The organism is Psychromonas marina (assembly GCF_030161115.1).
Classification (GTDB): Bacteria; Pseudomonadota; Gammaproteobacteria; order Enterobacterales; family Psychromonadaceae; genus Psychromonas; species Psychromonas marina.
Genome location: NZ_BSPQ01000002.1, coordinates 537,063 through 594,733, shown reverse-complemented (window position 1 = coordinate 594,733; position 57,671 = coordinate 537,063). Strand labels below are relative to the sequence as shown.

Annotated in this window: 45 protein-coding genes (1 of these 45 only partly in view); 17 read left to right on the top strand and 28 right to left on the bottom strand. The window is 39.6% G+C overall.

Annotated features, from left to right (window positions below):
- Nucleotides 1–57 precede the first annotated feature (57 nt).
- From QQK09_RS06875 to QQK09_RS06865, 3 genes are all read left to right on the top strand, one after another.
- On the top strand, nucleotides 58–1,347 hold the full coding sequence (locus tag QQK09_RS06875; protein WP_284203375.1) for a thiolase family protein: 1,290 nt from the start codon (nucleotides 58–60) through the stop codon (nucleotides 1,345–1,347).
- A gap of 66 nt (nucleotides 1,348–1,413) precedes the next feature.
- On the top strand, nucleotides 1,414–3,600 hold the full coding sequence (locus tag QQK09_RS06870) for a 3-hydroxyacyl-CoA dehydrogenase NAD-binding domain-containing protein (protein WP_284203374.1): 2,187 nt from the start codon (nucleotides 1,414–1,416) through the stop codon (nucleotides 3,598–3,600).
- Nucleotides 3,593–5,500 carry an acyl-CoA dehydrogenase family protein gene (locus QQK09_RS06865; RefSeq protein ID WP_284203373.1) on the top strand — a complete coding sequence of 636 codons (1,908 nt, stop codon included), beginning with the start codon at nucleotides 3,593–3,595 and terminating at the stop codon, nucleotides 5,498–5,500. Before QQK09_RS06870 ends, QQK09_RS06865 begins: the two co-directional genes overlap by 8 nt.
- Before the next feature lie 73 nt (nucleotides 5,501–5,573).
- On the opposite strand, the gene leuB is transcribed toward QQK09_RS06865, so the two are convergent.
- Complete coding sequence (gene leuB, locus QQK09_RS06860) at nucleotides 5,574–6,677, bottom strand: 3-isopropylmalate dehydrogenase (RefSeq protein ID WP_284203372.1); 1,104 nt, start codon at nucleotides 6,675–6,677, stop codon at nucleotides 5,574–5,576.
- A gap of 289 nt (nucleotides 6,678–6,966) precedes the next feature.
- Here leuB and QQK09_RS06855 point away from each other — a divergent pair, with 289 nt between their 5' ends.
- Together QQK09_RS06855 and QQK09_RS06850 are read left to right on the top strand one after the other, a co-directional pair.
- Nucleotides 6,967–8,424: a DUF1800 domain-containing protein gene (locus tag QQK09_RS06855; RefSeq protein WP_284203371.1), complete on the top strand. Its 1,458-nt coding sequence runs from the start codon at nucleotides 6,967–6,969 to the stop codon at nucleotides 8,422–8,424.
- A 9-nt stretch (nucleotides 8,425–8,433) separates the two neighbouring features.
- Nucleotides 8,434–9,591 carry a DUF1501 domain-containing protein gene (locus tag QQK09_RS06850; protein WP_284203370.1) on the top strand — a complete coding sequence of 386 codons (1,158 nt, stop codon included), beginning with the start codon at nucleotides 8,434–8,436 and terminating at the stop codon, nucleotides 9,589–9,591.
- A 78-nt stretch (nucleotides 9,592–9,669) separates the two neighbouring features.
- Here QQK09_RS06850 and QQK09_RS06845 read toward each other — a convergent pair whose 3' ends face one another.
- The 3 genes from QQK09_RS06845 to phoB all read right to left on the bottom strand — a co-directional run bounded on the left by QQK09_RS06845 (nucleotide 9,670) and on the right by phoB (nucleotide 12,558).
- Nucleotides 9,670–10,425 carry a Nif3-like dinuclear metal center hexameric protein gene (locus QQK09_RS06845; protein WP_284203369.1) on the bottom strand — a complete coding sequence of 252 codons (756 nt, stop codon included), beginning with the start codon at nucleotides 10,423–10,425 and terminating at the stop codon, nucleotides 9,670–9,672.
- 115 nt (nucleotides 10,426–10,540) lie between these two features.
- Nucleotides 10,541–11,833, bottom strand: coding sequence for a phosphate regulon sensor histidine kinase PhoR (phoR, locus tag QQK09_RS06840; RefSeq protein ID WP_431312584.1), 1,293 nt, complete (start codon nucleotides 11,831–11,833; stop codon nucleotides 10,541–10,543).
- A 41-nt stretch (nucleotides 11,834–11,874) separates the two neighbouring features.
- A complete protein-coding gene (phoB, locus tag QQK09_RS06835) occupies nucleotides 11,875–12,558 on the bottom strand; it encodes a phosphate regulon transcriptional regulator PhoB (RefSeq protein ID WP_284203367.1) in 684 nt (227 codons plus the stop codon).
- Between the two features lie 186 nt (nucleotides 12,559–12,744).
- On the opposite strand from phoB, the gene rdgC reads away from it, so the two are divergent.
- From rdgC to QQK09_RS06810, 5 genes are all read left to right on the top strand, one after another.
- Nucleotides 12,745–13,653 (top strand): recombination-associated protein RdgC, encoded by a 909-nt coding sequence (gene rdgC / locus QQK09_RS06830; protein WP_284203366.1) that lies wholly within the window; start codon nucleotides 12,745–12,747, stop codon nucleotides 13,651–13,653.
- 192 nt (nucleotides 13,654–13,845) lie between these two features.
- Entirely contained in the window at nucleotides 13,846–15,036 is a 1,191-nt protein-coding gene (gene purT / locus QQK09_RS06825; protein ID WP_284203365.1) for a formate-dependent phosphoribosylglycinamide formyltransferase, read from the top strand.
- Between the two features lie 194 nt (nucleotides 15,037–15,230).
- Nucleotides 15,231–15,647, top strand: coding sequence for a SulA-like leucine-rich domain-containing protein (locus QQK09_RS06820; protein WP_284203364.1), 417 nt, complete (start codon nucleotides 15,231–15,233; stop codon nucleotides 15,645–15,647).
- A 44-nt stretch (nucleotides 15,648–15,691) separates the two neighbouring features.
- Nucleotides 15,692–15,895, top strand: a complete 204-nt coding sequence (locus QQK09_RS06815; protein ID WP_284203363.1) for a YaeP family protein — start codon at nucleotides 15,692–15,694, stop codon at nucleotides 15,893–15,895.
- Between the two features lie 305 nt (nucleotides 15,896–16,200).
- Nucleotides 16,201–17,196, top strand: a complete 996-nt coding sequence (locus QQK09_RS06810) for a hypothetical protein (RefSeq protein WP_284203362.1) — start codon at nucleotides 16,201–16,203, stop codon at nucleotides 17,194–17,196.
- Between the two features lie 490 nt (nucleotides 17,197–17,686).
- Here QQK09_RS06810 and QQK09_RS06805 read toward each other — a convergent pair whose 3' ends face one another.
- From QQK09_RS06805 to QQK09_RS06775, 7 genes are all read right to left on the bottom strand, one after another.
- Nucleotides 17,687–18,421, bottom strand: coding sequence for a copper resistance protein CopA (locus QQK09_RS06805; protein ID WP_284203361.1), 735 nt, complete (start codon nucleotides 18,419–18,421; stop codon nucleotides 17,687–17,689).
- A gap of 17 nt (nucleotides 18,422–18,438) precedes the next feature.
- The gene (locus QQK09_RS06800; protein ID WP_284203360.1) at nucleotides 18,439–21,573 is read right to left on the bottom strand and encodes an efflux RND transporter permease subunit; all 3,135 of its coding nucleotides are present in this window, start codon (nucleotides 21,571–21,573) and stop codon (nucleotides 18,439–18,441) included.
- Complete coding sequence (locus QQK09_RS06795; protein WP_284203359.1) at nucleotides 21,570–22,991, bottom strand: efflux RND transporter periplasmic adaptor subunit; 1,422 nt, start codon at nucleotides 22,989–22,991, stop codon at nucleotides 21,570–21,572. The genes QQK09_RS06800 and QQK09_RS06795 overlap by 4 nt, the downstream gene beginning before the upstream one ends.
- A 12-nt stretch (nucleotides 22,992–23,003) precedes the next feature.
- Complete coding sequence (locus QQK09_RS06790; RefSeq protein ID WP_284203358.1) at nucleotides 23,004–24,263, bottom strand: TolC family protein; 1,260 nt, start codon at nucleotides 24,261–24,263, stop codon at nucleotides 23,004–23,006.
- A gap of 699 nt (nucleotides 24,264–24,962) precedes the next feature.
- Nucleotides 24,963–26,210, bottom strand: a complete 1,248-nt coding sequence (locus QQK09_RS06785) for an ABC transporter substrate-binding protein (RefSeq protein WP_284203357.1) — start codon at nucleotides 26,208–26,210, stop codon at nucleotides 24,963–24,965.
- A 9-nt stretch (nucleotides 26,211–26,219) separates the two neighbouring features.
- A complete protein-coding gene (locus tag QQK09_RS06780) occupies nucleotides 26,220–27,659 on the bottom strand; it encodes an ATP-binding protein (protein ID WP_284203356.1) in 1,440 nt (479 codons plus the stop codon).
- Nucleotides 27,659–28,393, bottom strand: coding sequence for a response regulator (locus tag QQK09_RS06775; protein WP_284203355.1), 735 nt, complete (start codon nucleotides 28,391–28,393; stop codon nucleotides 27,659–27,661). The genes QQK09_RS06780 and QQK09_RS06775 overlap by 1 nt, the downstream gene beginning before the upstream one ends.
- Nucleotides 28,394–28,866: 473 nt before the next feature.
- Between QQK09_RS06775 and QQK09_RS06770 the strand changes: the two genes are divergently transcribed.
- The 4 genes from QQK09_RS06770 (at nucleotide 28,867) to nspC (ending at nucleotide 34,222) form a co-directional block, all read left to right on the top strand.
- Complete coding sequence (locus QQK09_RS06770) at nucleotides 28,867–30,276, top strand: diaminobutyrate--2-oxoglutarate transaminase family protein (RefSeq protein ID WP_284203354.1); 1,410 nt, start codon at nucleotides 28,867–28,869, stop codon at nucleotides 30,274–30,276.
- A 2-nt stretch (nucleotides 30,277–30,278) separates the two neighbouring features.
- Complete coding sequence (locus QQK09_RS06765; RefSeq protein ID WP_284203353.1) at nucleotides 30,279–31,754, top strand: pyridoxal phosphate-dependent decarboxylase family protein; 1,476 nt, start codon at nucleotides 30,279–30,281, stop codon at nucleotides 31,752–31,754.
- Entirely contained in the window at nucleotides 31,755–32,972 is a 1,218-nt protein-coding gene (locus tag QQK09_RS06760; protein ID WP_284203352.1) for a carboxynorspermidine synthase, read from the top strand. It begins immediately after the preceding gene.
- Between the two features lie 128 nt (nucleotides 32,973–33,100).
- Nucleotides 33,101–34,222 carry a carboxynorspermidine decarboxylase gene (gene nspC, locus QQK09_RS06755; protein WP_284203351.1) on the top strand — a complete coding sequence of 374 codons (1,122 nt, stop codon included), beginning with the start codon at nucleotides 33,101–33,103 and terminating at the stop codon, nucleotides 34,220–34,222.
- Nucleotides 34,223–34,304: 82 nt separating this feature from the next.
- Here the strand turns inward: nspC and QQK09_RS06750 are convergent, their stop codons facing one another.
- The 5 genes from QQK09_RS06750 to QQK09_RS06730 all read right to left on the bottom strand — a co-directional run bounded on the left by QQK09_RS06750 (nucleotide 34,305) and on the right by QQK09_RS06730 (nucleotide 41,380).
- On the bottom strand, nucleotides 34,305–35,210 hold the full coding sequence (locus QQK09_RS06750) for a linear amide C-N hydrolase (RefSeq protein WP_284203350.1): 906 nt from the start codon (nucleotides 35,208–35,210) through the stop codon (nucleotides 34,305–34,307).
- Between the two features lie 368 nt (nucleotides 35,211–35,578).
- The gene (locus tag QQK09_RS06745; RefSeq protein ID WP_284203349.1) at nucleotides 35,579–37,237 is read right to left on the bottom strand and encodes a hypothetical protein; all 1,659 of its coding nucleotides are present in this window, start codon (nucleotides 37,235–37,237) and stop codon (nucleotides 35,579–35,581) included.
- Between the two features lie 736 nt (nucleotides 37,238–37,973).
- A complete protein-coding gene (locus QQK09_RS06740; protein ID WP_284203348.1) occupies nucleotides 37,974–38,210 on the bottom strand; it encodes a hypothetical protein in 237 nt (78 codons plus the stop codon).
- 497 nt (nucleotides 38,211–38,707) lie between these two features.
- The gene (locus QQK09_RS06735; protein ID WP_284203347.1) at nucleotides 38,708–40,282 is read right to left on the bottom strand and encodes a sensor domain-containing diguanylate cyclase; all 1,575 of its coding nucleotides are present in this window, start codon (nucleotides 40,280–40,282) and stop codon (nucleotides 38,708–38,710) included.
- Nucleotides 40,283–41,128: 846 nt separating this feature from the next.
- Nucleotides 41,129–41,380 carry a hypothetical protein gene (locus QQK09_RS06730; protein ID WP_284203346.1) on the bottom strand — a complete coding sequence of 84 codons (252 nt, stop codon included), beginning with the start codon at nucleotides 41,378–41,380 and terminating at the stop codon, nucleotides 41,129–41,131.
- Between the two features lie 341 nt (nucleotides 41,381–41,721).
- On the opposite strand from QQK09_RS06730, the gene QQK09_RS06725 reads away from it, so the two are divergent.
- Nucleotides 41,722–43,083, top strand: coding sequence for an anti-phage deoxyguanosine triphosphatase (locus QQK09_RS06725; RefSeq protein WP_284203345.1), 1,362 nt, complete (start codon nucleotides 41,722–41,724; stop codon nucleotides 43,081–43,083).
- A 300-nt stretch (nucleotides 43,084–43,383) separates the two neighbouring features.
- On the opposite strand, the gene QQK09_RS06720 is transcribed toward QQK09_RS06725, so the two are convergent.
- The 12 genes from QQK09_RS06720 to QQK09_RS06665 form a co-directional block, all read right to left on the bottom strand.
- Complete coding sequence (locus QQK09_RS06720) at nucleotides 43,384–44,847, bottom strand: FAD-dependent oxidoreductase (RefSeq protein WP_284203344.1); 1,464 nt, start codon at nucleotides 44,845–44,847, stop codon at nucleotides 43,384–43,386.
- A gap of 6 nt (nucleotides 44,848–44,853) precedes the next feature.
- On the bottom strand, nucleotides 44,854–45,558 hold the full coding sequence (locus QQK09_RS06715) for a phosphoglycolate phosphatase (RefSeq protein ID WP_284203343.1): 705 nt from the start codon (nucleotides 45,556–45,558) through the stop codon (nucleotides 44,854–44,856).
- 47 nt (nucleotides 45,559–45,605) lie between these two features.
- Nucleotides 45,606–46,406: a phosphotransferase gene (locus QQK09_RS06710; protein ID WP_284203342.1), complete on the bottom strand. Its 801-nt coding sequence runs from the start codon at nucleotides 46,404–46,406 to the stop codon at nucleotides 45,606–45,608.
- A gap of 102 nt (nucleotides 46,407–46,508) precedes the next feature.
- Entirely contained in the window at nucleotides 46,509–47,147 is a 639-nt protein-coding gene (locus QQK09_RS06705; protein ID WP_284203341.1) for a DUF2987 domain-containing protein, read from the bottom strand.
- A gap of 1 nt (nucleotide 47,148) precedes the next feature.
- Nucleotides 47,149–47,973, bottom strand: a complete 825-nt coding sequence (locus tag QQK09_RS06700; protein WP_284203340.1) for a hypothetical protein — start codon at nucleotides 47,971–47,973, stop codon at nucleotides 47,149–47,151.
- Nucleotides 47,974–48,077: 104 nt separating this feature from the next.
- The gene (gene cobB / locus QQK09_RS06695; RefSeq protein WP_284203487.1) at nucleotides 48,078–48,827 is read right to left on the bottom strand and encodes a Sir2 family NAD+-dependent deacetylase; all 750 of its coding nucleotides are present in this window, start codon (nucleotides 48,825–48,827) and stop codon (nucleotides 48,078–48,080) included.
- A gap of 121 nt (nucleotides 48,828–48,948) precedes the next feature.
- The gene (locus QQK09_RS06690; RefSeq protein WP_284203339.1) at nucleotides 48,949–49,257 is read right to left on the bottom strand and encodes an integration host factor subunit alpha; all 309 of its coding nucleotides are present in this window, start codon (nucleotides 49,255–49,257) and stop codon (nucleotides 48,949–48,951) included.
- Nucleotides 49,258–49,260: 3 nt separating this feature from the next.
- Nucleotides 49,261–51,648, bottom strand: coding sequence for a phenylalanine--tRNA ligase subunit beta (gene pheT / locus QQK09_RS06685; protein ID WP_284203338.1), 2,388 nt, complete (start codon nucleotides 51,646–51,648; stop codon nucleotides 49,261–49,263).
- 12 nt (nucleotides 51,649–51,660) lie between these two features.
- Nucleotides 51,661–52,641 carry a phenylalanine--tRNA ligase subunit alpha gene (pheS, locus tag QQK09_RS06680; RefSeq protein WP_284203337.1) on the bottom strand — a complete coding sequence of 327 codons (981 nt, stop codon included), beginning with the start codon at nucleotides 52,639–52,641 and terminating at the stop codon, nucleotides 51,661–51,663.
- 352 nt (nucleotides 52,642–52,993) lie between these two features.
- Complete coding sequence (locus QQK09_RS06675; RefSeq protein ID WP_284203336.1) at nucleotides 52,994–53,605, bottom strand: fumarylacetoacetate hydrolase family protein; 612 nt, start codon at nucleotides 53,603–53,605, stop codon at nucleotides 52,994–52,996.
- Nucleotides 53,606–53,626: 21 nt separating this feature from the next.
- A complete protein-coding gene (locus tag QQK09_RS06670; RefSeq protein ID WP_284203335.1) occupies nucleotides 53,627–53,917 on the bottom strand; it encodes a PilZ domain-containing protein in 291 nt (96 codons plus the stop codon).
- Between the two features lie 70 nt (nucleotides 53,918–53,987).
- Nucleotides 53,988–55,007, bottom strand: a complete 1,020-nt coding sequence (locus QQK09_RS06665) for a GGDEF domain-containing protein (RefSeq protein WP_284203334.1) — start codon at nucleotides 55,005–55,007, stop codon at nucleotides 53,988–53,990.
- An 830-nt stretch (nucleotides 55,008–55,837) separates the two neighbouring features.
- On the opposite strand from QQK09_RS06665, the gene QQK09_RS06660 reads away from it, so the two are divergent.
- Nucleotides 55,838–57,193: a YjiH family protein gene (locus QQK09_RS06660; RefSeq protein ID WP_284203333.1), complete on the top strand. Its 1,356-nt coding sequence runs from the start codon at nucleotides 55,838–55,840 to the stop codon at nucleotides 57,191–57,193.
- A 12-nt stretch (nucleotides 57,194–57,205) separates the two neighbouring features.
- A protein-coding gene (locus QQK09_RS06655) for a MarC family protein (RefSeq protein ID WP_284203332.1) crosses the window boundary here: on the top strand, nucleotides 57,206–57,671 show its 5' portion. It continues 134 nt past the right edge of the window; the window shows 466 of its 600 coding nt (coding positions 1–466); the start codon lies at nucleotides 57,206–57,208; the stop codon falls past the right edge of the window.

The following is a 57,671-nucleotide window of genomic DNA, read 5'->3' as shown; positions in this document are numbered from 1 at the left end:
ATTGAAAAAATAGTATGAGTGATAAGTCGACTTTTATGAACCAATCAGGAGTTCAAAATGAGAGAGAGATTAGCGATTGTAGAGGGGTTACGCACACCGTTTTGTAGAGCAAGTAGCGAAATGGCAGGTATTGCACCCGATGATTTAGCCGCAGTCATTGTGAAAGAGCTATTAGCAAAAACAGAAATTGATATTAACTTAATTGATGAGCTTATTATCGGTAATGTTGGACAACCTTCTAACGCGTGTAATATCGCACGTGTTATCGCATTAAAAGCGGGCTTACCAGAAGATCTTATTGCTTATACCGTGCATCGTAATTGCGCATCGGGTATGCAATCGATTACGACAGGCTTTGAAAAAATGCTCGCAGGAAGCGGAAATATTGTTATTGCCGGTGGTACTGAAAGCATGAGTCAATATCCGCTCAAATTTGGTCCCAAAATGACTAAACTGTTTGCTGATTTGATGAAGGCTAAAACCACTCCGCAAAAATTATCCCTAATATCGCAATTTCGTCCTGCTTACCTCAAACCCATTATCTCTATCGTTGAAGGCTTAACCGATCCTGTTTGTGGGTTAAATATGGGGCAAACAGCGGAAGTACTTGCCCGAGAATTTAGTATTACCCGAGCAGAACAAGATACCTACGCACTTAACTCACACCTCAAAGCTGCTAGTGCACAAAAAGCGGGCTTTTTTGAAGATGAAATCCACCCTATTTTGTTGCCCCCCCATTACAATAAGGTACAGCAACTCGATAACTCTATCCGCGCAGACCAAAGCCTTGAAAAGCTCGCTAAATTAAAGCCCTTTTTTGACCGCGCAGCAGGCACAATAACCGTAGCAAATGCCTGCCCTATTACTGATGGCGCAGGGGCAGTCTTGATCATGCTTGAAAGCAAAGCCAAAGCACTCGGCTATCAACCCTTAGGTTACCTCAGAGATTACGCTTATGCAGGACTTGCACCAAACAGAATGGGACTAGGACCCGTTTATGCCACCAGCAAACTACTGGATCAATCTGGCATGAGCATGTCTGATTTTGACCTAATAGAGCTCAATGAAGCCTTTGCCGCCCAAGTCATAGCTAATGAACGCGCCTTTGCATCAGACCATTTTTCACAAACCTACCTCAATAAAGACCAAGCGATTGGCGCGATTGACCCCGATAAACTCAATATTAACGGCGGTGCCATTGCCCTTGGACACCCTGTTGGTGCAACCGGCACTCGGTTGGTCATTACCATGCTTAAAGCACTGCGTGCAACAAAACAAAATTGCGGCCTAGTGACCCTCTGTATTGGTGGCGGACAAGGTGCTGCATTGGCACTTGAAGTTGAATAGATAAACACAAGCAAGAACAAATTGAATAAATAGATGGATTTAATTAATTAGTCTGGAGCAAGTGGAATGAATTTTAATTTATCGATTAATGATGCTGGCGTCGCCACCCTACTGTTTGATTTTCAAAATGAAAAAATCAATAAACTCGATGGCAACACCCTCATTGAGTTGCAACAACACCTCACTGCATTAGCTAAAGATGGCAATGTAAAACTACTGGTATTTGAAAGCGCAAAACAAGGGATTTTTATCGCTGGCGCAGATATTAACGAAATTAAAGATATAACAGGCAAACAGGAAGCCTACGAAAAGGCGCGCTTCGGACAACAAATTTTGCATCAAATAGCCAAACTGCCCTTTCCAAGCCTCGCTGTTATTAATGGCGCTTGTGTCGGAGGAGGTTGTGAACTCGCTTTAGCCTGTAGCTATCGCATTATCAGTGACGATAAAAAAGCGGTGATCGGTTTACCTGAAGTTAGCCTAGGTATCATCCCAGGGTTTGGTGGTTGTGTGCGTCTACCGAAACTGATCGGTTTACAAGCGGCATTGCAACTCATTTTACCTGCAAAAGTGATCCCCGGAAAAAAGGCATTACGTTTAAAATTGGTTGATGCGATTTATAACCATACCTTAGCACGTGACTTTATCGACACGTTTATCGATAAGTTATTAACCACGCCTGCCTTTGCACAACAACTCATTACAAAGCGCGCTAAAAACCTCAATCAAAAACTACTTGAAGATAACCCATTGGGGCGCAAGCTTATCTTTAAAAAAGCCCATCAAAACTTACAGCAAAAAACCAAAGGGCATTATCCAGCTCCTTTCAAAGCACTTGAGGTGATTGAAAAAATTCACGAAATGGAGGTTGAGGATGCTTTAGAAGTTGAACTGCATGGTTTTGCAGAGGTTGCGATTACCGATATCAGTAAAAACTTGATACAACTATTTTTTACCAATGAAGCACTTAAAAAAGAGACGGGTATTAACGACGATAGCATCGTACCTGCAGTGGTTAACAACGGTGCTGTGCTCGGCGCGGGTGTCATGGGGGGGGGCATCGCATGGTTGTTTTCTAATAAAAACAAAAATGTACGCCTTAAAGATATTGAGTGGGACGCCGTGGCAAAGGGTTATCAAACCGCTAATCTCTATTATCAGCAGATGAAGAAACGCCGTAAAATAAAGCCTAATCAAATACGTTACAACATGAACCATATTGCCGGTTGTGTTAACTACAACGGTTTTAAACAGTTAGATATCGCCATTGAAGCAGTGGTTGAGAATATGGCAGTCAAAAAGATGGTACTTGCGGAAGCACAGAGCAAGTTACCAGAGCACGCAATTTTAGCCTCTAATACCTCCAGCCTGTCGATAACCGAGATGGCAAACGATCTTGAGCGCCCAGAAAATATGATTGGCATGCATTTTTTTAACCCCGTTAATCGCATGCCTTTAGTTGAGATAATTCCCGGTGAAAAAACCAGTCCACAAACCATCGCTAGCACAGTGAAGCTTGCTAAGCAATTAGGTAAAACCCCCATTGTCGTCGGTGATTGTGCCGGTTTTTTAGTGAACCGCATCCTTATTCCGATGCTCAATGAAGCAGCACTGATTCTACAAGAGGGAGGCGTGGTCACCGAAATAGATGACGCTATCGCACAGTTTGGTTTACCAATGGGCCCCTTTGTTTTAGCCGATGAGGTGGGTATCGATGTTGGTTTCCATGTGGCGACGATTCTAGAAGAAGCCTATGGCGAGCGTATGAAAGTGGCGGGATTGTTTAAGCATATTTTTGTTGAAGAGAAATTATTAGGTAAAAAATCGGGTGCTGGATTTTACAAGCATGAGAAAAAATCGCCTATTCGATACAACAAGAATATCGATGCCATTTTAACTTTCTATCGTGCGGATCAAAATATCAGCGTCAAAGAATTCGACAGTAAGATGATTGTTGATCGCTGTATTTTAGTGATGGTAAATGAAGCGGTACGCTGTTTACAGGAAGGTGTTATTGATAACCCTGCCTACCTTGATATGGCAATGTTGATGGGAACGGGTTTCCCTGCATTTCGAGGGGGATTATTAAAATATGCTGACAACCGAGGCTTACAGAGTATATGTGACAAATTAACCGAGCTAAGCCAAACCTACGGCGAACGCTTTGCCCCTGCGCAGTTATTGGTCGATAAAGCACAAAATGGACAAACATTTTATGAAGCTAACATTGAAGAGGTGGTAACTGATGAATAAACAAACAGAACAAGCGCAACATGAACAACAGTCGGTGATTGATACCTCTAAAATGAATAGTGAAAAAGCCGCAGCGATGCAACTTGCTGAATCAGCACGTGATAATAGCAAACAACAAAGCAGTTTTGCTGGGCAACTGTTTATGGGGAATTTTCAGGAAGATCTAATTTTTCCTTTTCCCACACAAAGCCAAGCAGAGAAAAAAATCGGTGATGAACTGGTTGAACAGGTCTGTGAATTCCTGATTAATCATCTCGATGCAGAAAAAGTTGATGAAACCCGTACCATTCCCCCTGAAGTGATCCAAGGTTTGGTGGATATGGGCCTGTTTGCAATGAAAGTGCCTAAAAAGTACAACGGCCTGGGGTTAACGCAAGTCAATTATAACCGCGTTATGATGGCTATTTCTGCACATTGTGGCGCAACGGCAGTATTATTAAGCGCCCACCAATCAATCGGTGTTCCGCAGCCACTAAAAATGTTTGGTACCGAAGCACAAAAAGATAAGTATTTGCCACAATTTCGTGAGGGGAAAATATCCGCCTTTGCATTAACTGAGCCAGAAGTAGGATCAGATCCGGCTAAAATGGAAACTACCGCGACATTAACTGAAGATGGTAAACACTTCTTAATCAATGGCATCAAGCTGTGGTGTACCAATGGTTTAATTGCCGACGTCTTAGTGGTGATGGCACAAACCGCACCAAAAACATTAAGCAACGGTAAACAGGTGAAACAGGTCACCGCGTTTATTGTTGAAAAAGAGATGTCCGGGATGGAGGTATTACACCGCTGTGACTTCATGGGTATTCGTGGCATTCAAAACGGATTAATAAAATTTACCGATGTAAAAGTCCCTATTGAGAATATCATTCTGGGTGAAGGAAAAGGGTTAAAACTGGCACTTGCGACCCTTAATACGGGGCGCTTAACCTTACCAGCCGCCGCTACCGGTATGGGTAAATATTGTTTAGCCGTCGCACGAGATTGGGGTAATGAACGCGTGCAATGGGGTATGGCGATTGGTAAACATGAAGCAGGTGCTAAAAAAATCGCCTTTATCGCCTCCAGTACTTTTGCGATGGAGGCGGTCACCTATTTAACCTCGCACATGGCCGACGATCCTAACCTAGATCTGCGTATTGAAGCTGCAATGGCTAAATTATTCTGCTCTGAGCTTGCTTGGGATGTCGTTGATACGACCATGCAATTACGTGGAGGACGTGGTTATGAGAAAGCATCCTCTTTGAAAGCACGTGGTGAAAAGCCCTACCCGATTGAACGCCTGATGCGCGATTGCCGCATTAATCGTATTATCGAAGGCACCACCGATATTATGAAGCTGTTTCTTGCCCGTGAAGCGATGGATCCACACCTAAAAGTGGCCGAAGATCTACTTAAGAAAAACCTACCGGTTGGAGAAAAATTACAAGCAGGTGTTAAATTGGCTGCATTTTACAGTAGCTGGTATCCAACACAGTGGTTAAACAGTTCAATCTGGAGTTCACATCCCGGCCTTGGGAAATTAGCAAAACATATCTCCTTTGTTGAAAGTGCCGCGCATAAACTAGCGCGTACTATTTTCCACTATATTGGCCTGTATCAAGACAGGTTAGAGCGCAAGCAACATATTTTAGGGTTATTAATGGAGATTGGCACAGAGCTATTTGCTATATCGGCAACCTGTTCATTTGCAACATCAAAACTGCAGGAAAACCATGATGATCTTACCCCACAATATCTAGCAGATGTATTTTGTTTAAACAGTAAACGAAAAATAGACCGTTTATTTGATGAGTTAAGCAATAACGACGATAACAAAGAGAACAAATTAGCGAAGAGCGTTTTAGAGGGCGATATTAAATGGTTAGAGCAAGGTGTACCTTGGGTTGATTATTAGGTTTATCCCGACCTATAAGGCATAAAAAAACCACGCAATTGCGTGGTTTTTTATTTTGATTATCTGGAATTGTTTAAACAGGCATTGCAGCTAGTTTTTTACAAACCATATCACCAAACTCAGCAGTACTTACTAAGTTAGCTTCACCAGGCTTAGAAAGGTCAGACGTTGAGTAACCATCTTCAAATACACCTTGCATAGCAGCCCAAAGGTTCTTAGCTTCTTTTTCCATACCAAAGCTCATTTCAAGCATTAGCGCAACAGAACCAATCATTGAATATGGGTTTGCAATACCTTTACCCGCAATATCTGGTGCAGAGCCGTGAGATGGTTCATAGTAAGATTTTTCAGGACCTTTACACGCAGAAGGCATAAGACCTAAAGAACCTAAGATACCGCCGCCTTGGTCGCTTAAGATATCACCGAACATGTTTTCCATAACCATTACGTCAAACATCGTTGGTTTTAGACATAGGTAAGTTGCAGCAGCATCAACTAAGATGTTGATCACTTCAACTTCAGGGAAGTTCTTGCTCTCTTCTTCAACGATTTCGTTCCATAATACGCTTGATTTAAGCACGTTTGATTTATGGATGTTGTGCATCACTTTTTTACGTTTCATTGAAACTTCAAAACCAACACGTACGATTTGACGGATTTGATCTTCATCGTATTCAAGTACTTCACGTACATAACGACGACCTTGTGCATCAACACCAGTCTCTTTCTCACCAAAGTATAAGCCACCCACTAATTCGCGGATTAGCATGATATCGATGCCTTCACCAACAACAGACTCTTTTAATGGCGAGAAGTGTGCAAGACCTTTTGGAAGGTATACAGGGCGGAAGTTTGCGTAAGTATTGTAACGGCGACGCAGTGGAAGTAGTGCGCCACGCTCAGGTTGCTCATCAACAGGGATTTTTTTAGAGTCTTCGTGATTAAGACCGATAGTTCCTTTAAGAATAGCATCCGCTTTATCACACGCTGCTTTTGTCTCATCAGGAAATGATTTTCCCGTAGCAAAATAAGCCGCAGCACCAAACAGTACGTCGTTAAGTTCAAAGTTAATATCTGCATTACGCTCTTCAACTAGATTTAAAACTTTAACCGCTTCCTTCATTACTTCAGGACCGATACCGTCACCAGCTAGTAATGCGATGTTATATGTTGTCATTGTTATTTCCCTAAATGATTATTTTGACTGTTCCGAATTGCTTCATGCATCATAAGGAAAAGTTACCTTAGTTTCAAACTTCGTGACACTTTTTTACACCGCATATGGTTGTTTATGCAACGATAGTGAATATTAATTATGCAAATTGATTCATTACAAAGCGCCCCAAATAATTTCTTCGCTTCATTCGACTAAAACATCAAAAGGTGATCGCAGCTATCTAGCATAGGATGTACAACGGCAATAACTAGGTTATGCTATTGAATCAACGTTAATATTAAGGTGGGTAATGGCCATGCAAGGTAGCAAAAAAGAATTTTTTAACGCAACGATAGCCACACAGCGTTTTGCACTAGGCGCCCGCCCTGATGAGATAAAAAAAATTAACGATAATGCCCAACAATGGTTATTAACGCAGCTAGATGCTTCTCCAACGGTCACTTTTGATCACGCCTTAGCAACCGCGAATAGCATTTTAATCGCACATACTGAATTTACCAAAAACCGAAAAGCCTTTCGAAAACAGCAAGCAGATAAAACCATTCCAACGGCAATGGCAGAGATGGACAGTGCTAATCAGATGTCAGAGATGCAAGCGATGTCTTCGGAGTCCAAGGAACCAGAGAAGTCTAAGGAACCTAAAAATCCGCATAACGATTTTTATAAAGCACTCACTGCAGATGCACTGAAGCAAACAATCGAGTCTGAAAACAGTTTTAATTGGCGATGCTTAGCCTTTTTTTCCAACCATTTCAGCGTCAGCGCACAAGGTCAATTAATGACCGGGCTTGCGCCAACATTAGAAAGAGAAGCGATCGCGCCAAACTTGTATGGTCATTTCGATGAGCTATTATTAGCCGTCTGTCAGCACCCTGCTATGCTGATCTACCTTAATAATGAAAACTCAATTGGCCCTTCAACTCGTTTCGCTAAGAAAAATAGAGGCCTCAATGAAAACCTTGCTCGTGAGATATTAGAACTGCACACATTAGGGGTTGATGGTGGTTATCAACAGCAGGATGTTACCGAATTAGCAAAGGGAATCACTGGTTGGAGCGTTTTTAAACCAGGAAAAGATAAACAACAGGGCTTTATTTATCATAAAGGAAAACATGAACCAGGTACGCGCACGCTACTGGGTAAAAGCTACCCACCGCAAGGCTTATCGCAGGGTAAACAGATGTTAAAAGATATCGCTAACCATCCCAGTACTGCGCGCTTTGTATCTACAAAAATTGTACAGAGCTTTATCAGTGACCAAGCTCCCGAAGAGTTAGTAAATCATTTAACCACACAATGGATAAAAACCAATGGGCATTTAAAAAGTGTTTTCCAAGCACTCATTAATCACCCTTTAAGCTGGCAAACACAACAGCAAAAATATAAGACCCCCTACGAATACGTTATATCAACCTATCGCGCCTTAGCGGTTAAAAAGCTCAACATCCGACAGGTACAAAATGCGTTAAATACCCTAGGGCAACGCCCCTTTAAAGCGGGCTCACCTGCCGGTTATAGTGACCAACAACAAGACTGGGATGGTGCGAGTGCGTTGATGGCAAGAGTTAACTGGGCATCACAGATAGCAGGGAAAAAACAGTTCGCAAAAACCAACATTAACATACTAATTGAAAACACATTTTCCAACACACTAAGCACGCATAGCTACCAAGTAATAACACGTGCCGAAAGTCGTCAGCAAGCATTAACCTTGTTATTACTTAGCCCCGAATTTTTAACACGATAAGGAGATAGCATGTTACGTCGTGATTTTTTAAAAGCCTTAGCTGCGAGTTTAGTCGTGTACCAACAGCCTTTATTAGCAATGAATAACGGTGAAAAACAGCCTCCAAAAGTGGTTTGGGTGATGTTACGCGGTGCACTTGATGCACTGCACACAGTCGTGCCCACTTTTGAATCTAGCATGAAAATACATAGACCTACTTTATACCCCAGTATCGAACATAAATTATTGCCACTCGCACAGGTCAGCTCAATGCAACAGGGTTATGCACTGCACCCTGCACTGGTTAATTTGCACCAATGGTATCAGCAAAAACAGCTTCTCCCGATCGTTGCCGTTTCCTCTGGATATCCCAAGCGTTCTCATTTTGAAGCGCAAGATTATTTAGAGAGTGCTTTACCAGTGCCGGATTTAGATAGTGGTTGGTTAGCACGTGCTATTGCCCTAAAAAATAAACAAGCGATCGCAATTGCACAATCAACGCCAATCAGTTTACGCGGCTCAAATCAGCACAGTAATACATGGTACCCATCACGCCTACCTGATGCAGAACAACAAACTTACCAAGCGCTACAACAGCTTTATCAAGACTCTCCACAACTGTTGACCCGATTAGAGGAGGGGTTAAATATGGAGGCATTACTGGGTGAGAAAAATATGCAAAAAAAACAGCAAGGTAGCTTTATTAGCCTGAGTAAATCCTGCGGACAACTACTGTCGCAACCAACGATGGATTGCGCCATGCTCACATTGGGTGGCTGGGACACTCATAAAAACCAAACGGGGCAACTGCAACGTCAACTGAGTTTATTAGATAAAGGGTTACAGGCTTTAAAAACAGAGCTTGGTGAACAATGGGACAATACCTTAGTGATCGTGGCAACTGAGTTTGGACGAACGGTAAAAGAGAATGGTACCCGAGGAACAGACCATGGCACAGCAAGCGCCCTATTTTTAGCGGGAGGAAAAATACAGGGTGGCCAAATATTAGGAAAATGGCCGGGTTTACAAGCAGAGCAACTACATCAGCAGCGCGACCTTAAAGCCACCAGCCATCATTTTGATTGGATAGCAGCATCACTTCAGCAGCATTGGCAATTAACCGACCAACAAGTACAACATATCTTTCCAACCGCAAAGGTCTATCAAGGAAAAATGTTTAGGGCTTAGCGAAAGGGATCGAGTATTGAGCGACGAGTATCGAGCTACGAACTCGAAGCTCGATACTCGTTGCTAATTTACTTTCACTTATACCGGGTTATCAATATCAATATAAGTAACATCAAGCTCTAGCTCATCATTTAAATACTGACCTAATGCTTGTACGCCATAACGCTCTGTCGCATGATGACCTGCCGCAAAATAGTGTATGCCCATTTCTCGGGCAATATGCGTTGTACGCTCTGATATTTCACCACTGATAAAGGCATCAATGCCCTGCTCTGCGGCAATGGTAATATAGTCTTGCCCACCACCCGTACACCAAGCAATTGTTTTGATCTCTTTTTTACCACCATCAATATGTAACGGCTGACGGTCAAGCACATCAGTAAGTCGTGCGCTTAATGCCTCCGGGGTGATCGCTTGTTCAAATTTACCCACACGTCCGACACTGCGTTTGTCCCAAGGTTCAAGCGGACGCCTATCAGTTATCTGTAATAATTTAGCAAGCTGCGCATTATTACCCAGCTCAGGGTGAACATCTAAAGGCAGATGGTAAGCGTAAAGGTTAATACCATTTTCAATCAATGCTTTAATACGATTGTACTTCATACCGACAATCTCTTGTTTCTCCCCTTTCCAGAAGAAACCGTGATGTACTAAAATCGCATCAGCTTGCTGCTCAATTGCAGCATCAATCAATGCTTGGTTGGCTGTTACACCAGTAATAATACGTTGGACTTTTTCACGCCCCTCAACCTGCAGACCGTTTGGGCAGTAATCTTTGAATTGATGAATCTCTAAAAGCTGATCCAATTTATTGGCAAGTTTTCTGTTTTTCATAGCAAGCTCGTCGTTATTAAAATGTAATTAAGTGGCAAGATGGTTTAAATCGCGACTTACTTATCTGATAGATAATGAATAAGTCGCATTAGCGAGGCTATTGTAGCGGATTGAGTTAGAGCAGGTAACTACTTGGTATAATAAATGAGAATTGACTGCCCTCACCTAAGTTACTTTCAATATTCAGCTCACTGTCATAATGGTTGAGCGTATGTTTCACGATAGAAAGACCAAGCCCTGAGCCCCCCGTATCACGAGAGCGAGAACCATCAACACGATAGAAACGCTCTGTCAGGTGTAAAATATGTTCAGGCGCAATACCATCACCGTTATCCATGACACAGAAATACGCGCCCGTTGAACAACTTCGCCAAATCACCTTAATCGAACCGCCTTGAGGTGTATAATTAACCGCATTATAAACGAGGTTTGCCATCGCACTGCGCAATTGCATCTCATCGCCTAACAGCAGCAGTTTTTCTTCAATTGAGAAGGTTATTTGTAATGCTTTTTTCTTGCCTAATGCCTGTGCTTCATTTTCCATCTGGGTCAATAATGCAGGCACATTCACTTTTTCAGTGAGATCGATACTTGCCGCCCCTTCAATTTTAGACAGTGTCATCAGCTGCTCAACTAACGAGCACATGCGCGTAGTCTGTTGGTCTAAGACATTGATCGCTTTGCCTTGGCGTGAGTCGGGATCACTTTGCATCCCTAAAATTTCAATATAACCTTGTAACACGGTCAAAGGTGTACGCAATTCATGGGAGACATTAGCAACAAATTGGCGACGTTGTTCATCAAGTTGACGATAGGTTGTTACGTCACGCACAATCAAAATACGTTGGTGTTTGGCATAAGGCATAACACGGAATTCGAGTACTTTATCGGCATTGATCGGGGATGTAAGATCTAAAGGCTGATCATAATCGCTACTTTTAAGGTGTTCACTGAATAGCGGATTACGAATCAGGTTGGTAATGTTATCACCACAATCCATCGGCCATTTAAAACCGAGTTGGAACTGTGCTAAACGATTACACCAAATGATTTCGCCACTTTTATGAAACACCACAACAGCATCTGGTAAGGCTTCTGAACCTTCACGAAAACGGCTAATCACCGACGCTAAATTGTTACGACGTTTACGATGACGCTGCTGCATATTATGGATGCCAACAAACGCATGCTCCCAATCTGACTTACCATCGGGTAGAACGGTGCTTTTACTGTTCCATAACCAGTTATTCAGTTTATTTAAGTAATAATAATGCCAAACAATATGAATGAAAAATGAGACCAATAACAGCTCAGTCAACCAGCCGAATAAAGAGCCAATGATGATGATCGGGAGATAGATAAGTACTAACCCCCACATTAAAGCCTTCCATGAGTAGATCTTCAAAATATGTATTCTCTATTATCTGTTCGCTAACTATTGTCGGTGATTTACGACTTTGTTGAGAAACGGTAGCCTGAGCCACGTACCGTTTGCACTAAATGGTCGTGATCCTTTAATGCTTTGCGTAAGCGCCTAATATGCACGTCAACGGTACGATCTTCAACATAAACATTAGTGCCCCATACATTATTCAGTAGTTGTTCACGGCTATAAACACGCTCTGGGTGGGTCATAAAAAAGTGCAATAACTTGAACTCTGTTGGCCCCATCTCTAACGCAATATCTTCAAGCGATGCACGATGAGAAATAGGATCTAACTTAAGTTTGCCAACTTCTAAGGTATCATCAAGTGACGTTGGATTTACGCGGCGCAGTACGGTTTTTAAGCGAGCCATTAACTCTTTAGGTGAAAACGGTTTAGTCACATAATCATCGGCCCCATTTTCAAGTCCGCGTACTTTATCTTCCTCTTCACCACGTGCCGTTAGCATCACAACAGGAATTTGGCGTAACATCTCATCGACCTTTAGATGTTTTAATAGTTTAATACCGCTGCCGCCCGGAAACATCCAATCCAATAATATAAGATCAGGGTAAGGTTCAACAAGTTGCTCTAGTGCACCTTGATATGTTTCTGCTTCAATACATTCATAGCCATGTTGTTCTAAAACAAAACATAACATGTCACGGATTGCGACTTCATCTTCGACTACTAAAATACGACTGGCCATTCTACCTTACCTGCTTAGCTAAATTTAATTGAGGCTATTATTACTGCGTATTATGACACTTATATTACAAACTTTCATAAACTGTCATATAACTAGGTAAAAAAATATCAATTTTCAAAAAATGTTAAACTCTTTTTTATTTTTCATTTACACTCACATCCTAACTATTTTTATAAAGGTGTCCCCATGTTTTTCAAAAACCTACAAGTTTATCGTTTTACCCGCCCTCTAGAGCAAGATGAAAAAGCCCTTGAACGAAACTTGGAGGAATTCAAATTCAAACCTTGCGGAAGCCAAGATGTATCAAAGCTAGGTTGGGTATTTCCAATGGGAAAAATAGGTGCCATGTATACACACACCGCTAACAAACAGATTCTTATCTGCCTTAAAAAAGAGGAGAAGATGTTACCTGCAGGCGTGATCAAAGACCAACTGAATGAACGTGTTGAAGCGATTGAAGCGGAGCAAGGGCGTGCACTAAAGAAAAAAGAAAAAGATGCACTGAAAGAAGATATCGTAATGCAACTTTTACCACGAGCTTTTAGCCGTACTTCACAAACCTTCGCTTGGATAGACCCTGAGTCAGATATGTTATACGTTGACGCGTCAAGCGCACGTAAAGCGGAAGAGTTGATTTCTTTACTACGTAAAACACTAGGCAGTTTACCTGTTGTGCCAATTCAACTTAAAAACCAAGCAGACGTGGTAATGACCGACTGGTTAGTTGAAGGCAACATACCTACTAATTTTAAGTTAGAAGATGAAGCCGAGTTATGTTCTGCACTTGAAGGTGGCGGTATTATCCGTTGTAAACAGCAAGATCTGCTTTCAGATGAGATAAAAAATCATTTAGCATCGGATAAATTTGTCACTAAATTAGCATTAAATTGGGCCGATAGTATCTCATTTATGATTGGCGAAGAGTTTGCATTGAAACGTATTAAATTTGCCGATGTATTACAAGAGCAAAATGAAGATATCGAAAAAGATGATTTTGCCGCGCGCTTTGATGCAGATTTCGCCCTGATGACGGGTGAAATAAAACAATTAGTGCCAGCAGTTATCGAAGCCTTTGGCGGTCAACAAAGCCTGTAATCGATATTTAAACAAGATGCTTCAATCACTTAGCTGTTCATTGCTAACGAGGCATCTTGTTATTATATTTTCCCTTTCCAAGTAATATAAAAAAAATAACATTTACTAACCTATCACACTAAATACTTATATTTGATACCTTATAACTGCTATTATCTGCACTCCGAAATTACAGATGAGAGTTGAAATTTTATGAGTGTTTCTATTTTTGGTAGTGCTAAATCTCCGAGTGCGACAAAAGCCCTGCTACTTGGTTCCGGCGAACTGGGTAAAGAGGTTGCAATTGAACTACAACGTTTTGGTATTGAAGTCATTGCAGCCGACAGTTATGAAAATGCACCGGCAATGCAAGTCGCCCATTCATCACATGTTGTTTCGATGTTAGATGGTGAAAAATTAGAGCAGATTATACGCGCTGAAAAACCTGATTTTATTATCCCAGAAGTCGAAGCAATCGCGACTGATACACTGGTAAAACTTGAAAATGAAGGCTTTAATATTATCCCTTCTGCTCGCGCTACCAAATTAACCATGGACCGAGAAGGTATTCGCCGTCTCGTCGCTGAAACACTTGAAGTTAAAACCTCACCCTATTTCTTTACCGACACAAAAGCGGAGTATCTACAAGCCGTTAAAGAGGTCGGCATTCCTTGTGTCGTGAAGCCAGTAATGAGCAGCTCGGGTAAAGGACAATCTGTGATTAAATCTGAGTCTGATTTAGACAAGGCTTGGGACTACTCACAAGAAGGTGGTCGTACAGGTGCAGGTCGAATCATTGTTGAAGGTTTTGTGCCATTTGATTATGAGATCACCCTACTCACTATCAGTGCGATAGATGGCGTACATTTCTGTGCACCTATTGGTCATCGTCAAGAAAATGGTGACTACCGTGAATCATGGCAACCACAGCAGATGTCTGTAACAGCACTTGAACAAGCACAAACTATTGCTGAGAAAGTAGTAAATGAATTGGGCGGTTATGGCTTATTTGGCATGGAGTTCTTTGTTAAAGGTGATGACGTTTATTTCAACGAAGTTTCTCCTCGTCCACACGATACAGGCTTAGTCACACTCATTTCACAGGATGCTTCTGAGTTTGCACTGCATGTACGCGCTATTTTAGGTTTCCCGATTGGCACGATCACACAATATGGGCCGACAGCATCGAGCGTTATATTAGGTAATGGCACGTCAGAGGATCTGCAATATAGCAACATTGGTCCAGCACTTGGCAAAGTTAATGGCACACAGATTCGCCTTTTTGCAAAACCAGATATCAACGGTACGCGACGTTTAGGTGTTGCTATTGCCCGTGGTACAGATACAGACAATGCCATTTGTAATGCTAAATTAGTTTCAGAATCAGTAAAAATACATTACTAATACTGTTTACGGCTAAAGTAACAACGATATAAAGGTAACTTCGGTTACCTTTTTTTGTGCCTAAAAACACAAAAACGGTTACAAAAGCAGCGCTTTTAACAAAAAACAGCAAATAAAGCTTGAAATACCAACAAATTAATATACTGTTGTTACATACAGTGTTTATTCATACAGTATTTGTGGAGGTGGTATTTATGTTATCAAGTTATCAGCAACAAGCAGACAACAACGCATTTAATCTTAACACGCTAAATTTAGTAAGCGGTTGTTCGCCTAAAAGATTAACGTTGAGTTATGATCTCAATAACTATCAACCACTGTTGACCCACCTACAAACCTCTGACGATCCTCGCTGGATCCTATTTATCGCCCCTCCAGGTAAACCCAATTTCCAATTTTTACAGCAAGCAGGTATCAATAAGAGTCGTATCATCACCCTCTCTCAAAAGCAGCTTGCCAATCCCGAAAAAATTTTTAAAGATGCACTAGCGAGTAATAATTATGCCGCCGTTATTCGTTGGGTAAACAGCGAACAGAAGCCATCAATCAATGAGGTAAATCAATTAACTGAGGATTCTAATACTCACTGTTTTGTTTATTGTGCTCAATAAACGGTATACTAGATGCTCTTAAAAATAATTCATGGAAGCTTTTTATGTACCCATACTGCGATAAAACAAAAAATGTGATCAACCTAATTGGCAGTGGCGATGCTGCTTATGTCCCTAAAGCGATCACCTGTGCCATTAAAACCTTAGATGCCATTGCAGCCGATGAATCACTAGACACAAAGACCAGAGAAGATGCCGCTTTTGCTGCCGCTAATTTAGTATTAAGTGATTACAACGATAACGATTAAATGATGAGGGCGAAGTAAGCACAGATACAACACCTTTACTTCGCTTATTTCTCACCTCCAACAGTCCCCTAAATTCTATATAGCCCTCTGCAAACATCCATTTTCACATCAAAAATATGATGCTAGTCACCCAATTATCATGCCTATTTAAATAACCTTTCCTTGACCTCACATATTTCATATCAGCGTTAATATTTTGATTATTATCGGTTTATTAGCTGATATAGTAATTTAACTATGTAGGCTTAATGACGATTAATAAAGCATTTTTTTTGGTTACAGCAACCTAAAAGTAAGGAGATGAGATGATAAAACGTTCAACAAGATTTAAGTTAAAAAAACTTGTAAGTTACCTAAGTACGCTTTGTCTTGTTTCTGTCAGTGGCAGCGCCACTGCTTTATACAGTGCTGACCACGAGAAAAAACCAGCTTATGCAAGCAATGAAGCTGCAGAAAATTTACTATTACAAGCACCAGAAACGGACAAACACCAAGATAGCCAACATCTGCAATATAATAGTAATAAACCCAATATCCGTCATATTGATCTTTCGACAGGAATGTTAAGTAAAGATGCAAGCACAAGTTGGCAGCATGGATTTGGGGGCAACAAAGTATTTAACACCATTGCAGTAGATACCCTCAGCAGCGATGCAAATCAATCAAACCAATATCGCGCGAAAATAACCCAGTGGAAAAACGATTCAACGATCCCAAATTGGTCTGGTTTACATGCGATTACACGTTATCAATGTGCAAATAACCTTTACCTTGCCTCGGTGCGTTATGATGGAAAAGTGACGATTAAAGTAAAACACCAAGGCACTTATACAACATTGGCAGAAACCAAATTAGAAAATGGTATTAACACCTATCTCAACGAAGATGGCCATTTAGCAACAGGAAAATGGTACAAAATAAAATTTTCTGCGCTAGGCTCAATACTCACCGTTAACCTTGATGGCATTGATATTTTAAGTGTTGAGAATGAATTACTAAAAAATGGTCGCATCGGTATTCGTAGTGACTATGCCTCAACTTACCTGGATGATTGGCAACTAATAACATCGCCTCGTTCTCAAGCTAATAAAGCAATAGAAACAGAGAAAAGCCCACTAGAGCTGACAGCAGTCAATTTAACTCCGTGGGAGAGTAACTTAAGCTTCACCAGTGGAGATTATGTTCAATACAACGATAAAACCTATCAGGCTAACTGGATGACAAAAAATCAAAATCCTATTAAGCATTCAGGTAAATGGCAGGCGTGGTCTGAAGTGAGTAATAGTTCAACCGTGATTTGAATTAAATTCGTATGCGATCAGGTTCAATGTACCAAGTTGCTTTTTTCTCTCTTATCTAAATATTTAGCGACAATGTGCGATGTCAGTATTTCGTCTATCCAGTAAAGGTTGAGCAACAGTACTTATTCAAATGGCGTTTATGGGTGAGCAGAGATTGCGCAGAGGAATGTTTACTAATAAGGCATGAATTTTAGCCTTTCGAGAGATTAACTTCGTTAACCCTTTCGGATAATTAAAGACTTTGATGCTCTCACTCCATAAAATCCTATAGAACGATTTTGAACAGCTTTAGCTGCCCACTCATTGATGAAGAACAGGATATTTGGAATAATTAATCAGCAAGAGTAATCACTTTATTCATTATTTTGCTATTACACCATGAAGTAAAAATAACTGAGTATCATATTATATAAATACTCATTCTGCTTTCTAAACGATGGGATGCATCACCAAACAGGCAGTAATACCCCCATCTTATTAGAGCACTAACTTAACAATCTTGGCGAAATTGTTGATGACTTTTTTTACTATGCTCTTTTATTTTTCCTAAAATAGCTTTAATTTCAGCCTTATCTTTTGTTTGATTCAATTCATTGAATAATGCCTGTAACTGCTCAATACCTTGCATATATTTCATATGCTGGTGATGTTGTTCTGTCGTCATCCCTTCCATGCTTGGCATGGTCGACATATCGTGGTCTGCACTATCCATATTCATGTCGCCATGATCCATTTTAGAATGATCCATCTCTTTCATGTCCATTTTTGAATGATCCATCCCTTTCATGTCCATCTTAGAATGATCCATCCCTTTCATGTCCATCTTAGAATGATCCATCTCTTTCATGTCCATTTTAGAATGATCCATCCCTTTCATGTCCATCTTAGAATGATCCATCTCTTTCATGTCCATCTTAGAATGATCCATCTCTTTCATGTCCATATCAGAGTGCTGATTCATTGTAATCAGCACTGGCGTATATTGACTTGCTTGTTTACTTAACTTTAATAGCTCATTAAGGTGCTTTTGCATCTTATCTTGATCATCTGATTTAAAGCCTTTTACATAAGCTCTAAGCTCACTTTTCATATACTTCATTGTGTCACCCAATTTTGTCTCTTTAATTTCACAATGCGCTTCATGAGCAAAAACCTGACTGACCGGCATTGCTAAAAAAAGTGTACCTGTTAATGCCAATACCAGTTTTGTTTTATTAATGTTCATACTGTTCTCCTTCAAATTTATGAGTTGTTTTCTAAAAATTGTTTACGCATGGTTATTTTCTTCCATTGAAAATAAGCTGCTGGCAATATTAATAACGTTAAAATGATTGCACTTACCATACCGCCAATCATAGGTGTTGCGATGCGTTGCATTACCTCTGAACCAGTTCCCTCGCCAATCATAATGGGTATCAAACCAATCACCACGGTTGCGACTGTCATCATCACTGGTCGCACACGTAATCCTGCACCTTCCATTACCGCATCTCGTAGATCATCAACATTAAAATGGGCAAAGCGTTGCTGTTTTTTGGCTTCTAATGACTGATTTAAATAAAGTAACATGATCACCCCTATCTCTATCGAGACCCCTGCTAGTGCGATGAAACCAACCCCGACTGCAATCGAAAAGTTAAAACCGAGTATAAACATCAGCCAAATACCGCCCATCAATGCAAAGGGCAAGGTTGATAAAATCAGTAACACTTCGCCAACTCGTCTAAACGCTAAATAGAGCAAGATGATAATAATCGCGATGGTAACAGGAATAACCTTGGCTAAACGTGCGTTGGCTTTTTCCATATACTCATACTGACCAGACCAAACGAGGGAGTAACCAGCAGGTAATTGTAAATTGTCATTCACAATCGCTTGAGCATCTTTAACGTAAGAGCCAAGATCTCGGTTTTCGATATCAACAAAGATCCAACCATTAAGGCGCGCATTTTCTGTTTTAATCATGGGAGCACCGGCTTCGATATACACATTTGCAACATCATTGAGGCTAATCGTTACTTTAGATGGCGTAATAATAGGTAACGCTTTAAGTGCACTAACAGAATCACGATAATCGTTCGGGTAACGTAAATTCACAGGATAACGCTCTAACCCTTCAATCGTTTCAGTGATATTTTGTCCACCAATAGCAACGGCGACTAACTGTTGAATTTCTGCAATATTAAGTCCGTAGCGTCCTGCTTTTTCACGGTTTATGTCCACTTTGACATAACGCCCTCCGGTCACTCGCTCAGCGTACACAGAAGCAGTACCTTCAACGTCCTTTAATATCTCTTCAACCTGCTTGCCTATCTTTTCAATTTCAACTAAATCGCCTCCCGCTATTTTGATACCAATAGGTGTTTTAATACCTGTCGCGAGCATATCAATACGCGTTTTAATGGGCATTACCCATGCATTGGTGAGTCCAGGAAATTGAATCAAGCTATCTAATTCCTGTTTCAATTTATCCTTGGTCATACTCTCACGCCATTCACTTCTAGGTTTGAATTGAATGGTTGTTTCAATCATGGTGAGTGGCGCAGGATCGGTTGCCGTTTCCGCTCGTCCGATTTTTCCCCATACTGTTTTTACTTCAGGTACGGTCTTAATCAATTTATTAGTTTGCTGTAATAACTGACGTGCTTTACCAATAGAAATACCAGGATAAGTGGTTGGCATATACATCAGATCACCCTCATCAAGCGGAGGAATAAACTCACTACCAATTTTATTAACCGGATAAAAACCAACCACTAAGATACATAATGCAAACACGATCAGCAGTTTTGGAAAACGCAGACTAAAGGTTAAAAAGGGTTTATAGATGGCGATCACTAAACGATTCAGTGGGTTTTTATGTTCAGGTAATACTTTCCCGCGAATAAAATAACCCATTAAAACCGGTATCAAGGTAATTGCCAGACCTGCCGATGCTGCCATGGCATAGGTTTTAGTAAAAGCGAGTGGTGAAAACATCTTGCCTGATTGCCCTTCTAGTGCAAATACAGGTAAGAAGCTAAAGGTAATAATAAGCAATGAGAAAAACAACGCAGGGCCAACTTCAGTCGATGCTTTAGCGATCACTTGCCAACGGTTTTTATCGGTAAGTTCGGTTTTTTCCATATGCTTGTGCACATTTTCAATCATCACTATCGCACCATCAACCATCGCACCAATTGCAATGGCGATACCACCCAGTGACATGATATTGGCATTAAGTCCTTGCCAAGACATAATAATAAACGCGACAAAAATACCGACCGGTAAACTTAACAATACCACCAGTGATGAGCGGAAATGGAATAAGAAAGCTGCACATACTAAGATAACAACAATGAACTCTTCTAATAACTTATCAAACAAGTTTTCCACCGCTGAATTGATAAGCTCAGAGCGATCGTAGGTCGGGATAATTTTAACGCCATCGGGTAAACTTTTTTGTAACTCATTAAGTTTATCCTTCACCGCTTCAATAACAGCCTGTGCATTTTCTCCAAAACGCATCACAATCACACCACTCACTACCTCACCTTCACCATTAAGTTCAGTAATACCGCGACGCATCTGTGGACCTAAGCGAATCTCCGCGACATCGCCTAATAACAAAGGCGTGCCGTTATCATCAACCCGTAAAGGAATTGATTTGAGATCTTTTATCGAAGAGATATAACCAGAAGTACGCACCATATACTCAGCTTCAGCCATCTCAATAACACTTGCGCCAGACTCTTGATTGCCGTCTTTAATCGCATTGCTAACTTGGCTTAACGATATGTTATAAGCGCGCAATTTATTAGGGTCTACACGTACTTGGTATTGCTTTACCATACCGCCGACGGTCGCGACTTCAGAGACACCCGCCACGGTTTGTAGCTCAAATTTAAGGAACCAATCCTGCAAGCTACGCAGTTCACTTAAATCGAGCTTGCCACTTTCATCCACTAATGCGTAACTGAACACCCAACCGACTCCGGTTGCATCTGGCCCTAAGGCTGATCTTGCTTGTGGTGGTAAGTCTGGCGCTACCTGTGATAGATACTCTAAAACACGCGATCTCGCCCAGTACATATCGGTATCATCATCAAAAATGATATACACATAAGAGTCACCAAAAAAAGAGTAACCACGTACCGTTTTTGCACCCGGCACACTGAGCATTGCAGTGGTAAGCGGGTAAGTCACTTGATCTTCTACAACCTGTGGTGCTTGTCCTGGATAAGTCGTTTTAATAATAACTTGCACATCAGACAAATCAGGAATCGCATCTATCGGTGTTTTTTGTAATGAAAAAATACCGTAAACGACGATCGCACAGGTCATTAACAGCACTAATATTCGATTCTTAATCGACCAATGAATGATGTTGGAAATCATAAAACCACCACTTCACGTTGCAGATTCAACATCCCAAAATCTAACCAATCTAAATCTTTATCTTCTTTATCAGCATCGTACTCTACTTCACTCTCCTGTTGTTTTTGTTCATCTAACATACGTTCAAAATCAGCACTGATACTAGATTCACTGTCCAATAAGAACTGAGCAGAAGTCACTATTTTTTGCCCCTCTTGTAAACCAGACAACACCTCTACCGATTGATTATTTTCCAGACCGACATTGACTAACACAGACTTAAATTTACCATCACCTAACGCCAAAACTACACGGTTCATGTTACCCGCATAAATGACCGCTTCGCGTGGGATTTGTAAACGTGGTTGGTCCATCGTTGGCGTTACAATAACAGAGGCAAACATGTTTGGTTTTAGTTGTGCAGTAGGGTTATCAAATTGTAAACGCACCCTTAATGTGCGGTTATTTTTACTCATTTCAGGATAGATGAAATCTACTTTTCCGAGCCACTCTTGTCCCGGAAAGTAATCTAACTTCATGGTTGCCAGATCGTTTAAATTAACCAATGAAACTTGCGCTGAAAATACCTCAACATCTACCCATACCGTATCTAAATTGACGGCTTTAACTACGGTTGTTGCAGGTGATACAAACGCCCCTTCATTAACTTTCAACTCAGATATAGTGCCTTTTTGTGGCGCATAAACAGTGATAAGTTGGAGTGCTTTTTTACTTTTAACTATCTGTTTTATCTGGCCATTACTGACACCTAACGCCCTTAATCTTGATTTTGAAGATGCTACTAAGCCACTACGATTAAGTTTAATGGCATTAAAGAGAGACTCCTGCGCTTTAACTAACTCTGGAGAGTAAAGTGCATACAATTTTTGACCTTTTTGCACCTGTGTCCCAACAGATTTAACGTATAACTTTTCTATCCAACCCGAGACACGACTATTGATTTGCCATAATGCATCCTCATTCGCTTGCACACTACCTAGACTTTTAATTGAGACATTAAACTGATCATTAATAACGGATGCTGTACGCACACCTAAGCTATTCTCAACAGCAGCAGAAATGCTCACTAAACCAGCTTGTTTACCATCCCCACTCGCTTCATAAACAGGTACTAAATCCATGCCCATCGGGGATTGTCCTGGTTTGTCACGACGATAATTAGCATCCATTGGCGCAACCCAATAAAGTATTTCAGGTTCTGTTTTTTCAGCTTCTGCATAAACAGGGACTAAATCCATGCCCATCGGGGATTGCCCAGGTTTGTCACGACGATAATTAGGGTCCATTGGCGCAACCCAGTATAAAATATCAGGCTCTGCAGAAACGGATTTTTGTGAAAATAGACTATTAAGTTGCTCGTTATTAGTGGCAAAAAATCCAACGACTAATCCCGCTATTAAAACTAATAAATAACGCATAAAAATTTCCTGTTAAAGTGCCTGAAAGTAACGAATATTTGAAAGACTTTTCAAGCCATCGAAATACAGTTGTTGATATTCAATAGAGAGATTAAATTGATGAATATATGCTTGAATCACTTCCTTGAAAGGACGTGTATTTGACTGGTAGCTTTGCTCTAGAATGTCAGCGTGTAACTTAGCTTGTTTTAGTAAGCTTTTTTGATAACGATCTTGGCGGGATAACAATTGTTGGTAGTTGACAATCTCAGCATTAAGTTGAGCATTAAGTTGACGTATTAATAAACGATGTTCAGCCTGTTTCTGTCCTTTGATATGCTGGGCCGATATCATTTTTTGGTCTTGACGCTGATCGGTAAACAGTGGAATATCCATTGAAACAAAGCCACTTAACAAGTCGGGTCGAGGCTCACCATTATCCATCTCTGATAAACGATGGCCATAAGCGAACTCAACTTTAAAACTCGGCTTATAGTCCTGCTTAGCTAAAGTAATATTACTATTTGCAACCAAAATGTTTTGACTAAGCGCCTGTACTTTAGGATGTATCGCCAACAGTGAGTAATGTTGATAATTGGCACTTTCACTGTTTTTAATAAAAGCCGATGTATCAGACCAATCGGGTAAGTCACTTTGTAATTTATCATAAGCGGCACTGCCAACCCATTCACTCAAAAAACTGCGATAAGCCAATGATTGTTGCTTTAATTTAGCTATTTTTTCATCAAATAACGCGAGTTCAATTTCAGCAGCAATTAGATCTTCATTTTCAGCTAACCCTAAAGAAAACTGTGATTCTAAATCCCTATAAAAGCTAGTAAAAAGCAACTTGTTTTCATTGACTAATTGCATCGACTTTTCAGTAAATAGGATATTAAACCAGAGTTCACGAACGGTTTTCTTTACCAGTAAACGCCTGTCTAAGCTTTGGAAGACAGCGGTTTCCGATTGTAATTTAAATCCGTTTTTGGTGATGTTACGTGTATCACCACGGCTAAATTGTTGTGAAATACCGACACTAAGCTGAGTCATAGGATCACTGTCTAATGCAAAACTATCAGTAGGTATATTCGCCATACCGAGTTTTATCATTGGGTCAACAAGAGTTGAACTCGCATTTCCTTGTGCAATTAATGACGCTTGTTGCGCTTGATATATTTTTTGACCGGGATCGTCTTGTACTGCTTTTTGTTCTGCATCCTGTAATGATAATGCAGAGACTTGAAACCCAATGGTTGTTAATAACAACATCGGTAAATGATGAATTTTCATCCTTTGTCCTTTTTTATCCATAAAATGAATAATTAATTAATCTGTTTTATCTATCTCAAATACGCTAGATAGATCGGTGCTAACTGATTAACTAAATAAAGGGGGACGATAGAGGCTTGTAGGTAAGGCGTTAACGGCTGTCACGTTGTAAATTGGATATCTAAGTTGCGAACAATCAAAATATAAAGTGCAATTATTCTCTATAAAATGAATAACAGAAACAACACTCATCATTTCACAATCACTTTGACAACTATCCATCGACATATCTTTTTCCATGCAAGATATTGAATTGGAGTGCATCGTTTTCATGTCACAATGAACCATCATAGATTGCTGATCACTGTTTAATAGCTGTACAGATGCAGTTACTTTCTGCATGAAAGTAATTTGAATAAGTATGATTAAAAACAGTGTGATGACTTTTTTCATTTATTTATATGGGTCTTCATCTAGTAAGCTATTGATTTTATTTAAATGAGAGTATAAACGTTAACCTAGGGATAAGGTCAAAGACTTCTTCTAAAACTTGATGAACGCTAACCTTAATGTTAATAAACGATCATCACGCGTTGTGATTATTTTAGTGCGCCTTAATAAGATTACAATAAAATAATAATACTTTCTAAGTCAGTTTAGCGCAATTTGTGATACAGAAGACTAGCTTTCCCCCTATACAACGCTATCAAGTCATGATTTTCACTTATTCACAGCTCGGATTGCCAGTGCTAATTGACGCACAGCTTGTTTTGCTGTCATATCGTCATTTTTAAAGTAATAACTAATTATCTTACTTATTTCACTTTGTAGATAACTAGTGGTCGCTATATTTTGAGACAATGAAGGCACTAAATCACTGCGATTAAAATCTTGGTAGGCTTTTTGTGTACACGCATCAAAGTCAGTCATGTCCATATCAGTGCGTACAGGCATTGATCCTTTTTGAATATTAAAATCACGCTGAAAATCTTTTGATAGAATCGTTTTTGCGAAGGTTTGTGTATTAACATTAACCGAAGCACTATTAAGCTTTTTGAAAAAGACAAAACTATCAATGTTATAGCTAAAAACATCATGGGTGCCAGGTACTTCAACACATAAATAGTCTTTCATGGCAGCTTTTCCCTCTGCATGCCACATCCCTTTTGACCAGTCTCCCATGAATAACATACCGGCTTTTTTATCGGAGATCATTTTGCTCGCAACGACCCAATTTTTGCCACGCATATCGTTGCCAGTATATTTTTTCAGGCGTTTAAATTGTTCAAAGACATCAATCATCTGTTGAGAAGCCAACACGTTCTCATCAAACTGTACAAAAGCTTGTTTATACTTTTCAGCTCCCAGTAAAGAAAGGGCTACCGATTCAAATAACAGACTATCTTGCCAACTGGTACTACCATGGGCAAGTGCGATATAACCGGCTTGTTGAATTTTATCAGCAACCTCAAAGAAACCTTCCCATGTTGTTGGTGGCACTAGGTTTAATTCATCAAATATCGCTTTGTTTAACCATAACCAGTTTACACGATGAATATTCAAAGGCAGTGCCATATAACTATCTTCATAACGAATCGTATTTTTGACAATCTCAGGTATATATTGATGCCATGCTGTTTCGCCAATAATGCTATCGACCTCTTTTAACATCCCCATTTGTGCCCATTCACCAATATCAGGACCTTTAATTTGTGCTACATCAGGTGGATTAGCTGATAATGCGCGCATTTGTAAGACACGTAATGCACTGCCACCACCAGAGCCAACGATCGCAAAATTCTCCCAGGTTATATCTTGCTTCTTGAGTGCCTCATCTAATATAGCTTGTGCTTCAAACTCACCAGACTCCGTCCACCAATGTAATACTTCTAATGGATCGGCATAGCTTTGAGCACTATAGAGAAAGGGCCATAACAACAGGAATTTTTTTATTTTTATCATTTTCATGGCGGTATTTTAATGTCTATTTTTGTAAATACGAGGCAGCGTAATGAGGACTTCTAACCCGCCCTCTTTACGATTAACGAGATGTAGATCACCATTATGCGCATGAATGATATTACGTGCAATGCCTAATCCTAGGCCATGCCCTTGATCATCATTATGTAAACGTTTATAGGGTTGGAAAATAGTCTCCATCTCTGCCTGAGGAATACCAGGCCCATTGTCTTGAATAATTATTTGTAACTCTTCTGCACTATCTGAAAATTGTATATAAACTGTCTCACCATACTTAACACCGTTCTCAATAAGATTGGATAAACAACGTTTTAGTGCCAAAGGTTTACCGCGATAAGCATAAATATTTTTCTGCTGAACCTTAATTTTATCGGTTTGATTGTCGCTGATTTGTAAAAACAGCTTATTCATATCCACTTCCTGAATATTTTCGTGAATGCTGGTCTCTTTGACGCTTTGTATTGCGCCTTTTACCATCATTTCCAAATCATCAAGATCTTGATTAAAACGCTCTGTTTGCTTTTCATCATCAAGCAATTCTGCACGTAAGCGTAAACGGGTAATAGGCGTTTTTAAATCATGGGAGATTGAGCGGAAAAGTACTTCTCTATCCTGTATGTAACGCTGTAATTTTTGTTGCATTCGGTTGAATGCTCGTGTGGCAGCAACAATCTCTAATGCACCGTCCTCTTGTAACGGTGCTTGATCCAAGTCGATACTCATCTCTGAAACTGCATTCGCTAAATTCTGCAATGGCTTTGTTTGCCAATGGAATAGTATGTAGATAAATAGCAATAATAAAAATGTTGAAAATAACAGTGTAAATATCTGTTGCCCGGAAATTACTGGATCATTGGAGAGTAAATAAGGAGGCGGTAAAATAGCAGCGAGATATAACCACTCATTGTCTTCAATTTCGATTTGTAATACTAAAATGGGTGGCTCTGCGGTAGGGATAATTAATGAATACGCTCCCCATGAAGGAGGCAGATCTTTGAGTAAAATATCATTTTTTAAGACATGCAAATCATGCGGGGATGAAAACTCAATCTCTAAACTTTTATTAACCGTCAAGCCACTGGATAATACATTGGTGACCGTATCAATCACCTCTCTTTTTAACTCGCTATCTTGAATCGGGTTAATATTTATTTTTTCACTGTTTAAAGAGACAAAAAAACGACTTCCTCCCATACCTCGTAATTGTTCTAACACTAAATGGCGATATTTAAGAGGAAGATCCTTAAAGAATGAGATAGTACTTAATGCGCCTTCAGCGAGGTGTTGCGCATTCAGTATGACCGACTTTTTTTCACTTTCTGAGAATTGGTTGACCCAGAAAAAACTACTTATCGTTTGCGCAGCAACCACTGAAAGAATCGTTAGCAACAACATACGTGAAATAAGTGAACTGAAAAAAAGTCTAAAGTAGGTCATTAATCCTCACTTTTAGTTGGCGCTATAAACAGATATCCCTTACCACGCACTGTTTTAATGATATTCGGTGATTTGGCATCATCACCTAGATAGTTACGTAATCGACTTAAATGAACATCAATACCACGTTCATTGGCAAATGCATCACGACCATGTAGGGATTGGCAAATTTGATCACGAGAGATGGGTTTATCATCACTATTAATAAATAGCATCAATAGTTGGAAGTCTGCACCGGTAAGTGGAAATACCTTTTTATTTTTGTCTAGCAATACTTGCTGCTGAGTATCGAGCTTCCAATTCGCGAAACAGTAATAACGACGTTTAGTATTGGCCTCTTCAGCGACACTATCTTGATTTGCAAACTGAGTGCGTCGTAATAACGCTTTAATTCGGGCAAGTAACTCACGGGGACTAAATGGTTTTGCGATGTAATCATCGGCACCGATTTCAAGTCCTAATACTCGGTCCATCTCATCCGAGTTTGCGGTAAGCATAATAATAGGTACATTAGAGGTTTGACGAATACGTTGACACAAAGTAAAACCATCATCACCGGGTAGCATAATATCGAGAATAATAAGATCAGGTTGATGTACACTTAGCTGACTATCCATCTCAATGCCATCTTCTGCTGTGATCACATCAAAGCTATTTTTAGTGAAATATTGTGCTAATAATTCCCTAATATCTTGATCATCATCAACGACTAATATCTGTTTTAGTTTACCCACTGCAACCCCTTTTCTAATTATTATTTATGCGCAAGAGAATATCGAAATTACTACAAATTTGGTAGTTATAATAACGAGAAACATCGACTCGGTTTAAAGCGTTTATTTTTTCATCGCAATATAAAACAAACCTTAATTTAACAACAACTTAGCCATAAATATAATCTTTTGCTGTTTTTTACACTTGCCAGATAAAAAAACGATGATAAAATGCGCGCGTTTTACTATTCAAATAAAATCATTCACACAACAAATAGGAGCATGTAATGACTGAATCATCAAACTATACAATACATGTCACTACGCTGTTGTGTATCGCGAATAATGTCGCGACCAGCACTGAACCCTGAGTTACCCAAACAGCCCCCTGTTAGACTTTTTATTTACCTTACTAAGCTTCTTTAAGCGTTAAGGTGATTACCCTATTTTAGTTCCATTTTATGGCAACCCTTTAACTATTTAAGGATTCCGTTATGCAAAACGTCCTCAATCTTGCACCAGATACTGCACTGACTAATTATCAAGAAACACCAGTCGTCGATAAACCTTATGACTTGGTACCTGATGAAGTCCTGCTAAGCCAAGAGCATTATGAATCGGAAGTGCGCTCATACCCACGTCGTATCCCTATTGCGATCAAAACAACACGTGGTGTTATTGTTGAAGATACCAAAGGACAGGTATATCTGGATTGTTTAGCCGGCGCTGGCGCATTGCCATTGGGTTATAATCACAGTGAAATTAATCAAGTGATGATAACTCAGCTTAATGATGGTGTGCCTTACCAAACATTAGATCTGACCACACCAAGTAAAGATGCATTTATAAAATCGGTAATGCAATTCTTACCTGCTAACTTTGCTAAAACAGCGCGTATTCAATTTTGTGGTCCTTCGGGCGCAGATGCGGTAGAAGCATCAATCAAACTCGCTAAGCTTTACACTAAACGTAATACGATGGCGTCATTCCACGGCGCATACCACGGTATGACTAATGGCTCGCTTGCATTAACGGGCAGTTTAAGTGCTAAAGGTCGCCGCACTGGTTTAATGTCTGACGTGCATTTTTTCCCCTTCCCATACAGCTACCGTTGTAAATTTGGTTTAGGTGGCGAGCAAGGTGCAATGCAAAGCATCCGTTACATTGAATCAGTATTATGTGACGATGAAAGCGGTATTACTAAACCTGCTGCAATTATTGTTGAGCCAATTCAAGGTGAAGGTGGTGTTATCCCAGCTTCTAAAAAATGGTTACAAGAGCTACGTCGCATCACTACTGAACATGGTATTTTACTGATTTTTGATGAGATCCAATGTGGTGTTGGTCGTTCAGGTGATCATTTTGCTTTTGAAGAGGCAGGTATTGAACCTGATATTCTAATCTTATCGAAAGCGATTGGCGGTGGCATGCCGATGTCTATCATTCTTTACCATGAAAAATTTGATTGTTGGAATGCCGGTGAGCACACCGGAACTTTCCGTGGTAACCAACTTGCAATGGCAAGCGGCGCAAAAACATTAGAGATCATCAAGCGTGATAACTTAGCTGAAAATGCGAAATGTCGTGGTGAGCAACTACGTGCTGGTTTAACTGAACTACAAACACAGTACCCACAAATTGGTGATGTACGTGGTCGTGGTTTAATGAATGGCATTGAGATAATCAAACCAGAGCAAGCTAACAAATTAGGTCAAGCTGTTGCTGATCCTGAATTAGCAGCACGCGTTCAACGCGCTGCATTAGAGCTTGGTTTAATCATTGAAAAAGGTGGCCGTGAAGGTGCTGTATTACGCTTCTTACCGCCACTCATTATCAGTGAAGTACAAATTGAGTTTGTGATTGCAACCATGGCAAAAGCATTTGCTAGCGCAGTGGATTGCTAATAATGACCTACTCAAAATACTTTATGCATTTGGGCGAGAACAACCGCCCTTTTGAAGATGCTGCAGCAGTAACGCAAAAAACCATTAACTCACTGTTTCAAGATTCAACGCAAGCTTATTCTGGTGTTGACCCGTTACAGCTAAAAGCGCAGCTTGAAGCGGTTGATTTATCAACTGCCGAGCCTTTAAATGATGTGATTGCATCGGTTAATCAGTTAATCGCTAAAAATTCTATTTTAGTTCAGCACCCGCATACCATTGCGCATCTGCACACGCCACCACTGATTGCATCAGTCGTGGCTGAGCACTTTATTGCTGCACTAAACCAATCAATGGACTCATGGGATCAAGCACCAGCGGCAACCTATGTTGAGCAAATTATGGTGGATTGGTTATGCGATACTTACCAAATGGGCGAAATGTCTGATGGTGTATTTACCAGCGGTGGTACGCAAAGTAACCTAATGGGTTTATTGCTGGCACGTGATTGGTTTGCAGGCAAACATTCTAATCATAATATTCAGCAAGATGGCTTACCTGAATATGGCCATAAAATGCGTATTCTATGCTCTGATAAAAGCCACTTCACAGTGCAAAAATCAGCGGCATTAATGGGCCTCGGTGAACGCTCTGTTGTGACGGTTAAGACCAATGTTCAAGGCCAGATTGATTGTGATGAATTACAGTTAACGATTGATGCATTAAAAGCACAAGATCTACTACCGATTGCGATTGTTGCAACCGCGGGGACAACGGATCACGGCGCAATTGATGATCTGCAACGTGTTGTTAACATTGCTAAAAATAGCGGTTGTTGGTCGCACATCGATGGCGCTTACGGCGGTGCACTCATGCTAAGCGAAACGCATAAATCGCGTTTACGGGGCATTGAGTCTGCAGACAGCGTGAGTGTTGATTTCCATAAACTGTTCTATCAAACGATCAGTTGTGGCGCACTGTTAATCAAAAACAAAGCTAACTTTAATACCCTATTACACCATGCTGATTACTTAAATCGCGAAGGTGATGAACTACCCAACTTAGTGGATAAAAGCATCGCAACGACTAAGCGCTTTGACGCATTAAAAATGTTCATGACATTAAAAGCAGTTGGCGCTCAGCAGTTAGGTAAAATGTACGACGATCTGCTGCTACTGACCAATCAAGTCGCTGATTTAATCAAGCAAAGTAGTTACTTTGAACTGTGCTGTGATCCTCTGCTTTCAACGGTTCTGTTCCGCTTAAGCGATCAGGGTAGTTTATCCGATGAAGCCTTTAATAAACTTCATCAAACGTTACGTTTACAACTACTGACCACAGGTGATGCAGTGATCGCAGAAACTAAAGTAGATGGCAAACTGTACCTGAAATTTACATTGTTAAACCCATGTTTAACACTTAATGACTTTGATTCACTATTTACAAAAATTGAATCAACAGCAACACAACTTATTATTCAAACTCAAGAGGCAAATTAAATGTCTGTATTACAAATTGGCGCTGGCGGCGTTGGTTGGGTTATCGCCCATAAATGTGCACAAAACAACGATGTTTTCGGTGATATCACTATCGCATCTCGTACTATTTCGAAATGTGAAAAAATCATTACTTCTATCAAAGGTCGTAACAACCTTAAAGATACAGGTAAAAATATCAGTGCGGTAACAGTCGATGCAGACAGTGTTGAAGCGCTTGTTGCATTGATCAATGAAGTAAAACCAGACCTATTAATCAATGCCGGCCCTCCTTGGGTAAACGTGGCTATCATGGAAGCGTGTGTGCAAACTAAAACAGCTTACCTTGATACCTCTGTTGCAACTGACTTATGTAGCGAAGGCCAACAAGTACCTGAAGCTTATGATCCACAATGGGCATTTGCAGATCGCTTTAAAGAAGCGGGTATCACTGGTATTTTAGGTGCTGGTTTTGATCCAGGCGTAGTAAGTGTATTTGCTACTTACGCTCACAAACACCTGTTTGACGAAATCGATAGCATCGACGTAATGGACGTAAATGCGGGCGATCACGGTCAGAAGTTTGCAACTAACTTTGACCCAGAAACAAACATGTTAGAGATCCAAGGCGACTCATTCTATTATGAAGATAAAAAATGGCATCAAGTGCCATGTCATAGCCGTATGATGGAGTTTGATTTCCCAGTTGTTGGTAAGCAAAAAGTTTACTCAATGGCGCATGATGAAGTACGTTCAATGGCTGAATACTTACCTGCTAAACGTATCGAATTCTGGATGGGTTTCTCTGATACTTACCTAAACTACTTCAACGTAATGCGTGATATCGGGCTATTAAACCCAGAGCCAATCACAACAGTTGACGGTATTACGGTTGAACCGCTTAAAGTATTAAAAGCGATTTTACCAGATCCAACATCACTAGCATCAGGCTACACAGGTAAAACATGTATCGGTACTTGGGTACGTGGTAAGAAAGAAGGCGTTGAAAAGAGCGTATTTATCTACAATATCTGTGACCATAAAGAAGCTTACATCGAAGTTGAACACCAAGCTATCTCTTACACAACAGGTGTTCCAGCGATTACTGCAGCGCTTTTATACTTCCAAGGTAAATGGAGCGATAAAGGTCTGTACAACGTTGAACAGTTAAACCCTGATCACTTCCTTGAACTAATGCCTCGCATCGGTTTAAGCTGGGAAGTTCAAGAGCTAGAAGCTTAATAATAGCCTCTAGCTTCGAGTGGCGGGCGACGAACATCGCACTTCGACACTCGCAGCTCGCAGCTCAAAAGCTGACACATATTCTGGGGCCTCGTTGCCCCTTTTTGACATTTAAAAAGTGTAAAAATATGAACATAGATAATCTACCAACACCCTACTTTATGATTGATGAAGGTAAGCTAATCAATAACCTTGAAAAAGCTAAAAAACTAAAAGATATTTCAGGTGCAAAGCTAGTGCTTGCACTTAAATGTTTCTCTACTTTTGGCACCTTTGACACCATCAAACCTTATCTGGATGGCACCACCAGCTCAGGCCCTTTTGAAGTACAATTAGGTTATGAAGAGTTTGGCGGCGAAACGCATGCATACAGCGTGGGTTATTCAAAAGCAGATATCGAAGCGGTTAAAGGGATGTCAGATAAAATCATCTTTAACTCTTTATCGCAACTTGAAGCGCACTATGAAACCTGTAAAACAAATGCTTCACTTGGGTTACGCATTAACCCAGAGCGCAGCATGGCAGGCCAAGACTTAGCAAACCCGACTCGCCCTTATTCTCGTTTAGGTGTTAAACAAGAGCTGCTAAGCACTGCGGTACTTGATAAAGTTGAAGGATTTATGTTTCACATGAACTGTGAGAACAAAGATGCAGATGCTTTCATCGCTATTTTAGATCATATCTCAACAACCTTTGGTGAGTACCTTGATCAGCTAAAATGGTTAAGTTTAGGTGGCGGGATCTTCTTTACTTACCCTGAATACCCAATCGAAAAATTGGCACTGGCATTAAAAGCATTCAGTGAAAAACACGACATCCAACTCTATTTAGAGCCGGGCGAAGCGATCATCACCCGCACTGCTGATTTAGTGGTTAGTGTGATTGATATTGTGGAAAATGAGAAAAAAACCGCGATTGTTGATAGTGCAACAGAAGCACATCGTTTAGATACGCTTATCTATGATGAACCCGCATCCGTGAAAGAAGCCTCAGATAATGGTGAATTTCCTTACGTGATTGGGTCTTGTTCATGTTTAGCAGGCGATCAGTTCTGTGAAACACAATTTGATACGCCACTTGAAATTGGTCAAAAGTTACATCTGATGGATAGCGCAGGTTATACCATGGTAAAACTAAATTGGTTTAACGGTCTAAAGATGCCAAGTATCTATTACCAACGCGTGGATGGCACGGTTGAGTTATTGAATTCATTCGGATATCAAGACTTTAAAGCGACCCTAGGTAAATAGTCGTATTGTCTTTGTACAATACAAAAAGGGGCCCTATATTACTCACAATAGGGCCCCTTTTTTATCTATTCATTCACTGTAATTAAAGCCAGTTAAGCTGCTTCATCGGCACTAATTTAGATGAAATATCACCGACCAAGGATTCACCCTGTTTGATTTCGACGCCCATTAATGACGCACCAGCTTCAATATTTACACTCTCCATATCTAACCAACATACAGCAGTTTCAAAAGTGGATTCAAAGTAATATCTTTTAGCAGCATGGTCTACTTGTGTGTAACGTAGTGTTGCAGAAATACTTGGATGATCGGGATCCGTCCATCTTTGTGCGCGGCCAATGGCTCTCATAATTGAAAAGTCATCTGGTTTTTTAATTGAAAGTGGAAAATCGACACCTTTTACCTCTTCGCTACCCGCCAATTCCCAATACTTATCAATAGCATTTAATTTATCAACCGCAGTTGCACTATTCACAGCACGACGCTCTTGTTGAATGACTAAATTACCTTGTACATATTCCAATACAGCAGCATTGCCACCCGTATCAGATATTGCTAAATATACGGTCGCTTTTTTACCGTTTGGTAGTACTGGAGAATGGATAACAAAGCCGGGATCTTGCATCGCAACTAAGGCTTCTTCTACCGTTGAAAAGTTATCTAAGAAATACTGACTCCAAGCAGTAAGTGATAAACGAGGCTTATCACTTAATGTGACATCACCAAAGTCTGACTCTGCACATTTTAATATATTGGCAACAAAACCACATTCATTCATCCCATCAGCAGTTGCGCCATCGTAAAATGAACTGAAGATTGAGCCATATTTAGCAGTCCAAGTTAACGCGTTTTCCATGCTGCCGCCGTTTTGTGCTAGGCCGCGAGGGTAAACCATAATGCGTGTTGTTGCGGAAGGATCTTGACAGTCCATGCTACGACCAGTGATGAATTGCTCTGCTGCTGTTTTATACATGATTCGATTGCGCATAGTTGTGTTTCCTTTTCTATAGAGTCGATATAAATAATATGTTTGCTTTTCAGATGGTTTAAATAATAACCTACATAACTCACTGCGCTAACTCGCAAAAAGAGGATTGAACCATCAGTTATTGATAACAAAATGATCTCGTTTAATGAATCAGTGCTGAACTCAGTAACCTAAATATAGTCTTAAATATTAATTTAATTACTTATATTTATTATTTTAGACGCTATATTTCAATCTGTTGGAGACGTCTTGCCGTCTGTAAGGGTATTTAATTCCCATGAATAAAGATCATTAATAGGAATTAGATAGCTGCGTTCAATAGAAGAGATGTACTTATTTGATGATGAAAGCATCGAAAAAAACTCAGTTTAAAAACGATAGCCAAGATTTAAGGTTGATGAGCTTCGTGTTTCACCTTTGTTATACATAAAAGTAATATTGTAATTATTGCCAATCTGCTTATTAAAACCAATCATATAAGCCCATTTATTCAAATTAACATCAATATCGTATGAAAACATTTCACCACCAATCTCAATTTGCTCTAACGTGCCACGAAAATAGGGCTTTAAAGCCTGATATTCAGCGCCAACAAAAAACTGAGTGCGATAATCAACTAATTGATAACCGATCATAGGCATTGCGGTAATAATGCCGTCCCCCCAATCTTGGGTTCCCTTCAAACGCGTCGTTGTATAACTGCCCGTCAATGAAGCAAAGAACTCTTTATAACCCACCGATAAGGTCGTACCCGCGCCAATCACGTCATATTCTAAATTTAGAGGTACATTCACGGTGCCGCTATTGCATAAAGCAGCAGCCTCATCACAAAAATAATCCCCTAAACCCGAAAGTTTATTGTTTAGCTTATCTTTAACCGCTAAGCCAAGCTCTCCAGTGTAAGCACCATCGACTACGGCATCAATGTTGATCTTTCCCGCCATCACAAAAACATTCCAAAAGGGAAGAATATTAACATCCCCTCGAATGACCAAACTTTCAGCAGACACTCGTCCTAAGGAATCTTCTGGTGAGAAAATATCATTTAAATCCAGCCCCATCACATTTAAACCGGTAAAAGGAATATTCATATCTTGAGTACGATAACTTGCAGAGATCCCATAAGGCAGAGGTAGATCTATCCCTTTACGACGTACAAGATCCCCCATCAAGGGTAAGACGCGATGAATCTCTACCTTTTCTTCGATGACACGCGGGTCACTGACTTTTGCTAGCTTCTCTGCATCTAATACTTCAATACTTTCGTTATCACCATATAAAGCAACTGGCTCAGTGCTTGATGTCAATGTAACCGGTTTATTATTTCTGGTTTTACCGGTTGCCGTCATTTTTTTACTTTGAAAATAAAGCCTTTCGTTATCTAAACGCGTAAAAATTATTTCTTGATGGTAGTTATCAATAATATATTTCCCTAAGTCAAAGGGCTGAGAATTAGTAATTACCATTCGCTGTAGTTGACCCGCTTTTATTTCAATCATTACTTCTAAAAATCTAAAGTAAGCAATATCTTGCGGAAGGCCATACTTTGAATATTTAAACGTAATTTGTACAAGGTCTTGCTCAGACTTAACAACCTTAACGGTCGATGGATCATAACTTTGGCTGTAATCTCGTAACAAATACTCTAAACGGGTCGCTTTTTTTAACTCCTCACTGAGCTTAGATTTCTTATCAAGATCCTCTGCAAAATATTTAATTCTTAAGTCTATATTTCCTTTTTTATCTGTTTTTTTCACCAAAAAATAATTGGAATTAGTGACAGAATCACCAACCTGAACGTTATTCTGAGCATATTCAACCAAATGTTCCCCCTGTCCCAACGAACTTAACGCCAGCTTAGGTAAATCATCTTTGATGCCATATTTAGTAAAAATTTCTTTACCAAATAAAGGTCTCTCATCTCTCTCTTTTTCTCTTTCCGCATTTACTGTAAAACTTACAAACAGCAGCACAGTAGCGATATAAGGATGAATACGGTTAAATATGTTTTTATTCAGTTTAATCAAATGATTAACCTTTTTCTTTCAAGCAAGTACTCTAGACTAAGAACTTACGATCAAATAGTTGTAGAGAACCCCCTGTCCTCATATCAGCTTTATATAACTCATTCGAGAAATGCCTCGATAATAAGATAACCAAGACAGTATTTGTCTTTCAAATTTATTATAACCACCTATTTTTAAATGATAAATCTCATAAGTAGGATGTGACCCTACATTCGAATAACGTCGCGAGGAGGGGCTTAATAGAGTAGAAATACAGTGTAGAAAAATATTATCGAAAGTTAATATCAATAGCATTTAATTGCTGAACAGAGTTTGTGCAATAAAAATTATTACTAATAAGACGTGAGTTGTAAGCTTTAGCTAGATTAACTTGAAGACTATATTTCTTTAATAGTTGCTCTCATTTCATAAAATCGTATGAAACGATTTTGAACAGCTTTAACTGGCCACGCAGTAATGAAGAACAGGAGGTTAGCAATAAAACTCACAACACAGATAGGGATAATTTTAACCCGCAAGCATGATCACTTTATTAATTATTTTGGCATAAGCATCAATGGACAGATAATCTGTAGGATATAACGCGAAAAAAGGATATTTATCTTTCAAATACCTTGAGGGTGCACATAATGGTAAAGGGAGAGCGATGATCAGACATGACAAAATAACTGAATGAGTGTCACTATTTCAATCTCAGAAACTGCATAATAAACACTCATATTACTGGTCTGATTAGTTAATCTTCAGGAAGTGCATCAAATTCGCTTTTTTTAGTTTCAAACCATTTCTGCATGGCATGTGGTTGTTGCATCATTTGCTGAATGTTAGCCATCGCTTCAAGATGCACAGGATCTTGTTTTTCAAACATCTCCATCCCATGCGCCTTACTTAACTCTGCAATCTCTTCTAATGTTCCAGCTTGAAATTTTTCCTCACACGCGCCACCAAGTTGCTTACAAGTCATTGTTTTCATACTTTCTCCAAAGGTTAAAGTTAACTGTGCTGAGTGATACAGTAATAAATTTGCTATTTTCTAATAGTAATAGCTTTATCATGCACAGAATGTAACCACAGTGCACCTGTTTACTGTTGATTCGGGTAACTTATCAAATAAGATTGTGAGCTTTAGCAAGATAGTGATGGTTGAATGCGATAAAATCAGCAACCTGAAAAGGCATGAGGCAACAACTAACTTGATAGTTATACCAAAGGAGATTAATCGGTGCTCAGAGTTTGCATAGGAAAAATTATTACTAATAAGGCGTGATTTACAGCCTTTGGAGAGATTAACTTCGTTAATTCTCTATCGGGGAATAAAGCTCACAACTTAGTTAGGGGCATTTTAAACAGCAACAATGATCATTTTGCGCTACATCCAATCACAATAGCCACTCTTATTCATGGTGCGTATTGCTCTTCATTATTTTACTTTGCTATCAGGCCTAAACATAACTGAATATCATTGCGGCGTTAAATGACCAAATTGTCAATAATAAAACAACCTCGACCAGCGTCTTTAGCCTCATAAAGGCTTTTGTCAGCGTGCCTTAGTACATCATCAATAGATAGATCAAAACCACTGATATCAGTTGCTCTGATGATAACCGCCCCCATACTGATAGTAATGTGCTTAGCAGTAGGAGAGCTTGGATGTGCTAAATTAAGATCTTTCATTGCTTGTAAAATAGCGCTTAGTTTTGTATTTAAATCATCCTCACTCATTTCCCTAAATAGTAAAGTGAACTCCTCTCCACCATAACGGGCACAAACATCACCACTGCGTTTACATTGTTCATTTAACGTATTCGCAACTTCAATTAAAGCGACATCTCCCTCTAAATGACCTGCAGTATCATTAAATTGTTTAAAATGATCGATGTCAGCCATGACCAAGACGAAGCCAATTTTTTCACGGATACAGAGCGCTTTGTAGGTTTCCAACACATTGATCAAACCACGTCTGTTCATGATTTGAGTTAACTGATCGGTATTAACCTGATGCGCTAAAATATCATTCTGTTGCTTTACAGTAGCCATCAACTGATTGACATTTTTAGAGACTAAGGCTAACTCTTTGACTGTATAATGTTCATCAATCGGATCATATTTTTCGATATTATCGCGCTGTTTTATATCTGCAGCAAGTCGAGTCACAGGCTCAATAATGCAAATAAGTACCAGCCGATGCACCAGGTAAATAAATAAGCTCATTAAGACAATAAAAATAATGCTTTGCTCATTTACTAATGGCGGAATAGTGCCAGTGCTGTGAGTCATTCTTAATGCTGATACGGGTACATTATTACTATCAGGTAATAATATATCGCAGTAAGGAGTGACCTTAGCACCAGTGACTTTTTCCTCCCATGATTTTAGCTGAGACAATACCTCACCTGTTGGTACTGGTAAGTAATCGACTTTAGCTAATGTAAATTTTGATAATGCATCAACAAATGCAGGAGCCAAAAGGCGTATCATTATCAAAAAACCACGGTTTTCCCCCATCATGTCAGAGTTTCTAATTTGTGTGGCACTATACATCGCAGGACCGTACAGGGTATTAATAAACCCAACCTTTTTGGGTGCACCTGTTTCAGTGGTTGCACTTGGCAACATATTAATATTATTAGGGTATTTGTCGAAGTCGTAGAATAAAAAGTTGAGGTCGGTCTGTTTAATATGATGGAAGCCCTTCACTAAAACCGGTTTTAAATGCTCATCGAGATAAAAAATGCCATCAATCTCCAAACTTACAAATGTATTACTGACTAAGTTTTCTTCAATATAGTCATCATCTTGCAGGCGAATGAAATCATAGCTAGATGTCCATACGGCATAATCAAAATTAATACGAGATAAAGTGTCAAGGACACTAGCAATACTGAATGTCAGTGTATCTCGCTCTCTTTCTGATAGTTTAGAGATACTTTGCTCAAGCTTTGGTAACTCAACAAAATATCGATAACCAAATACGGCACTGGTAAATAACAGAAAGAGGAGCGCGAGTAAACGCAATTGTAATTGATTAAAAGTTATATTTTTCATGGCGATGATTATTATATAAAAAAATAACATCCTCAATGTGTAATCGACTAACTTATGCGCTAAAACAAAATATCACCAATAAAAAAAGTATTTATTATTAGACCGCGCTTCATTTTACTTTTTACTCACCATTTTGAAGTATTCTAAAACCTAAAATTAATGATAAAACGCGACATGATAGTGAATAGAACAGCCAAACTGGTGCAAAAAACCACCGACAACAGCATGCTTAAAAAATAAACAGCTGATTATTAAGAAAATTTTTTTTGGCACGAAAATTCCATGGTATTCAAATGTTGCTGAACCTCTCAGCACTCATTGAAGGAATTTAATATGAATGAATTAATGTTATTAAGTTACGGTTACCCCGTTGTCTATCGTGCACTAGCAGAGGACCCTGAAGATAACAAAAAAATATTTTGTTTTCTAACGTGGTAGTAGCTAACCAGAAACAACCAACAAATAGAACACATGCCCCTTAGTTTAACCTGTTAATTGAGGGGCATTTATCTCACCATTCTCCCGATCATAATCGAGCTAATTTTACAGATTAATATGATGGTTGTTTATCGATGTTCCTTTAAGCCACAAGCATATAAAACCTGCACACTTGAATACAACAAAGGGCGATATTAATACCAATGGAATTTAATAGGTGATCAGAGTTTGCGTAGGAAAAATTATTACTAATAAGGCGTGAGTTGCAGGAGATAGTTGTTCTCACTTCAAAACTCACAACGCAGTTAGGGATAATTTTAACCAGCAAGAATGATCACTTTATTAATTCCTTTGGTATAATTGCCACTTATCACGACCTTTGCTGTAACTAGTACTCTATGATTGTAATTAATCTTGATTGCGTGGACCACCCGGTCCGCCTTCCGGCATAGCAACCAACTTGTCATGCATCATTTTACAGGTTGCTTCAACGGTATCGCCTTCTGGAGAGGTAATTGAAACGCTGTCCCCCTCCGATTGTCCTTCGCACACTTCGAATGCTTCTGGAGGTGGTTGGCGACGTTCTCCTTTTTCAGCCAAAGCTTGCGCTGTAATAAAAGTAAATGCGAGTGATGTTAATGTAATAAATATTTTTTTCATGAAATACCTTTCAACGTGATAACTGTAAAATGAAAACATCATAAATGTTAACCAAATATTGTAAAAACATGCACATAACCCTTAACAAGGATGTGCATGTGACGACTTGCATTAATCCCCATATTGTTTCAAAACAAAAGAGAGAAAATACGCTTTATAGCGTTTATATTTTTCGTTGCTTACCCACTTATTTAGAACTTAATCATAAAATATCAGTGGTTAATGCAGGGTTAATATGAATAATTATTTTATGGTTTTCATTTATAAAAAATTTCTCTATTTAAAAAAGCATTCTCGCGCTATTATTTTATATTCTTGATCAATAAGATAAGTGGTAGCTAATGAAAAATAGAACATTACAGATCAATGAACAATGGTTACAACGTCTCAGTGATGAACCAGGTAAAAAACGACGCTTAGATAAGCGCTCACCTTTTCAACGCGATAAAGCACGTGTATTACATTCCGCTGCTTTTCGTCGCTTACAATCGAAAACACAAATCCACAATAATGGCCTGAGTGATTTCTATCGCACACGCTTGACACACTCTTTAGAAGTGGCGCAAATAGGAACGGGAATTGTCTCTCACTTAGCGGTGATTCACCCAGAGTTTACATCTTTACTGCCGAGTAAAAGTTTGGTTGAAACTATCTGTTTAAGCCATGATATTGGACACCCTCCCTTCGGGCATGGCGGTGAAACGGCGCTTAATTATATGATGATCAATGATGGTGGGTTTGAGGGGAATGGGCAAACCTTCCGTATATTGACCCAGCTAGAACCTTATACTGAATTTAATGGCATGAACCTGACACGCCGCAGTTTACTCGGATTATTAAAATACCCGGTCTCTTTGAGCGATATTAGTGCCCCCTACCCCAAAGATACTAGCCGCAGCTTTCGTGAATTAAAAACAGAAGAGTGGATGCCAGGAAAAGGCATCTATGAGCACGACAAAAGTTATTTTGATGCGGTATTAGCCCCGCTTTGTGAAGCAGATCGTGAACTGTTTAGTACCTTACGAGCGCAACGCTCAACGGAACAAGGACATCGCAAGTCGCGCTTTAAATCATTTGATTGTTCCATCATGGAGATAGCCGATGATATCGCTTATGGTGTTCACGACCTTGAAGATGCAATTGCGATGGGGATTGTCAGTAAATCATTGTGGCAAGAAAAAGTGGCGACACAACTAGCAGAAATAAGCGATTTCTGTCTCAGCGATCAGTTAACAGAACTGACAAATGATCTTTTTTCAGCACAACATTTCAAGCGTAAAGATGCGATTGGTGCACTGGTGAATGCGTTAATCACCTCGATTAGAATCGATATTGTTGACCCACGTTTTGTTGAACCTTTACTCGCTTATAATGCATTTTTAGAAACCGCTATGTTTAAAGTTTTAGAGATATTAAAAAGCTTCGTGCTGAATTATGTGATTAAAAGTCCGGATTTACAGATTCTTGAATATCGAGGGCAACAGATCGTAATGGAACTCTTTGAAGCGTTTAATGCAGGACCTCTGCGCTTTTTACCCGAGCAGGTAAAACAGGTATACAGAGAGCAAACCGATAGCTCACGTCAAAAACGCGTGATTGCTGATTACATCTCTAGCCTAACCGATAACCACGCACTGCGTTTACACGCGAGCTTATTTAGCAGTAATCAAACCACCCCGATGATGGGGCAGCATTCCTTTTAAACTAAAAAGCCACGATAGCGGTTTAATGCGATCGTGGCTTTGAAGGTGTTTATACCAATGGAATTTAATAGGTGATCAGAGTTTGCGTAGGAAAAATGATTACTAATAAGGCGTGAGTTGCAGCCTTTCGAGAGATTAACTGCGTTAATCCTCTATCGGAGAATTAAATTAAAGACTTTAATTCTTTAATAGTTGTTCTCACTTCAAAACTCACAACGCAGTTATTAATAATTTTAACCAGCAAGAATGATCACTTTATTAATTCCTTTGGTATTACTAAAGAAAAGTAGTAATAAATAATTAACGCATATTACTTGAGCGAATATTACACCTTGCTAATGCACTTGGATAATGACGACTCTCGCTAATCTGCTGCGCGTAGATATTCACTTCTGACTCAGACAATAAATGCGCCATGCTAAAATGGCCTTTGCCGATGCTTTCACGATCTACATAACCTAGATTGACTAATTGCTTAATAATTTCATCCGCAACACTTGGTGCAGATGATGCTTTAACAATCTCACAACGCGCATAATGTTCACCCGAAAATGATACGCCAGCAGCACGTAGGTCAGCATCATCTCCAGGAATTTGCTGTGCACCAAACAATGGCTTTGAGCTTATCGTTGCACTGTTCGCAAACTCAGGGATAAAGCGACTCAGATGATCAATTGCACCTTGGGTACGTTGATTCACCTCTTCTGTAGGCCAGCCTTTATCTATCTTATCGATAAAATGAGCATTTAATTTTGGTTGTGCACTAATGGTCGAGCTTTCAACCAAACCGTTTTCAAACAGTGTGATCGACTCGGTCATGCCATGCAGTTGAAAATGGCCATCTGGGTATGGCGTAAATTGTGCCATGCCATTAGGAGTGCCCCGCTCACCAAAAAAGATAAGCTCAGGCCAAACCGTATTAGAACCTTGCCACTGAGTGACATAAGCGGCTTTAAACTCAACCAATCGTTGTCGTTCAAGGCCTAACATATCATCAACTAAACCACTTCTAAAACCCGCGGCATTAATCAAAAAGTCAAACTCAGCGGTGTGTGAAGCCCCTTCGCATTGATAATCAACTTTCCAAGTATCAGGCAATGATTGTATATTTGTTACCTTGCTATTGGTTAACACTGAGCAGCTATTAATTTTATTAAGTGAAAGTTCAGCACTGGCAGCTAACCTGAATAAGTTCAATCCATATTCCTGCACCATGATAATAGGGAACTTTAACTGTTCTAAGTCAACATGATGAGCAACAGGGATCATCCACTCAGATAAACTCGTTGGTTGCTCAACAGCCTCAACGGATTTTAATGCTTCAACGTCTTCACGCGAGAATATTTTAAAGTAATGCTCTGGCGAGCCTAATACTCGATTTCCCGCATCAAGCTCAATTAAGCGCTGATATTCGGCCTGCAATTTGTACAATCGAGGTAAAAGATCATCAGGCTCGCCATCATCATTTGTCGGAACAGCAACGACCGTAGGGCGATAATCGACAGCATTAGGGTATAAACGCACCAGATCAATTGATTCACGTAACAGGGTTAAGCATTGTGCGTCAGATATTTCCCGATAGAGGTTACCGCCCGCATGCAGATGACAAATCGGTGGACCATTAACCAGTGTCGGGTTTTTCTCCAGTAGCGTTACATCTAATCCCAACTCACCTAAACACAGTGCGACAGTTGCGCCAGCAATACCGCCACCAACAATGCCGATACGGGCTGGGGCTAACGTTGTTTGTATATCATCACTCATCAGCGATTAATCCACCAATTCATATTGGTTAGTGACAGCAAAAGGGGCAATAATGTCGGCAAAATCACTGCATACGAAGTCTGGTTTATGTTCAGCAATATCTTCACCGTAGTTGTAACCATAGGTTAAACCAATGCTCTGCATATTGGCCGCATTTGCCGCTAAAATATCGTTCTTAGAGTCCCCTACCATCACACACTGTTCAGGTGTCACCGATAACGTTTCACAAACATGTAATAGAGGCAGTGGAGATGGTTTACGTTCAGGCAGACTGTCGCCGCCTAATAATAACTCAAATAAACCAGTCAGTTGCAAACCTTCTAGAATAGGCTCAATAAAATCAAAAGGTTTATTAGTCACAATCACTAAGCGGTAACCTTGTGCTTTAAGAATTTTCAACGTTGAACGAACATTAGCGTAAGTAACAGTATCAACACACAGGTTCTTTGCATAGAAAGTAAGGAAGATATCTAATGCTTTATCAAACAGTGCAGGATCGATATCTTGATCAAAATCTGCTTTACCTGATAAACCACGTTTTACAATTACTTGGGCACCATTACCAACCCATGAGCGAATAAGATCATCACTAAAGGTTTCTCTACCTAAGGTGGTTAACATATGATTAATCGCTAATGCGAGATCCGGTGCACTATCGATTAATGTACCATCAAGGTCGAAGAGGATGACTTGTTTGTTATTAAATTTCAAAACGTTAACCTTTGCAATAAATGAGTTACCTTATCTTACCTAAATAACTACTCATTTTCTATAAAACAAAGTGCCCATAACTCATTGATATAGATAAAAAGTTTTAAATATAAATCACACTCTTTTTGTAAGGAATCGAGACAACTTTGTTTAACACCCATTGTCTGCGCATAATACGCCGCGATTAACGCCTGCGACTGGTCAACTGAAAACTGATTAATACAATTACAAAAAGCTAAATCGTAGGCAGGGGTTGCGATGACCGCATATTCCCAGTCAAGGATATACAGCTGTTTATCATCACCTTGCAGTATATTATTAAGTGAGAGATCTCCATGACACAATGTATCGCAACCACTACGCTGATCTAACTCGCTAGCTAGCGCTAACATTGTCGCAAAACGTATTTCATCGGTATTGACCGTTAGCTGTTTTTTTAAACGCTGTAACTCAAAGACCAAACGCTGTTTAGGCGCACCTTCGGCCGGTAATTTATGGATACGATGAAACTGAGTGGCGAGCAATTCGCTCATATTAGTTTTATCTTCAGGAATCAACTCACCTTGGATGTATTGCTGTAGTTTATAATATTTATTATGTGCTAAAACCTGTGGTGTTAACTGCTGCTGACTGGCCAACTGCTGAACTAAGAACTCCTCTTTACGATCCTGTTCAGAACGCGCTTGTTGATTTAATCGCTTAAAAACAAACGCATTATTTTCATCATTGGTTATTAAAAACACATCGTTGGTTAACGCATTGTCAAATTGTTTTACCGTCTTAATCGTGCCAACATCGTGTGTTTGCAACCAACTTATTTCTTGCTCGTTAAGCAGCTTATTATTCATTTTATTTTATCTCTTAATTACTTTCATGAGCATAAAAAAAGAGCATGTAGGCATAAGCCTACATACTCTATTTATTATTAATACGATCATCGTACAGATTTATTAATTTACGATCCACGGCGTAATGCGTAACACTTTATAGCTAAATAGTTCATCTGCAGGCATCGATTGCAGTGTATCATTTGCGATTAATAGATCACCATTGCTCGCTAATTGATGACCATCAGGCAAAGCGCTCGTTGCTTCAATCGGATAAGCCAATTTAAAGCGTAAGCCTTGGTAAGTGGGTAAAAAGTATTTACCAATCATGCCTGCATTTTTGCGTAATACACCTTCAAGTTGTTCACTAATAGCAGCCAGTTTTCCAAAAGTTAAAGCATTTAATTGCGACTCTTTAGCCATCAGCGTTACTTGTAGTGCACAGGCTTGGTCAAGGACCGTTTCAACTTCAATCATGGCACCGTCTTTTCGATGTTGATCTGAGTAAAAAGGTAATAATCGCCCCTGCGGCTGGAAATCTATTGGCTCTCTTTTATTATCGACAACCATTTCAGCTTGATCAATCACACATTGGTTACCGGTTTTAGGTTCAACTAAATAAAACGCAGTAGTCACATCTTGGTAATCTAGTTTATACATGGTTTTCATGTAACCAAAAAATAACGAGTAGTTTAATTTCAGCGTTGAAGAAAACACATTTTGGCTTACTAACAGAGATAACAATAACAAGGTAATGCGCATTTTAAGCCTCAAATTCAGAACTATTTTTTGAACCATTTTGTTCAGTTGAACCATTATTTGATGAATCATCATTGTCAGAATCATCATTGTTTTTATCATCCACTTCGGTCGCTACAACGCCGACACCACAAGTTTGACGATAGACAATGCCCATCAAATTAAAGTAGAAAGGAATGAAGAAAAACAACCCAATTCCAGAAGGTAAAGCGGCGATAATCGCTAGTAAAGCTAACAAGATAAATAGCAGCGTAAATTGAAACAGGTTTTTATTGACCAGTTTAAAGGATAATTTAATCGCCAGTTGTGGTGTGATTTTCTTCTCTGCAATCAATGGGTAAACCATACAAAATGCCATATTAAAATAAAGCACAACTAATACCAGCGGAAGGAAGGCATTATCCCCTAATACGGCATTGAGTATGACAATCATAATATAAGAAATAATGTTAAGTATCAGGCTTGCAAGTGCCAGCTTTAATAACATATTAAAGAAGTTAAATAGATCCGTTGAGCGGGTTTTAAGGCCTATCGAATGGTGGATCCCCATCATTTGTAACCCAGTAATTAATGGCGTCAAAATAAATGAGCTGAAGATGAAGTTAACAATTTCGCGACTCGACTGATTTAAATCAGCAAGTACGGTATGGCTAAGAGAGTAAAGACTACCAACAATTGCGACAGTAATTAAACAAGCAATAACTAAGGGTATGAAATGAGTGCGGGTGATGGAAAAAGCGTCTTTAAACAGCAGTTTAAAATCTAAAGTATAACCATCAGTCAGTGATTTTTTGAGATCACCGCCTAATACAAAATGTGTTTTGTTCATAACTCGCTAAAAGCCCCAGTAAAAAAAATTTACACTCATGTTACTGCAATATACAAGTTAGGTAACATGAGTATCTAGGGCATCATTGTAACTAATTTTAGGTTTTATGCTAATGATTTAGCTGACAATAGCTTATCGACTATGTGTGGTACTACTTGTGTCGCTTTACCCTGCTCTATTTTATCAAAGTGACTATGTATTTCACTCGTTTCTAAGTTAACCTCTACCGAATAGGCGCCGACACTTTTAGCTTCTTCAACAAATCCCGCAGCAGGGTATACCGTACCAGAAGTACCGATCGCGATGAACAGATCTGCTTGGGAAAGGTTATGATAAATAATGTCCAAGCCTAATGGCATTTCACCAAACCAGACGATATGGGGACGTAAATTCTCAGGGTACTGACAACAGTGACAAAGATCATTCTCGGTCATATCATCAACCCAATTGATAACTTGATTAGTTTGAGGACAACGTGCTTTTAATAACTCACCGTGCATATGAATCACATTTTTAGACCCTGCTTGCTCATGCAGGTTATCAATATTCTGCGTCACCAATAAAAACTCACCATCAAAGTTTTTTTCAAGTTCCGCTAAGGCATAATGTGCGGCGTTAGGCTTAACATCGCCAGTACAAAAATCCTGGCGACGTTTATTATAAAAATCCAGTACTAAAGCGGGATCTCTTTTATAACCATCTAAGGTAGCAACATCTTCAAGTTTATATTTTTCCCATAAACCATCTTTATCTCTAAAAGTACGAATGCCTGATTCTGCTGAAACACCTGCACCTGTCAGTACGACGATTTTTTTATATTGATTTAAAGGCAAACTATTCTCCTTTTGAAATATGACATATCAACACTTAGTGTAGGGTAATCATCAAAAAAAAATCTGTTTCAGTTCATAAAAAAAAGGCATAAAAAAAGCCGCAATGCGACTTTTTTAACAGTTTAAAAAATTAAACTATGGATTAACCATTAGTAGGCGTATCCGGTAAATTTTCTTCGACTAGCTCTTTTAGCTTTTGTCCTGCTCTAAAAGTTACAACGCGACGCGCTGCAATTGGAATGTCTTCACCGGTTTTAGGGTTACGACCAGGACGCTCACTTTTATCCTTCAGCTCAAAACCACCAAAACCAGAGATTTTAACGGGATCTCCATTGGCCAGTGTCGATTTGATCTCTTCAAAAAAAGACTCAACAAACTCCTTTGCGTCGCGTTTACTAAGACCTACCTCTTGTGATAAATGTAGTGCTATTTCAGCTTTAGTCAGTGCCATAAATTATTCTCTCAAAGATGCATTAAACTCTTTAGAAACTGCCTCTACGATAGCATTTACGCTATCGGCAATCTCCTGCTCCTCTAAAGTGCGAGTCGTATCTTGTAAGATCAAACCTATTGCTAAGCTCTTATTACCGTCAATTACGCCTTGCCCTTCATATACGTCAAATAAGTTTAAGCCAACTAATTGGGTTCCGCCAATATTTTCTATAAATTTTAAGACCTTACCTGCACTAATTTTTTTATCAACGACAAAAGCTAAGTCACGATGATTAGCTGGAAACTTCGAGATATCCCCTGCTGACGGTAGCTGGCGCGTAGTAATAGCCTCTAATTGTACTTCGAAGACAATCGGCGTACCTTTTACTGCAAATGGCTTGACATGGCTAGGGTGTAAAGCACCAATATAACCAATATTCTTGCCATTACGGTAAATACCCGCAGATTGACCTGGGTGCAGTGCGCTATGAGTTTCTGCTTTAAATTCAAAGCTTCCGCCATCAACACATAGATCTAAGACGCTTTCTAAATCAGCTTTCAGGTCAAAGAAATCTACATTACGTTGTTCGATATCCCAATGCTGCTCCGTTAAGCTACCGATAATAACACCAGATAACATCGCTTGCTGATTGATGCCATTTTCTGCATTTTCATCTTTAATAAAACGTAAACCCGTTTCAAATAAACGTACACGTGGTTGCTGACGTTTTTGATTCTTAGAAACACTTTCTAATAAACCAGTCCATAGGCTGACACGCATCGCTGACATATCTTTAGAGATCGGATGAGGTAGAATAAGTGCATCTGCTTCTGGGTGTAGTTTCAACTGTTTATCTGGATCAACAAAGCTGTAAGTAATTGCTTCATTAAATTCACGGCTTACTAACATATCGCGAATTTTTGATAACTTAAGTGAAGCTTCACTATGAACCGGCATCGTTAATGCCGCTTGTGGTGCAATATTAGGAATATTGTTGTAACCGTAAACGCGTGCCACTTCTTCGATTAAGTCTTCCTCAATCTCCATATCGAAACGATATGTTGGTGCAACAGCAGTCCAAGCATTATCTGCAAATGTTACTTCACAGCCTAATTGCGTTAGGATTTCAGTCACACGTGCATCTTCAACAACATGACCAATTAAACGGTCTAATTTTTTACGCGTTAGTGTAATCGTTGCTTGTGTTGGTAATGTCGCTTCATTTACCGCTTCTGTAATTGGACCTACTTGACCACCACAGATTTCAACAAGCAACTGTGTTGCACGTTCCATCGCTTTAGCTTGTAACACAGGGTCCACACCACGTTCATAACGGTGAGAAGCATCCGTATGTAAACCGTAGCTACGCGCACGACCAGCAATAGCAAGTGGCGCAAAGAATGCACTTTCAAGGAAGATGTCTGTTGTTTCTGCTTGTACGCCAGAATCTTGACCACCAAAGATACCTGCCATAGCAAGTGCTTTAGATTGGTCTGCGATCACTAATGTATCAGCATTTAATTTAACTTCTTTACCGTCAAGTAATGTTAGCTTTTCATCTTGCTCAGCAAGGCGCACTTCAATGCCACCTTCAAGTTTAGTAAGATCAAATGCGTGCATCGGATGGCCAAACTCAAGTAAAACATACTGCGTGATATCAACCACTGCATCGACACTGCGTACACCACAACGACGTAGTTTTTCAACCATCCAAAGTGGTGTTGCTACATCTTGGTTAATGCCTTTAATAACACGACCTAAGTAACGTGGGCATGCTTCTACTGCTTGAAGATTAATCGCAACAGTATCATCGATAGAAACAGCAACATTTTCCCATGTCGGTGCAGTCGCAGATATAGCATTTAAAACGCCAACTTCACGAGCAAGACCAGCAATGCCTAGGCAATCTGCACGGTTAGCTGTTAAATCAACATCAATTGTTACATCATCAAGGTTTAAGTATTCACGAACACATTGACCGATTGGCGCATCTAACGGTAATTCGATGATACCTTCAGCACTGTCAGCCATACCAAGTTCTGATTCACTACATAACATACCAAATGATGGTTGGCCGCGTAGTTTCGCTTTTTTGATTTTGAAATCGCCAGGTAATACAGCGCCAACAACAGCAACTGCAACTTTAAGACCTAAACGACAGTTTTTAGCACCACAAACGATGTCGATTAATTCATCTTCACCGATGTTGATTTTTGTTACTTGTAGTTTATCTGCATCAGGGTGCTGGCCACATTCAACCACTTCACCAACTAATACTTTTGTAAATTCACCGGCAACCGCTTCAACGTCGTCTACTTCAAGACCCGCCATAGTAATTTGGTGTTGTAATTCTTCTGAGCTAATTTCTGGGTTAACCCACTCGCGTAACCAAGCTTCACTAAATTTCATTATTTTTAACCCTTATTTGAATTGCTTGAGGAAACGAAGATCGTTCTCAAAGAAAGAACGTAAATCATTTACGCCGTAACGCAGCATTGTTAAACGCTCAATACCCATACCAAATGCGAAACCTGAGTATTTCTCTGGGTCAACACCCATCGATTTTAGTACTGTTGGATGTACCATGCCGCAGCCTAAAACTTCTAACCAACCGTTTTTACCTTTTACATCTACTTCTGCAGAAGGTTCAGTGAACGGGAAGTAAGATGGGCGGAAACGGATCTCAAGATCTTCTTCAAAGAAGTTATGTAGGAAGTCGTTTAAGATACCTTTAAGTTGCGCAAAACTTACGTTTTCAGCAATCATCAAACCTTCAACCTGATGGAACATTGGTGTATGCGTTTGATCGTAATCGTTACGGTAAACACGGCCCGGAGAGATAATACGTACTGGCGGCTCTTGGTTTTCCATGGTACGGATCTGTACACCTGATGTTTGTGTACGTAATACTAAATCAGGGTTGAAGTAGAATGTATCGTGATCAGCACGCGCAGGGTGATGTGGCGGAATGTTCAGCGCATCAAAGTTATGGTAGCCATCTTCAACTTCAGGACCATCTTTAACTTCAAAGCCTAACTCGCTAAAAAACTCAACAATACGTTCAGTTGTACGTGTTACAGGGTGGATGTTGCCAATAGCAGCACCGCGACCTGGTAATGTCACGTCAATTGTTTCTTCTGCTAGTTTTGCATTCAACGCTTCTGTTTCAAAAGCTTGTTTACGTGCAACTAATACAGCTTGGATAGCTTGTTTCGCTTTGTTGATCATTTGACCAGCAGCAGGTTTCTCAGCAGGAGGTAATTTACCTAAGCCTTTCATCTGCTCAGTCATTAAGCCTTTTTTGCCCAAGTACTGTAAACGGATCTCTTCTAGCTCGTTACCATCTACGGCGTTTTCTATCTGTTGTTGCGCATTAGCAACGATTTCATCAAGGTGCTGCATTCGTTTTATCTCGATTAATATAGCAAATGTATTAAATAACTGATTTGCATGGCAGATTAAAAAACCATCTCGATACATGATAGATTTTAAAGGGGTAACCCATTAAAAAATTCATCCATTGTGTGGTTTAAATTTTTCAGCGAAACACAAAACCACAAAGTTAATGCATTTGCTATTACATAAAAAATAGGGCGCAATTTTACGCAAATCAGAAGGATAAGGCTAGTACTGTTGTGGTGCGAATAGGAAAAATAGTGAAAAAAAAGAGTTATTTGCTGTTAATCGCCATTATTCATCGCCGTGATGAAAGCGAACAAACGATTAACAGGTTTATTCGCGTGACAAGATGGGCTTACAACACTGTCCATTGTTGCTCAATTAAAAGGGTCTTATCTTGATAGATACGTCCAGTAAAATGGTCGCCTTTATTAACCACGCCCACCCCTTTAGGTGTACCAGTCATTAAAATATCACCATTTTCAAAGCGCATAAACGAAGCAACTTCATCAATAATTTCGCTCGGTTTATGAATCATCAAGTCGTAATCTGCATGCTGAATTAGTTGTTCGTTAATCAACAGTTGCATCGATAAGCTTTGCACCGAACCAACAAGCGGCTCGAAGTGACTAAATACAGCAGACTTATCAAATCCTTTCGCACGTTCCCAAGGCAAACCTTTATTTTTCAATCGAGATTGTAAACCACGCTTGGTTAAATCAAGCCCAACACCGACATGCGTTATAGCGCCCTCTTCGATAACAAAAGCGATCTCTGCTTCATAATGAATTGGCTCATCTGTTCCACTGACAATACAATCTGAAATTGCAGAATTAGGCTTTACAAAAATAACCGCTTGATCCGGCATTTCATTATTCAGCTCTTTAATGTGTTCGACATAGTTACGTCCAATACAAACCACTTTAGAGGGTGAAATTGTTTTTCCTGCTAACTTAATTTTATTCATATCTTCCTCATCAAAATTACATTAATAAATGGCGACAAACTCGACCGCGATCAGAAAACCGCTTTCAAGGGGTTGAATACGTATTAACTCTGCATCTGCATTTAATGCAGGGAAATGGGGATCACTATCATCAAATTGCACCGCAATTTCATCGTGTAGCGTAAAATCATGTTGCGCTAAATAAAGCGACATACCCTCTGCGTTAACGTCTTTACAATCGACTTTTTGATCAACACCATGATGGCTAATAATCACTTGCGAGGTAAAACTTAATCGTTCAAATGCGCGTCGTTCCGCTTGTGTTAATTGCATAAAGCCTCCTACAGAAAATAAAACTATTAACTCGTTATCGGCAAATCTGTTTAAAAATAAAGCCTAAAAATCAGAGTGGTAAAACACGATTACGGCCTAAGCGTTTTGCTTCATACAAAAAGGTATCTGCACGTGCAATAAAACTACTTAACGACTCTTCTGGCTGGTACTCAACAACACCAAATGAAAGGGTAATGTTTTTAATGGTTTCTCCACTACGTTTATCTTTTAAACTTAGCTTCTCGATCATTTTACGAATGCTCTCAGCCATATGGCGCGCAATTCTAAGCTGGCTACTCGGTACTAAGATAACAAACTCTTCGCCACCAAAACGATAAGCACTTGCACCATCGCGCATACTGTCGTTCAATTTGCGCCCGACCACTTTTAATACCTGATCACCAAGCAGGTGGCCCCACTCATCATTAAAGGATTTAAAATGGTCAATATCTGCCAAGATTAAACATAACCCCTGCGTTTGAGATTCAAGATATGCTGAAACTTCGGTATCAAAGGCATGACGATTAAGTAAGCCAGTCAATGAATCATACAATGCTTGTTGTTGGCTTTTTTTAAGCGCGGCCTTGAGTGATTCAATTTCACCTTTTGCTGTTGCTAAGGTTTCACTAAAAAAAGCGGTCGAGCGATGGATTTTTTTAGAATCCCCCTGTAGTTTTTTTAATAAAACAACGACCTCTTCAAAACTTAAAGCATCGTTTTCAACGTTGTTAATTTCACCGAAAGTTTGTTCAACATTCTTTTGGAAATTATTAGTATCATTATGGGTATCGGTTAAAGATTGATCTATATGCTGCAGCATCTTATCAACGCTACTACGTAACGCCCATGTCGTTGCGTCTTTGGGGTCTGCAACAAACTCGCGATATAATGAGGCAGATTGCACTGGAGGACAGATCTCATTATTTGCTATTAACGCCTCAAGCCTCTCGTTTAACAAGGGCAGTTCTTCAGATACATAGGTATACCAAAGCGCGTAATTGATCGGCGTTGTGGGGACTTTATATTTCATCATCAAAGGAACTGCTTTTTTTAGATTTTGCACAGATTCCATAATTAATTTGCTATTCATCTGATTCTCAACACATTTTACATATATAAAGCATCAGCATAACGCCAATAAAATGACTTTGTAAAACATTATTATAGATTTATTGGTTTTTGCCATTTATATCCCATTTGCAAGCACTGTTTAACGTCCATAGTAGGTAAGTTCAAAAAAAACAATGATGTTACAATCATTCACTTCGAGAGGCATTCACAGCCTGACTTAAAACTTATTTATTCATAAGTAAATGCTTTCCATTGACTTAATTGCATAAAATAACGACTGACCACTTAACTAGGTAATTGAATAATTATGACTTGCCATGTTTATCACTTAAGGTAATTAAACAAAATGAACAGCGATAATGACACTGTTATTTAAATCAGTAAATTCACCATTTCAATCATATTAAGATAAGTAATGAGGTCATCCTTTTTACTTTACTAGACTAATGCTCCGTTCAGGCTGTTCACCGTAATTAATAAACACCACTAAGTGACGATAACGTTCCCCTATTATTACTTAATAAATTAGCTTAACGCCCTTGGTTAACAAACCTTTTACACACCCATTTAAAGGCTGTTCTACCACGTTATTACACAAGAATAAAAAATCATTCTTATTGACTATTTACGCTAAAAGCTCAAATAAACAACGATTAACAAAAGGCTAAATATACTTTTTGCATACAATGCATCTAAATTACAACAACAAAAAGTATTTATGCATTTTTATTCAACCTTTATGGTTTTTTAGCTGTCTATCGCATTTACAAGGCTTAGTAAAATGCGTAATCTGCGCGTTCGAAGAAAAGCCCCTGCTTATCTACAATATTCATTTGCTAAGGTATTCCTGTGCACATTAAAAAATCACACAATCTGCAGACTATATTAACCTTTATCGTACCGTCTTTGATCGGCTTAATACTGTTCATGATGCCAATCAGTTTTGAGGGCAACATTACTATCCCTATCGCGATAGTTGCAAAAACATTACAAAACTTACTTGGCGAAGCACTGCCACTTATCGTCACTGCGATAGTGCTGTTCACTGCCGCGGTAACGACATTACATAAACTGTTTAAATTTAAACCTATTCAACAAAGTGAATTTTTTGAAGGGTTATTTAACGTCTCTCCCGTTTGGTTTGCGGTACGTATTTTAGGGGCAGTATTTGTCGCATTAACTTATTTTGCGATTGGTCCAGCAATGATATTTTCCGGCGATACAGGCGCGTTGGTTTTAAACGACCTACTACCGGTCCTTTTTTGTGTGTTTATTTTTGCAGGTTTATTCTTACCTCTACTACTTAACTTTGGTTTATTAGAGTTATTTGGGACTTTGCTAACGAAAGTGATGCGCCCAGTATTTAACTTACCAGGTCGAAGTGCAATCGACTGTATGGCTTCATGGTTAGGTGATGGTAGCGTTGGGATTTTGATGACCAGCAAACAATATGAATCGAAATTTTATACACAACGTGAAGCGGCTATTATCGGTACCACTTTCTCGGCAGTGTCGATTACTTTCTCTCTGGTTGTTATCTCACAAGTGCAGTTAGAGCATCTATTCCTGCCCTTTTATCTTGCAGTCTGTTTAGCGGGTGTTGTTGCAGCGGTTATCGTGCCTAAACTACCACCGCTATGCTGGAAAAAAGACAATTACATCGATGGCACACCACGTGTAAAAAACAGTGAAGCAACACCAGTGGGGCACAATGTGTTTTCATGGGGATTTGAACAAGCGTTATTAAAAGCGAAAAACAGTAGCGGCATTAAACATACCTTAAAAGATGGCTTAAAAAACGTTATCGATATGGTATTTGGCGTATTACCGGTGGTTATGGCAATGGGGACAATTGCATTAATTCTTGCTGAATACACGCCTATCTTTTCCTACTTGGGTTACCCGTTTATTCCATTATTAGAGTTGTTACAAGTGCCAGAAGCGGCAGCTGCATCACAAACAATCGTGGTAGGCTTTGCAGATATGTTTATTCCATCTATCCTTGCGTCATCAATTGAATCGGATATGACCCGCTTTATCATTGCAGCGATGTCCGTGACTCAACTTATTTATATGAGTGAAGTCGGCGCACTGTTATTAGGCAGTAAAATTCCAGTAAACATTGCAGAACTATTTGTTATTTTCATTTTGCGTACCCTTGTTACATTACCGGTGATCGCTGGTATTGCACACCTCATTTTTTAAGGATTAATAACGATGGATATCGCAATATATCTGCATGCACTGACGGCGTTGTTTGTAATTATCGACCCGATTGGCGCCGCACTTATCTTTAACTCTTTAGCGAGCAATGGCGATAAGAGATACCGTTATATCATGGCAACCAAAGCGATCATTATCAGTGGTTTAACACTGATACTGTTTGGTAATTATGGCGAAACACTCTTTTTCCACCTTGGGATAGATATCAATTCACTGCGTATTTCTGGTGGTTTGTTACTGTTTTTTACCGCGTTTCAGATGATCACTTCTGATATTGGCTTTAGTAACAAAGGTGAACTCCGTGACATCTCGGTCTTTCCGATGACAGTACCGCTACTCGCGGGGCCAGGGACGTTAACCCTTTCCGTGCTTCTGTTCTCACAGGATATGGATGCTACAGGCACCGTTGCAGTATCGGCAGCAATAATCTGTACGTTACTGTTAACGTTTGTATTAATGC

What these genes read in the sequence shown, in the direction of transcription:
- QQK09_RS06875 (WP_284203375.1), top strand. Translation starts at nt 58, where the DNA reads ATGAGAGAGAGATTAGCGATTGTAGAGGGGTTACGCACACCGTTTTGT.
- QQK09_RS06870 (WP_284203374.1), top strand. Translation starts at nt 1,414, where the DNA reads ATGAATTTTAATTTATCGATTAATGATGCTGGCGTCGCCACCCTACTG.
- QQK09_RS06865 (WP_284203373.1), top strand. Translation starts at nt 3,593, where the DNA reads ATGAATAAACAAACAGAACAAGCGCAACATGAACAACAGTCGGTGATT.
- leuB (WP_284203372.1), bottom strand. Translation starts at nt 6,677, where the DNA reads ATGACAACATATAACATCGCATTACTAGCTGGTGACGGTATCGGTCCT.
- QQK09_RS06855 (WP_284203371.1), top strand. Translation starts at nt 6,967, where the DNA reads ATGGCCATGCAAGGTAGCAAAAAAGAATTTTTTAACGCAACGATAGCC.
- QQK09_RS06850 (WP_284203370.1), top strand. Translation starts at nt 8,434, where the DNA reads ATGTTACGTCGTGATTTTTTAAAAGCCTTAGCTGCGAGTTTAGTCGTG.
- QQK09_RS06845 (WP_284203369.1), bottom strand. Translation starts at nt 10,425, where the DNA reads ATGAAAAACAGAAAACTTGCCAATAAATTGGATCAGCTTTTAGAGATT.
- phoB (WP_284203367.1), bottom strand. Translation starts at nt 12,558, where the DNA reads ATGGCCAGTCGTATTTTAGTAGTCGAAGATGAAGTCGCAATCCGTGAC.
- rdgC (WP_284203366.1), top strand. Translation starts at nt 12,745, where the DNA reads ATGTTTTTCAAAAACCTACAAGTTTATCGTTTTACCCGCCCTCTAGAG.
- purT (WP_284203365.1), top strand. Translation starts at nt 13,846, where the DNA reads ATGAGTGTTTCTATTTTTGGTAGTGCTAAATCTCCGAGTGCGACAAAA.
- QQK09_RS06820 (WP_284203364.1), top strand. Translation starts at nt 15,231, where the DNA reads ATGTTATCAAGTTATCAGCAACAAGCAGACAACAACGCATTTAATCTT.
- QQK09_RS06815 (WP_284203363.1), top strand. Translation starts at nt 15,692, where the DNA reads ATGTACCCATACTGCGATAAAACAAAAAATGTGATCAACCTAATTGGC.
- QQK09_RS06810 (WP_284203362.1), top strand. Translation starts at nt 16,201, where the DNA reads ATGATAAAACGTTCAACAAGATTTAAGTTAAAAAAACTTGTAAGTTAC.
- QQK09_RS06805 (WP_284203361.1), bottom strand. Translation starts at nt 18,421, where the DNA reads ATGAACATTAATAAAACAAAACTGGTATTGGCATTAACAGGTACACTT.
- QQK09_RS06800 (WP_284203360.1), bottom strand. Translation starts at nt 21,573, where the DNA reads ATGATTTCCAACATCATTCATTGGTCGATTAAGAATCGAATATTAGTG.
- QQK09_RS06795 (WP_284203359.1), bottom strand. Translation starts at nt 22,991, where the DNA reads ATGCGTTATTTATTAGTTTTAATAGCGGGATTAGTCGTTGGATTTTTT.
- QQK09_RS06790 (WP_284203358.1), bottom strand. Translation starts at nt 24,263, where the DNA reads ATGAAAATTCATCATTTACCGATGTTGTTATTAACAACCATTGGGTTT.
- QQK09_RS06785 (WP_284203357.1), bottom strand. Translation starts at nt 26,210, where the DNA reads ATGAAAATGATAAAAATAAAAAAATTCCTGTTGTTATGGCCCTTTCTC.
- QQK09_RS06780 (WP_284203356.1), bottom strand. Translation starts at nt 27,659, where the DNA reads ATGACCTACTTTAGACTTTTTTTCAGTTCACTTATTTCACGTATGTTG.
- QQK09_RS06770 (WP_284203354.1), top strand. Translation starts at nt 28,867, where the DNA reads ATGCAAAACGTCCTCAATCTTGCACCAGATACTGCACTGACTAATTAT.
- QQK09_RS06765 (WP_284203353.1), top strand. Translation starts at nt 30,279, where the DNA reads ATGACCTACTCAAAATACTTTATGCATTTGGGCGAGAACAACCGCCCT.
- QQK09_RS06760 (WP_284203352.1), top strand. Translation starts at nt 31,755, where the DNA reads ATGTCTGTATTACAAATTGGCGCTGGCGGCGTTGGTTGGGTTATCGCC.
- nspC (WP_284203351.1), top strand. Translation starts at nt 33,101, where the DNA reads ATGAACATAGATAATCTACCAACACCCTACTTTATGATTGATGAAGGT.
- QQK09_RS06750 (WP_284203350.1), bottom strand. Translation starts at nt 35,210, where the DNA reads ATGCGCAATCGAATCATGTATAAAACAGCAGCAGAGCAATTCATCACT.
- QQK09_RS06740 (WP_284203348.1), bottom strand. Translation starts at nt 38,210, where the DNA reads ATGAAAACAATGACTTGTAAGCAACTTGGTGGCGCGTGTGAGGAAAAA.
- QQK09_RS06735 (WP_284203347.1), bottom strand. Translation starts at nt 40,282, where the DNA reads ATGAAAAATATAACTTTTAATCAATTACAATTGCGTTTACTCGCGCTC.
- QQK09_RS06730 (WP_284203346.1), bottom strand. Translation starts at nt 41,380, where the DNA reads ATGAAAAAAATATTTATTACATTAACATCACTCGCATTTACTTTTATT.
- QQK09_RS06725 (WP_284203345.1), top strand. Translation starts at nt 41,722, where the DNA reads ATGAAAAATAGAACATTACAGATCAATGAACAATGGTTACAACGTCTC.
- QQK09_RS06720 (WP_284203344.1), bottom strand. Translation starts at nt 44,847, where the DNA reads ATGAGTGATGATATACAAACAACGTTAGCCCCAGCCCGTATCGGCATT.
- QQK09_RS06710 (WP_284203342.1), bottom strand. Translation starts at nt 46,406, where the DNA reads ATGAATAATAAGCTGCTTAACGAGCAAGAAATAAGTTGGTTGCAAACA.
- QQK09_RS06705 (WP_284203341.1), bottom strand. Translation starts at nt 47,147, where the DNA reads ATGCGCATTACCTTGTTATTGTTATCTCTGTTAGTAAGCCAAAATGTG.
- QQK09_RS06700 (WP_284203340.1), bottom strand. Translation starts at nt 47,973, where the DNA reads ATGAACAAAACACATTTTGTATTAGGCGGTGATCTCAAAAAATCACTG.
- QQK09_RS06690 (WP_284203339.1), bottom strand. Translation starts at nt 49,257, where the DNA reads ATGGCACTGACTAAAGCTGAAATAGCACTACATTTATCACAAGAGGTA.
- pheT (WP_284203338.1), bottom strand. Translation starts at nt 51,648, where the DNA reads ATGAAATTTAGTGAAGCTTGGTTACGCGAGTGGGTTAACCCAGAAATT.
- pheS (WP_284203337.1), bottom strand. Translation starts at nt 52,641, where the DNA reads ATGCAGCACCTTGATGAAATCGTTGCTAATGCGCAACAACAGATAGAA.
- QQK09_RS06675 (WP_284203336.1), bottom strand. Translation starts at nt 53,605, where the DNA reads ATGAATAAAATTAAGTTAGCAGGAAAAACAATTTCACCCTCTAAAGTG.
- QQK09_RS06670 (WP_284203335.1), bottom strand. Translation starts at nt 53,917, where the DNA reads ATGCAATTAACACAAGCGGAACGACGCGCATTTGAACGATTAAGTTTT.
- QQK09_RS06665 (WP_284203334.1), bottom strand. Translation starts at nt 55,007, where the DNA reads ATGAATAGCAAATTAATTATGGAATCTGTGCAAAATCTAAAAAAAGCA.